At 72.0% G+C, this 57,671-nt stretch carries 45 protein-coding genes and 3 pseudogenes (1 of these 48 cut by a window edge); 22 read left to right on the top strand and 26 right to left on the bottom strand.

Features of this window, described 5'->3' with window-relative positions; translation table 11 throughout:
• The 12 genes and pseudogenes from ACIHCM_RS10100 to ACIHCM_RS10045 form a co-directional block, all read right to left on the bottom strand.
• A protein-coding gene (locus ACIHCM_RS10100) for an endo alpha-1,4 polygalactosaminidase (RefSeq protein WP_399892011.1) crosses the window boundary here: on the bottom strand, nt 1-634 show its 5' portion. 155 nt of this gene lie to the left of the window's left edge; the window shows 634 of its 789 coding nt (coding positions 1-634); the start codon lies at nt 632-634; its stop codon lies off the left edge, out of view.
• The gene (locus tag ACIHCM_RS10095; RefSeq protein ID WP_399892008.1) at nt 631-1,293 is read right to left on the bottom strand and encodes a spherulation-specific family 4 protein; all 663 of its coding nucleotides are present in this window, start codon (nt 1,291-1,293) and stop codon (nt 631-633) included. The genes ACIHCM_RS10100 and ACIHCM_RS10095 overlap by 4 nt, the downstream gene beginning before the upstream one ends.
• A complete protein-coding gene (locus ACIHCM_RS10090) occupies nt 1,290-2,216 on the bottom strand; it encodes an NAD-dependent epimerase/dehydratase family protein (RefSeq protein WP_399892005.1) in 927 nt (308 codons plus the stop codon). Before ACIHCM_RS10090 ends, ACIHCM_RS10095 begins: the two co-directional genes overlap by 4 nt.
• Nucleotides 2,217-2,222: 6 nt before the next feature.
• Entirely contained in the window at nt 2,223-2,936 is a 714-nt protein-coding gene (locus ACIHCM_RS10085) for an NDP-sugar synthase (protein WP_399892002.1), read from the bottom strand.
• Nucleotides 2,937-2,967: 31 nt separating this feature from the next.
• Nucleotides 2,968-3,969: a GDP-mannose 4,6-dehydratase gene (locus tag ACIHCM_RS10080; RefSeq protein ID WP_399891999.1), complete on the bottom strand. Its 1,002-nt coding sequence runs from the start codon at nt 3,967-3,969 to the stop codon at nt 2,968-2,970.
• A gap of 72 nt (nt 3,970-4,041) precedes the next feature.
• Nucleotides 4,042-5,466, bottom strand: a complete 1,425-nt coding sequence (locus tag ACIHCM_RS10075; protein ID WP_399891996.1) for a hypothetical protein — start codon at nt 5,464-5,466, stop codon at nt 4,042-4,044.
• Nucleotides 5,463-6,974 (bottom strand): GT4 family glycosyltransferase PelF, encoded by a 1,512-nt coding sequence (pelF, locus tag ACIHCM_RS10070; RefSeq protein WP_399891993.1) that lies wholly within the window; start codon nt 6,972-6,974, stop codon nt 5,463-5,465. Before pelF ends, ACIHCM_RS10075 begins: the two co-directional genes overlap by 4 nt.
• An 86-nt stretch (nt 6,975-7,060) precedes the next feature.
• Nucleotides 7,061-9,190, bottom strand: a complete 2,130-nt coding sequence (locus tag ACIHCM_RS10065) for a hypothetical protein (protein ID WP_399891990.1) — start codon at nt 9,188-9,190, stop codon at nt 7,061-7,063.
• Nucleotides 9,191-9,586: 396 nt separating this feature from the next.
• Nucleotides 9,587-10,111: a hypothetical protein gene (locus ACIHCM_RS10060; protein WP_399891988.1), complete on the bottom strand. Its 525-nt coding sequence runs from the start codon at nt 10,109-10,111 to the stop codon at nt 9,587-9,589.
• 362 nt (nt 10,112-10,473) lie between these two features.
• Nucleotides 10,474-10,890: an arsenate reductase ArsC gene (locus ACIHCM_RS10055; protein ID WP_399891985.1), complete on the bottom strand. Its 417-nt coding sequence runs from the start codon at nt 10,888-10,890 to the stop codon at nt 10,474-10,476.
• A 24-nt stretch (nt 10,891-10,914) separates the two neighbouring features.
• On the bottom strand, nt 10,915-11,646 hold the full coding sequence (locus ACIHCM_RS10050) for an aquaporin (protein ID WP_399891982.1): 732 nt from the start codon (nt 11,644-11,646) through the stop codon (nt 10,915-10,917).
• Nucleotides 11,643-12,018: pseudogene (locus ACIHCM_RS10045) on the bottom strand (ArsR/SmtB family transcription factor). Before ACIHCM_RS10045 ends, ACIHCM_RS10050 begins: the two are co-directional and overlap by 4 nt.
• Before the next feature lie 116 nt (nt 12,019-12,134).
• Here ACIHCM_RS10045 and arsM point away from each other — a divergent pair.
• The gene (gene arsM / locus ACIHCM_RS10040) at nt 12,135-12,926 is read left to right on the top strand and encodes an arsenite methyltransferase (protein WP_399891979.1); all 792 of its coding nucleotides are present in this window, start codon (nt 12,135-12,137) and stop codon (nt 12,924-12,926) included.
• On the opposite strand, the gene ACIHCM_RS10035 is transcribed toward arsM, so the two are convergent.
• From ACIHCM_RS10035 to modA, 11 genes are all read right to left on the bottom strand, one after another.
• Nucleotides 12,896-14,407 (bottom strand): SpoIIE family protein phosphatase, encoded by a 1,512-nt coding sequence (locus ACIHCM_RS10035; protein ID WP_399891976.1) that lies wholly within the window; start codon nt 14,405-14,407, stop codon nt 12,896-12,898. The two genes, arsM and ACIHCM_RS10035, sit on opposite strands and share 31 nt — an antisense overlap.
• Before the next feature lie 238 nt (nt 14,408-14,645).
• Nucleotides 14,646-18,941, bottom strand: a complete 4,296-nt coding sequence (locus tag ACIHCM_RS10030) for a discoidin domain-containing protein (RefSeq protein WP_399891973.1) — start codon at nt 18,939-18,941, stop codon at nt 14,646-14,648.
• Nucleotides 18,942-19,058: 117 nt separating this feature from the next.
• Nucleotides 19,059-22,430 (bottom strand): CARDB domain-containing protein, encoded by a 3,372-nt coding sequence (locus tag ACIHCM_RS10025; protein ID WP_399891970.1) that lies wholly within the window; start codon nt 22,428-22,430, stop codon nt 19,059-19,061.
• Between the two features lie 364 nt (nt 22,431-22,794).
• Complete coding sequence (locus ACIHCM_RS10020; protein ID WP_399891967.1) at nt 22,795-23,805, bottom strand: LacI family DNA-binding transcriptional regulator; 1,011 nt, start codon at nt 23,803-23,805, stop codon at nt 22,795-22,797.
• A 90-nt stretch (nt 23,806-23,895) separates the two neighbouring features.
• Nucleotides 23,896-25,500, bottom strand: a complete 1,605-nt coding sequence (locus tag ACIHCM_RS10015) for a glycoside hydrolase family 13 protein (RefSeq protein ID WP_399891964.1) — start codon at nt 25,498-25,500, stop codon at nt 23,896-23,898.
• Between the two features lie 135 nt (nt 25,501-25,635).
• Nucleotides 25,636-26,511, bottom strand: coding sequence for a carbohydrate ABC transporter permease (locus tag ACIHCM_RS10010; RefSeq protein WP_399891961.1), 876 nt, complete (start codon nt 26,509-26,511; stop codon nt 25,636-25,638).
• Between the two features lie 17 nt (nt 26,512-26,528).
• Nucleotides 26,529-27,488: a carbohydrate ABC transporter permease gene (locus tag ACIHCM_RS10005; RefSeq protein ID WP_399891958.1), complete on the bottom strand. Its 960-nt coding sequence runs from the start codon at nt 27,486-27,488 to the stop codon at nt 26,529-26,531.
• Nucleotides 27,489-27,587: 99 nt separating this feature from the next.
• On the bottom strand, nt 27,588-29,000 hold the full coding sequence (locus tag ACIHCM_RS10000) for an extracellular solute-binding protein (RefSeq protein ID WP_399891955.1): 1,413 nt from the start codon (nt 28,998-29,000) through the stop codon (nt 27,588-27,590).
• Nucleotides 29,001-29,780: 780 nt separating this feature from the next.
• A complete protein-coding gene (locus ACIHCM_RS09995; protein WP_399891952.1) occupies nt 29,781-30,866 on the bottom strand; it encodes an ABC transporter ATP-binding protein in 1,086 nt (361 codons plus the stop codon).
• Nucleotides 30,863-31,741: a molybdate ABC transporter permease subunit gene (gene modB / locus ACIHCM_RS09990; protein WP_399891949.1), complete on the bottom strand. Its 879-nt coding sequence runs from the start codon at nt 31,739-31,741 to the stop codon at nt 30,863-30,865. Before modB ends, ACIHCM_RS09995 begins: the two co-directional genes overlap by 4 nt.
• Nucleotides 31,738-32,565, bottom strand: a complete 828-nt coding sequence (modA, locus tag ACIHCM_RS09985) for a molybdate ABC transporter substrate-binding protein (RefSeq protein WP_399891946.1) — start codon at nt 32,563-32,565, stop codon at nt 31,738-31,740. The genes modB and modA overlap by 4 nt, the downstream gene beginning before the upstream one ends.
• Nucleotides 32,566-32,851: 286 nt before the next feature.
• On the opposite strand from modA, the gene ACIHCM_RS09980 reads away from it, so the two are divergent.
• On the top strand, nt 32,852-32,986 hold the full coding sequence (locus ACIHCM_RS09980; protein WP_399891943.1) for a hypothetical protein: 135 nt from the start codon (nt 32,852-32,854) through the stop codon (nt 32,984-32,986).
• A gap of 37 nt (nt 32,987-33,023) precedes the next feature.
• Here ACIHCM_RS09980 and ACIHCM_RS09975 read toward each other — a convergent pair whose 3' ends face one another.
• The gene (locus tag ACIHCM_RS09975) at nt 33,024-33,599 is read right to left on the bottom strand and encodes a CGNR zinc finger domain-containing protein (protein ID WP_399891940.1); all 576 of its coding nucleotides are present in this window, start codon (nt 33,597-33,599) and stop codon (nt 33,024-33,026) included.
• A 169-nt stretch (nt 33,600-33,768) separates the two neighbouring features.
• Between ACIHCM_RS09975 and ACIHCM_RS09970 the strand changes: the two genes are divergently transcribed.
• The 17 genes and pseudogenes from ACIHCM_RS09970 (at nt 33,769) to ACIHCM_RS09890 (ending at nt 53,985) form a co-directional block, all read left to right on the top strand.
• Nucleotides 33,769-35,079, top strand: coding sequence for an MFS transporter (locus tag ACIHCM_RS09970; protein WP_399891937.1), 1,311 nt, complete (start codon nt 33,769-33,771; stop codon nt 35,077-35,079).
• Nucleotides 35,080-35,223: 144 nt separating this feature from the next.
• Nucleotides 35,224-37,710: a SpoIIE family protein phosphatase gene (locus ACIHCM_RS09965; RefSeq protein ID WP_399891934.1), complete on the top strand. Its 2,487-nt coding sequence runs from the start codon at nt 35,224-35,226 to the stop codon at nt 37,708-37,710.
• A 76-nt stretch (nt 37,711-37,786) separates the two neighbouring features.
• A pseudogene (locus ACIHCM_RS09960) lies at nt 37,787-40,043 on the top strand (glycoside hydrolase family 27 protein).
• Nucleotides 40,044-40,157: 114 nt separating this feature from the next.
• Nucleotides 40,158-41,444, top strand: a complete 1,287-nt coding sequence (locus ACIHCM_RS09955) for an ABC transporter substrate-binding protein (RefSeq protein WP_399891931.1) — start codon at nt 40,158-40,160, stop codon at nt 41,442-41,444.
• 1 nt (nt 41,445) lies between these two features.
• On the top strand, nt 41,446-42,381 hold the full coding sequence (locus ACIHCM_RS09950; protein ID WP_399891928.1) for a carbohydrate ABC transporter permease: 936 nt from the start codon (nt 41,446-41,448) through the stop codon (nt 42,379-42,381).
• Nucleotides 42,381-43,229, top strand: coding sequence for a carbohydrate ABC transporter permease (locus ACIHCM_RS09945; protein ID WP_399891925.1), 849 nt, complete (start codon nt 42,381-42,383; stop codon nt 43,227-43,229). The genes ACIHCM_RS09950 and ACIHCM_RS09945 overlap by 1 nt, the downstream gene beginning before the upstream one ends.
• The gene (locus ACIHCM_RS09940; RefSeq protein WP_399891922.1) at nt 43,226-45,310 is read left to right on the top strand and encodes an alpha-galactosidase; all 2,085 of its coding nucleotides are present in this window, start codon (nt 43,226-43,228) and stop codon (nt 45,308-45,310) included. Before ACIHCM_RS09945 ends, ACIHCM_RS09940 begins: the two co-directional genes overlap by 4 nt.
• 67 nt (nt 45,311-45,377) lie before the next feature.
• Nucleotides 45,378-46,154 carry an SDR family NAD(P)-dependent oxidoreductase gene (locus tag ACIHCM_RS09935; protein ID WP_399891919.1) on the top strand — a complete coding sequence of 259 codons (777 nt, stop codon included), beginning with the start codon at nt 45,378-45,380 and terminating at the stop codon, nt 46,152-46,154.
• A gap of 34 nt (nt 46,155-46,188) precedes the next feature.
• Nucleotides 46,189-46,938 (top strand): FadR/GntR family transcriptional regulator, encoded by a 750-nt coding sequence (locus ACIHCM_RS09930; protein WP_399891916.1) that lies wholly within the window; start codon nt 46,189-46,191, stop codon nt 46,936-46,938.
• Nucleotides 46,935-48,080: a galactonate dehydratase gene (gene dgoD / locus ACIHCM_RS09925; RefSeq protein ID WP_399891913.1), complete on the top strand. Its 1,146-nt coding sequence runs from the start codon at nt 46,935-46,937 to the stop codon at nt 48,078-48,080. The genes ACIHCM_RS09930 and dgoD overlap by 4 nt, the downstream gene beginning before the upstream one ends.
• 2 nt (nt 48,081-48,082) lie before the next feature.
• Nucleotides 48,083-48,895, top strand: a complete 813-nt coding sequence (locus ACIHCM_RS09920; RefSeq protein ID WP_399891910.1) for a hypothetical protein — start codon at nt 48,083-48,085, stop codon at nt 48,893-48,895.
• Nucleotides 48,896-48,960: 65 nt separating this feature from the next.
• Nucleotides 48,961-49,593 carry a bifunctional 4-hydroxy-2-oxoglutarate aldolase/2-dehydro-3-deoxy-phosphogluconate aldolase gene (locus ACIHCM_RS09915; RefSeq protein ID WP_399891907.1) on the top strand — a complete coding sequence of 211 codons (633 nt, stop codon included), beginning with the start codon at nt 48,961-48,963 and terminating at the stop codon, nt 49,591-49,593.
• Nucleotides 49,590-50,474, top strand: a complete 885-nt coding sequence (locus ACIHCM_RS09910; RefSeq protein ID WP_399891904.1) for an SMP-30/gluconolactonase/LRE family protein — start codon at nt 49,590-49,592, stop codon at nt 50,472-50,474. Before ACIHCM_RS09915 ends, ACIHCM_RS09910 begins: the two co-directional genes overlap by 4 nt.
• The gene (locus ACIHCM_RS09905) at nt 50,471-51,460 is read left to right on the top strand and encodes a sugar kinase (protein ID WP_399891902.1); all 990 of its coding nucleotides are present in this window, start codon (nt 50,471-50,473) and stop codon (nt 51,458-51,460) included. The genes ACIHCM_RS09910 and ACIHCM_RS09905 overlap by 4 nt, the downstream gene beginning before the upstream one ends.
• 48 nt (nt 51,461-51,508) lie before the next feature.
• Nucleotides 51,509-51,790, top strand: a pseudogene (locus ACIHCM_RS09900) (short-chain dehydrogenase/reductase); the annotation flags it as partial.
• A 268-nt stretch (nt 51,791-52,058) separates the two neighbouring features.
• Nucleotides 52,059-52,517, top strand: a complete 459-nt coding sequence (locus tag ACIHCM_RS09895) for an SRPBCC family protein (protein WP_399891899.1) — start codon at nt 52,059-52,061, stop codon at nt 52,515-52,517.
• 73 nt (nt 52,518-52,590) lie between these two features.
• Nucleotides 52,591-53,985 carry an MFS transporter gene (locus ACIHCM_RS09890; protein ID WP_399891896.1) on the top strand — a complete coding sequence of 465 codons (1,395 nt, stop codon included), beginning with the start codon at nt 52,591-52,593 and terminating at the stop codon, nt 53,983-53,985.
• A 74-nt stretch (nt 53,986-54,059) separates the two neighbouring features.
• Here ACIHCM_RS09890 and ACIHCM_RS09885 read toward each other — a convergent pair whose 3' ends face one another.
• Both ACIHCM_RS09885 and ACIHCM_RS09880 read right to left on the bottom strand, forming a co-directional pair.
• Nucleotides 54,060-54,332: a hypothetical protein gene (locus ACIHCM_RS09885; RefSeq protein WP_399891893.1), complete on the bottom strand. Its 273-nt coding sequence runs from the start codon at nt 54,330-54,332 to the stop codon at nt 54,060-54,062.
• 278 nt (nt 54,333-54,610) lie between these two features.
• Complete coding sequence (locus tag ACIHCM_RS09880; protein WP_399891890.1) at nt 54,611-55,477, bottom strand: LysR family transcriptional regulator; 867 nt, start codon at nt 55,475-55,477, stop codon at nt 54,611-54,613.
• Between the two features lie 293 nt (nt 55,478-55,770).
• Here ACIHCM_RS09880 and ACIHCM_RS09875 point away from each other — a divergent pair, with 293 nt between their 5' ends.
• The 3 genes from ACIHCM_RS09875 to ACIHCM_RS09865 are packed head-to-tail and all read left to right on the top strand — an operon-like array spanning nt 55,771 to nt 57,511.
• Nucleotides 55,771-56,559 carry an SDR family NAD(P)-dependent oxidoreductase gene (locus ACIHCM_RS09875; RefSeq protein WP_399891888.1) on the top strand — a complete coding sequence of 263 codons (789 nt, stop codon included), beginning with the start codon at nt 55,771-55,773 and terminating at the stop codon, nt 56,557-56,559.
• A gap of 32 nt (nt 56,560-56,591) precedes the next feature.
• The gene (locus ACIHCM_RS09870; RefSeq protein ID WP_399891885.1) at nt 56,592-56,939 is read left to right on the top strand and encodes a carboxymuconolactone decarboxylase family protein; all 348 of its coding nucleotides are present in this window, start codon (nt 56,592-56,594) and stop codon (nt 56,937-56,939) included.
• A 20-nt stretch (nt 56,940-56,959) separates the two neighbouring features.
• A complete protein-coding gene (locus tag ACIHCM_RS09865; RefSeq protein WP_399891881.1) occupies nt 56,960-57,511 on the top strand; it encodes an OsmC family protein in 552 nt (183 codons plus the stop codon).
• The last annotated feature ends 160 nt before the right edge of the window (nt 57,512-57,671 follow it).

Raw genomic sequence — 57,671 nt, 5'->3', positions numbered from 1 at the left:
ATTCGCCGTACTGGGCGCACTCCTCGTTGACCGCGAAGTCGAAGTCGTCCAGCAGTTGCGGGATCTGGGCCAGGTCGTTCTTGAGTCCCACGGACAGACCGCGCTCGTGGGCGATACGGGCGATCATGCGGTTGTAGCGGAGCTGGTCGTTCGCCGTCAGGGGGAAGCCGGTGTCGTTCGCGTAGCCCTCCACCAGGTCCGGTTCCACCGCGTCGAAGCCCTTGTCGCGGCACATGTCGAACCGGCGTTCCATGAGAGGCCGCAGGACCTCGACCTGGCGGATGTCCAGCCAGCGTTCACCGCGCCAGCCGTTGGGCCTGCCCAGGACGGAGCGCGGGAAAGCCCTCTCGTCGGGGCGGAAGTCCTCCCAGGCGCCGACGTTGATGTAACAGATCACCTTGCGGCCGTCCCGGTGCAGACGGGCCACGTCGGCGGCGCTGTTCTCGAAGCCGTCGATGTCGTAGACGGGCACGTCGACGGACGGGTCGGCCTTGCCGTCGAGCTGCCACTGCCAGGCCAGTCCGGGACGGGGTCGCCACAGCGCTCCGGACGTCCGGTCGGCTTCCCCGGAGCACGCGGCGAGCGTGGCAAGGAGCAACGCGGCGCTCAGGAACGCCGATACGAGCCGCCTCATCGGTCCGCCTCGGCCAGTGCGGGGGTCAGCCCCGACCAGGGGTTGGGCGGCTCCCCCGTCACCGGCCCGCACACCGCCGCGCCCCGCTGCAGCGCGGTGCGGACGGCGAGCGGAACGAGGGGTGCGGGCACGCCGTAGACGAGGTGGCAGAACCGTTCGGGCGGCTGCCGTTCGGTCCACGACGGGCGGCTGAACGCCGACACGTACGTGGACCAGTGGCCCTCGAAGGTGACGGTCAGGTCGGCGAGAGCCACGTAGCCGGGCGCGGGATGGACGCCCGGGTTGAGGACCACCGTCGTCACGCCGAGCTTGCGCAGCGCGCGGACCAGACGGCGGCAGGCAGGCAACCCCTCCGGCCCCGCGGTCGTCTGGTCGAGGAAGCAGCCGTCCGCGGCGTACCAATCCTGGTGCCGGCGCATGTCGGCGACGACCTGCGCCCGGTCCCGCGCGCCGTAGTCCGTGTCGACGTAGCCGAGCAGCCGGGCCCCCGCCGCGCGCAGTGCCTCGGCGGCGGCGAGGAACGCCGGATCCGGCACGTCGCCCGGGCCGTTCGCGGGGTTGAGCACGACGGCCCAGGTGCGGGCGGCCCGGGTGATCAGGTGGTGCCATGCGGCCGGGTCCTCGGCCGGATGGACGTAGAGCGGAATCAGCAGGCTCACGTCACCGGTACCCCTTCGGGGCCGGCGGACCGCGCGCCCGCCGCCGCCCACAGTGCCTTCAGTGAGGCGTCGAGACCGTGGGACGGCCGCCAGCCGAGTGCGGCGTGGGCGGCGGTGATGTCGGAGCACTGCCACGACACCTGGGCGGACCGCGCGGACCCGCCGCCACCGGCCTCGACGACACGGCCCCGGAAGCCCGCCACCACCGCCAGCCTCCGCACCAGTTCGCGCACCGGGATCGCCTCCCCGCCCCCGATGTTGAGCAGCGGTGGGAGTGGTCCCACGGCGGTGGCGGCCAGCTGGGCGGCCCGTGCCACGTCGCGTACGTCCACGAAGTCGCGGTGCGCCGACAGGTCGCCGAGCCGCACCGTCGCGTCCGGATCGCTCCCGGCGCCGGCCAGCAGTGCCGCCACCCGGCCGGGCAGCCCGGTGGGCGGTGCCCCCGGGCCCACCGGGTTCCCCACCCTCAGCACCACCGCGTCCAGGCCGGACGCGGTCACCGCCACCGTGCCCGCCAGCTTGGTCGCGCCGTACGGCCCTGCCGGGCCGACCGGGTCCGACTCCGTCACCCGCACGCCGGGGATGCCGGGGCCGTACTCGGCGGCCGAGCCGAGGTGGACCAGGCGGGCCGCGGGCGCCGCCTCCCGCAGGGCCGCGCACAGCAGGGCCGGGCCGCGCGCGTTCACCTCCGCGAGGGTGACGGCGTCCGCGCCGGTCGCGCCCGCGCAGTTGACGACGGCGTCGGGCGCCACCGACGCCAGTGCCCTGGTCAGGGCCTGCGGGCGGTCGGCGGCGAGGTCCACGGTGACGTCGGCGCCGGGTGAGCGGCCGCCGACGAGCAGCCGCGTGCCCGGCAGGGCACGCAGCCGGCCGGCGACATGGCCGCCCAGGTATCCGGTGGCGCCGAGGACGAGGATGCGCATCGGCGCTCAGGCTCCCTTGAGCAGCAGCGACTTGCGGCTGGTGAACTCCGCGTTGGCCCGGTCGTAGTCGTCGGGGCGCCCGATGTCCAGCCAGTAACCGTCGAACTCATAGGCGTATGGCGGGCGTTGGGCGGCGAGCAGGTCCAGCACCAGTTCGTCGAAGCCCAGCGGCAGTCCCGGCGTGTAGCCGTCGAGGGTGGCCCGGGAGACACCGTAGACGCCCATGGAGACCCGGTAGTCGATACTGGGCTTCTCGGTGAAGGCGACGACGCGGCTCGCGTCGGTGGTCAGCACCCCGAAGTCGATGTGCACCTTGCGGGCGTACGTGGCGATGGTCAGCGGGGCGCCCGATGCCTCGTGCCGCCGCAGCACGTCGGCGTAGTCGAGGTCGGTGAGCACGTCGCCGTTCATGACCAGGAAGTTCTCCGGCAGGCGCTCGCGCAGGTTCAGGAGCGGGCCCATGGTGCCCAGAGGGCTCTCCTCGGTGGCGTAGTCGACGCTCATGCCCCACTGCGTGCCGTCGCCGACGTAGGCGCGGATGATCTCGCCGAGGTGGCCTATGGCGATGGTGCAGTGGGTGAAGCCGGCCGTGGACAGCTGGCGCAGCACGATCTCCAGGATCGCGTGCTGATCGCCGATGGGGACGAGTGGCTTGGGCAGCGCGGTGGTGTACGGCCGCAGCCGGACGCCCTTTCCTCCGGCCAGGATGACTGCGTGCATGGCATACCTCCTGCGGGTACGTCCGGTCGGGTCAGATGTTGTAGATGCCGGTCTTGTAGCGGGCCAGGTTGGCCGGATCGGCGAACCAGCGGGCGGTCCGCGCGAGCCCTTCCTCCAAGGTGTGGCCGGGCCGCCAGCCGGTCGCCGACGTCAGCCGGCTCGCGTCGGCGACGAGCCGCATCACCTCGGAGCCCGCGGGCCGCAGGCGTTCGGGGTCCTCGCGGACGTCGAGGGGGGCGTCCATCACCTTGCCGATCAGCGCGACGAGGTCGCCGACGGAGATCTCGCCGCCGGTCCCGGCGTTGAAGGTGCGGCCGACGACCTTCTCGGCCGGGGCGGTGCCCACCGCGAGGAAGGCCTGCGCGGTGTCCTGCACGAACGTGAAGTCACGGGTGGGACGCAGGTCGCCGAGGGTGATGGTGCGCTGCCCGGCCGCCACCTGGCCGACGACGGTGGGGATCACCGCGCGCATCGACTGGCGCGGGCCGAAGGTGTTGAAGGGCCGCAGCGTCACCACGGGGGTGCCGAAGCTGGCGTGGTAGCTGTCGGCCAGCCGGTCGCCGCCCGCCTTCGAAGCGGCGTACGGCGACTGGGTGTTGATGGGGTGGTCCTCGGTGATCGGCACGGTCTGCGCGGTGCCGTACGTCTCACTGGTCGAGGTGTGCACCAGGCGCGGTGTCCCCAGCGCGCGTACCGCCTCCAGCACGTTGAGGGTGCCGGTGACATTGGTGTCCACGTAGCTGTGCGGGGCCTGGTAGGAGTACGGGATCGCGATGAGCGCGGCGAGGTGGTACGCGCAGTCGGCGCCGTCGAGCAGTCCGCGTACCGAGCCCGGATCTCGTACGTCGCCGAGGACGATCTCCACATGGTCGAGGACGTCGGCGGGCAGGGTCTCCAGCCAGCCGTAGGAGGAGAACGAGTTGTACTGGGCCATGGCCCGGACGCGGTGTCCGCGGGCGACGAGCGCCTCGGTGAGGTGCGAGCCGATGAACCCTTCGGCTCCGGTGACGGCGGCGAGCGGTGCGGAGGTCAACTCTCTGATTCCTTTCGTCGGTGGGACGGCCGGGGTGCCGCCGGCGGTCGCGGCGGGCGGGGACGGGCGAGGTCAGGCGTGCGGGGACGGCCTGCCGAGCAGCCTGATCGCGCAGGCCGCCAGACAGAGCGCGGCCACGCCGCAGACGGCCGGCAGCACGGCCGGACCCGGCGGCCGCTCCAGCCAGGTGACCGCTCCGGCGGTGCCGGCGGCCGCCAGGCAGAGCACGGCCGGCGGCCAGGCCACCCCGAACGCCTGCAGGAGCAGGGCGGTCCACAGGGTCGCCGCGAGCAGCAGGAGCGCGGCCGGGCCGGCCCCGGTGAGCAGGGCGGGGGGCAGCAACAGCAGCAGGTAGCCGGTCAGGCAGAGACCGAGGACGCCCGCGGAGCGGAGGACGAAGGCCCGGGGTGTCCGGCTGACCCGCAGCGCCGCGACGGACCATCCCCGGTAGCGGTAGAGCAGCCACTCGGCCGGCCCCATGCTCAGCGTCAGGGCGATCACCGCGTACGGGTGCTGCCGGCCCTCCAGCATGACCAGCACCGCCGCGGCCAGCCCGAACAGGCCGTACGGCAGCGAGGTGACGAGGCGCGGGCGTGGACCGGCGGCGGCTGCCGGGGTGGCGAGGCCGGCCCGCAGGACGCGGGCGGTGGCCGCGAGGGTGGCCAGCAGCGCCAGCAGGGGCAGCCCCAGCCGCGGTACGGGGCCCGGTTCCCACCACGGCAGCAGCGCGGCCCCCGCGATCAGCGGGCTCAGCGCGGCCAGCAGCAGCCGTTCCCGGCCGAGCACCAGCAGTACGCCGGCTGCCGCGAGGTACAGCGACTGCGCGCCAGCCACCGCGAGGACGGCACCGTCGCCTCCGGCGGGCAGCGCGGCGAGGCCCGTGGCCACGACCGCCCCCAGCGCGGCGCCCGCCAGCAGGGTGCCGGACGCTTCCCGACGGCCCGTCACCAGCCTGAGGTGCGCGCGGTGACCGAGTGCCTGTCCCCACGCCCAGGAGGCGATGCCCGCCACGATCAGGACGGGGGCGTACCGGTCGACCGGCCACAGCGGGGCGGTGAGCAGGTAGGCCAGGGCAGGCAGCGCGAACAGCACGCCGCGCAGCAGGCAGCGCACCGTGTCGGGCCGCCACGGGTCGGGCGCCGCCGGCGGTTCGGGGAACGTCCGGGGTACCCGCGCGTACAGCGCGGACGCCAGCGAGAACAGGTTCGGGTGGCCGTAGCGCTCGTTGACGACGGATGCGGACAGGCCGTCCGCCTCCAGCAGCGCGGCCACCTCGTAGGGGTGGACGGCCGGGCCGATGCGGTCGGCGAGTTCGGCGGCGAGCGCGCTGACCGCGTCCTCGTCGGGGCCCTGCCGCGGCACCCGGACGGCGAGCGTCGCGTCGTCCTCCGTGTCGTCCCGTGCCCAGCGGGGACGGCGGCGCCGGGGCTGTGCCAGCCGCAGCGCCAGCGTGTCCTGTTCGGCGCCGCCCGGTTGGAGGGATATCGGCCCGCTCATACGGCGAGGCTCCCCGTGCCGGTGACCGCCGGGGCGGGCAGCACGATCCGGGCGGGCGGCTCCTGGGTGACCGTGGCGAGTTCGTGGTAGATCGCGCGGAAGGTGTCGATGGTCTGCCGCAGCGTGAACTGCTCGATCACCCGCAGCCGTGCCGCCTCGCCCATGGCCCGGCGCCGGGCGGGATCGCCCAGCAGTTCCAGCGCGGCGGCGGCCATCGCCTCCGGGTCGCGCGGCGGCACCACGAGGCCGGTGCCGCCGACGGCCTCCCGCACACCGCCGACATCGGTGGAGACGGTCGCGCGCCCGCACGACATGGCCTCGATCAGGGTGAAGGGGAAGCCCTCACTGATGCTGGACAGCATCACGACGTTGCCGGCCGCGTAGGCGTCCTTGATGTCGTCGACGCGTCCCTCGAACGTCACGGCGTCGGCGTGTCCCAGCTCGGCGGCCAGGGCCTCGCAGCGCTCCCGGTAGGCCTCCCCGCCCCGGGGCGTACCGCCGAACATCCGCAGCCGGGCGCCGGGCAGCCGGTCGCGGACGAGGGCGAAGGAACGGATCAGGGTCTCCAGGTCCTTGATCGGGTCGACCCGGCCGGCCCAGCTCAGGGTGGGCGTCTGCGGCTCGGGGCCGGCCGGGGGGAACGCGGCGGGGTCGACGCCGTTGTAGACGGTGCGGATCGACGCGGGGTCGGCGCCGCCCTGTTCCTCCCACAGCCGGTTGTAGCGGTTGCCGGGGGTGATCAGCGCCGCCCGGCGGTAGCTCTCCTCGGCCAGCAGCCGGAAGAATCCGAGGATCACGGCCTTGACCGGCCAGCGGTAGGGAGCGGTGCGGTAGCCGAGGTAGCGCTCGCGCAGGTACACACCGTGCTCGGTCAACAGCAGCGGCACACCGTGCCGTTCGAGGGCCGCGAGGCCGGGCAGTACGGCGACCCCTCCGCTGACGGCGTGCGCGACGCCGTCCTCGGGCGGCGGCGCGGCCAGCGGGCGCAGGGCGTGCTCGAGCAGGCCGGTGGCGGTGAGCGCGTCGTGCAGCGTCGGCCCCGCCTCGCGCACGGCCAGTCCGGGCCGCCGCCATACGGAGGTCAGGACCGCGATGGCGGCGTCGCCCCGCAGGAAGGGGCTGAGCACTCCGTCCGCCGCCGCCCGCGCCAGTTCGTACAGGGACGGCGCGAAACCTTGCTCGGCGCGCGGGTCGAGCAGCGCGGTCAGGAACCGCTCGTAGGCGCCGGCGACTCGCCGGTGGGCCCTGCCCCGGGGCGGGCGGCCCGCCGGGGCGTCACCCCACATGGGCAAGGACAGGACGCCGCGCACATGGTCCGGCAGGTCCCACACGACCTGCTCGCGGCCGGTGCCGGTGACGGCGATGACGTCGAAGCCGATGTCCGGCATGCCGGTGACGAGCTGGTCGCACCAGACGCTCACGCCGCCGTGACTGTGCGGGTAGGTACCTTCGGTGAGGAGGGTGACACGGGTCGCGCCGGAGTGCCGCCCGCTGGGGTGAACGCGCATCGGTGTGCTCCACGGCCGAGGTGTGGGTGGTCGTGCCGGCCCCGGCCGCCGACGGGCGGCCGGGACCTCGCTGCCGGTGGGCCCGGTCAGCGCCCCGCGCCGGGGGAAAGGGGTTCGGCGACGCCCTCGGGCACGCGGGTGTCCGGTGCCGGTTCGCCGGCCGGGCCGGGCCCTGACGCGTCGGGGGCCGTGGAAGTGGTGGCGGACGCCGGGAGGGTGAGGGTGAGTGGTGCGTCCGCCAAGGTGGTCCATCCGGACCTGTCGCCCGCGTACGCCTCTGCGAAGGCGGAGCCGCCCCGCGTGGTGCCCTCGGGCATCGTCGCGGGAATCGCGACGCCGCCGGGACCCTCGACGGTGATGGTGGTGCCGGTGCGGTAGGCGGTGACCTGGCCGGACTCCACGGCGCTGCGCCACGCGGCGCGGCGCTGGAGCTCGGTGCCGATGTCACGCATCCGCAGGTTGACCACCGGGGTGTTCTCCGCGAAGAGCGTGGCGTAGCCGGCGAGCACGCCGTCGAGGACGGGGTAGGCGATGCGGTCCTCCGCCAGGTTCGACTGGTGGATGAAGTGCGGCCTGGGGTCGTTGGCGAGGACGTGGCCGAGGGCGATCTGCCGCTCCAGCGGAACGATGTGGTCCTGGTAGCCGGTGGCGAGGTCCAGCGGGGCGGGCATACAGGTGGTGGTGTGCGGGTTGTCCTCGCAGATGCCGCTGCCGCCCTGCGCGCGGCTGGTGTAGATCCAGTTGTACTCGTCGACCTGTTCGGCCGCCCGCCCGGCGTTGTAGAAGACGTTCATCGGGTGGCGGGGAACGGTGGTGGCGGGCCCGACGGTCCGCTGGCCGGGCTCGCGGGAGTTGTCCGAGGCCAGCCACTCGACGCCGTTGTCGGCCAGGGCGAGCGCCAGATGGGGGTTGTCCGACGTCTGCTGCGGCAGCACCCGCAGCCCGGAGTGCTCCCCGGTGACCAGCTCGTCGTCGTCCACCGGCAGTCCCGCGACCTCGCCCCACACACGGTTGTCGGCGATCTCGTCGGAGATGTCCTCGCGGCTGACCCAGTCGACCGATCCGTTCGCGTGGGTCGCGCACCGCCACGGCACGACCGTGGTGTCCTGCCGGCAGCCGAGGAAGGCGTGGGTATAGGTGTGGTTGACCCAGCGGAACTCGTCGCGTTCGGCGACGAACCGGTCGGCCAGCGGGTCGGCGCCGTTGTTGTCCTCGCGGTGGTCGACGCTGCCGGCTCCGTTGTAGGCGAGGTCGAGGGTGAAGCCGCGCTCGCGCTGCCAGGCCACGGCGTGGTCGACGTCGGCCGCGGTCATGCGGATCGGGTCGGGCGTGGCGTTCGGGTCCGTGCAGTCCACGTCGCCGGGCGTGCAGTTGAGCGTGGGGTTCCAGCGGTCGTCCGCCGCGAAGACGTCGTCGACGTGCACGGCGAAGTAGTTGCGGGACGCGCCCAGGTGGACGCCGCCGGTCATCCACGCGACGATGCCCCGGGCCAGCAGCCGGAACTGCTGCTGGTACCGGTTGTAGACGAAGGTCACGACGAGTTCGCGCCGCCCGTCGTGCCGGTACTCACCCACCAGCGAGCCCCGCTTGGCCGTTCCGGGGATGGCCGCCTCCACGTACGGGGTGAAGTCGGCACCCGCCGCCGGGGTCGACAGGTACGCGTAACTCTCGCCGACGGCCGGCGAGTTGTCCTCGAAGGGCACCACCCCTTCGAGGTAGCCGAACGGGCCTGACCGGCCGGCGTCGGTGACCTGGGCACGCACCCCGTCCACGGTGCCGGAGTAGCCGCCGTACACCGGGTACTGCAGCCCCGCCTCGGGGCGGGCGTAGGTGTACGCGTCGACCTGCGGGATGTCGTAGGTCCGCTCGTAGGCGGCGAGCGCGGCCATCTCCGGGGAGTTCGCGGGGAACGGATTGTCGTTGGGCAGCACGACGGCCTGGAACTTGGCGCGGTCCCGGCCGTCCACGGTGTCCGCGAGGAAGCCGCTGTCGATCACGGGCCGGTCGGCGCGCGTGAGGTCGATCTCCGTGTACGGCGTTCCGGCGGCGTCCAGTTCCGCCGCGATGGCGTCGGTGGCCGGGCCGCCGTCGCTCACGACGAGCACCCGCAGATCGACGCGCGCGTCCGCGGCGGCGGGCGCGGCCGTGGCGGGCACACAGACGGCGGCTATCAGCGCGCCCGTCGTGAGCAGGGTGGTGCGTAAGGTCCGCTTCATGCGGTGCTGTCCCCTCCCAGGGCAGGGGTGAGTACAGCTCCGCGGAGCGGACGCACCCCCTTGCGTGCCGCCGGCTTCCCCCTCAGAGACCGGTCGTGCACGCATCCGTCGCGTCAAATGGTGGGGCACCTGTGAAGCTTTTGTGGTCCCGCTGCGAAACCTGACGGAAAAACGCAGGTGCGCCTGGGGCTCCCGGTCGGCGGGGGACGAGGATACGGCCACCCGCCACCGACTGCGGCCGGCCACCGCTTCGGGGCGGACTTCGCAGGTGGGAGGGGGAATACGAACCACCGGCGGACCCTGGGGGGCCGCCGGTGGGGCTGTCATCGACAGCGAGCTGTCCGCAGGACGACCATGGACCTGTTTCTGGTCATCGCGTCCCGCCCGGCACGGGCGTCAGGCGCAGAGCACGCGCGTCTCGGGCGTGTAGACCGGGCCGCCGCTGATGTTCGTGGTGTCGCTGAACTCGGCGTAGAAGTACGAGTAGAAGCCGATGTTCCCGTTGCAGCCGGAGTCCGGGGCGACCTGCAGCGTCAGCGTCACGGTCCGGCTCTGGCCGGGCGGGATGGTCGCGCCGTAGTTGGCGCCGAGGTCGGCGGGGCCGGTGCCGGAGCAGGAGCTGGTGCCGCTGGGCGCGGTGAGGGTGCAGCCGGTGAAGGAGTACTTCAGGTCGGGGCGCTGGGTGGTCAGCCAGGTCGGGTCGATCGTCTGGTAGACGAACCAGATGTCGTAGGTCTTGTTGTTCGTAAGCGTCATCGACACGTTCACGGTGCCGCCGGGCGTGGTCGTGGCGGCGTCCGTGGTGAACGTCAGTTCGGCGGGGGCCGGCGCGGCGCTCGCGGCGGGGGCCAGACCGAACACGGCGAGGACCAGGGCGAGGACGGTGGTGAGACCAAGGCGTCTCATCAAAGGTGATCGCATGGCCAGGGAGGCTAGGCACGGGGGCGATGCGGCGTCTGCCCCCGATCGGGAGCCGTGATCCGGCGACGACCGAAAGTGTGCTTGGTGTGCAGGTCGTGCGGCGGAAGTGTGACGGGGTGCCGTGGATCGTATACGTGCACGCTGCCGCCGGTGCGGCGCACCGGCGGAAGAATCATGGCGCGGGTGGCGGCCCCCGGGCACTGCGGCGGCGCTATTGGCGCGTACCGATCGGGTGGGTGGTTCCCTGGGACCTGCCGGACCGGGACCTCACCGCTCGATCTCGGTCATGAGGCGGTTTTCGGCCGGCTCCGGAGCGGCGGGGCTGCCGACCCGCGCACCCCGGCAGGTGCTTCCCGCCGCAGTCATGTCGCGGCCGGGACACCCAGCTCGGCGAGCAGTCCGCGAACGCGTTGCTCGATCTCGTCGCGGATCGGGCGGACGGCATCGACACCCTGGCCCGCGGGGTCGTCCAGCTGCCAGTCCAGATACCGCTTGCCCGGGAACACGGGACAGGTGTCACCGCACCCCATGGTGATCACCACGTCGGACGCCCGCACGGCTTCGGTGGTGAGGATCTTCGGGATCTCGGCGGAGATGTCGATGCCGCGCTCCCCCATCGCCGCCGCGACGGCGGGATTCACGGCGTCGGCCGGAGCCGAACCCGCCGCGCGGACCTCCACCCGGCCGGCCGCGAGACGGGCGAGGAAAGCGGCGGCCATCTGGGAGCGGCCGGCGTTGTGGACGCAGACGAACAGCACGGAGGGACGTGAGGTACTCATGGCAGGTGTCCTTGCGGTAGGCGGTCAGGAGGAGGCGAGCCGGGGCTCGCCCTGCGGGACGGCGACGTCAGCCGCGCGAGCGGGACGCCCGTGGACGAGCGCCACGGCGCCCAGCCCCAGAGCGGCGCCGAGCAGTTGCGCCGCGACGAACGGCGCCACGGAGCCGGGGGCCATCCCGGCGAAGGTGTCGGTGAACGCGCGGCCGATGGTCACCGCCGGGTTGGCGAAGGAGGTGGAGGAGGTGAACCAGTAGGCCGCCCCGATGTACGAGGCCACGGCGGCCGGGCCGAGGGCGGCGCGGCCGATGCGGTCCAGGCCGAGGACGAGCAGGATCAGCCCTGCCGTGGCGACGGCCTCACCCAGCCACAGGTGCCCGGCGAAACGGTCGTGGGTGGAGAACTTCACCAGCGGCCGGGCGAACACGGCGTCCGCCGGGACCGCGCCGCCGATCGCCCCGGCCACCTGCGCCGGCACGTACGCCGCGACCTCCCGCAGGGCCGGGCCCGTGCCGTCCCGGCGGCCGATGACCCAGACGGCGAGAGTGACGGCGGGGTTGAAGTGCGCGCCGGAGACCGGCCCGAACAGCGTGATCAGCACGGCCAGACCGAGGACGGTGGCGAAGGAGTTGGCGAGCAACTGCACGCCGGGGTCCCGCGACAGCTCGGCCGCCTGGATGCCCGAGCCGACGACGACCGCCACCAGCAGACCGGTCCCCAGAGCTTCGGCGGCGACCCGCCGCATCAGTGGCGCGCTCACGCGGTGGTCTCGGCGGTCCGCCGCGCCGACAGGAACGCGGCGAGCTGCTCCAGGACCCCGGGCAGCACCCGGTAGTAGACCCAGGTGCCACGGCGCTCGCAGTCGATGAGGCCGGCTTGCCGCAGCAGCTTGAGATGGTGGGAGATCGTCGGCTGGGACAGCTCGAAGGCCGGTGTCAGCTCGCACACGCACACTTCGCCGCCCTCCCCGGGCGAGGCGATCATCGACAGCAGCCGCAGCCGCACCGGGTCGCCCAGGGCCTTGAAGAGGCGTGCCAGCTCCGCGGCCCGCGCCTCATCCCAAGGGCGCGGCGGCCAGGCCTTCACAGCAACCGGCGTCCTGGCCGATCACCTCAAGCTCTTGCTTCGACATACCTCTATATTGACACCCCTCGATTCAAGGCGCAAGGTTGTATCAACGAACGTCGATACACAGTTCCGGGCACCGTTCCGAGCCCGGCCACCGGTCCCGCCTTCGAGGAGTGCGTCATGAACGGAGAGAACACCGACCTGCGTGAGACCGTCCGCAGGCGGTACGCGGAAGCGGCCCTGAAGGTCGCCGAGGGCGGCACCGCCTGCTGCGGCCCCGAGCCGACCGAGGTCGACGAGAACTTCGGCTCCACCCTCTACGGCGACGACGAGCGCGGCGCCCTGCCCGTCGAAGCCGTGGCCGCCTCCCTCGGCTGCGGAAACCCCACCGCCGTCGCCGGACTTCGCGAGGGCGAACGCGTCCTCGACCTCGGTTCCGGCGGCGGCATCGACGTCCTGCTCTCCGCCCGCCGCGTCGGCCCCACCGGCAAGGCATACGGCCTCGACATGACCGACGAGATGCTCCAGCTGGCCCTGGCCAACGCCCGGAAGGCGGGCGCGGCGAACGTCGAGTTCCTCAAGGGCACGATCGAAGCCATCCCCCTGCCCGCGAACAGCGTCGACGTGGTCATCTCCAACTGCGTCATCAACCTGTCGACGGACAAGCCGGACGTGTTCGCCGAGACCTTCCGCGTACTGAGGCCCGGCGGCCGGATCGGCCTCTGCGACGTCGTCGCCGACGACACCCTGACCCCCGAACGACGCGCCGAGCGCGGCGACCACGTCGGCTGCATGGCCGGCGCGCTCTCCTTCGCCGAGTACCGCCGGGGTCTCGAGGCCGCCGGATTCACCGACATCGAGATCACCCCGACCCACGCGGTCGCGGACGGCATGTACTCCGCGCTCGTGCGGGCCACCAGGCCCCGGCAGTCAGCCGCCGCTCAGCTTCCCGTGCCCCCGGCAGGGCCCTGACACGCCCGGGCGATGAGCAGGGCCACGTCGTCGTGGTCATCCCCGTCGCGCAGGATGTGCAGCAGCAGGTCGCAGGTGGCGTCCAGCGGCCGGGCGGGGTCGTCGAGGACAGCGAGGAGAGCGTCCAGGCACGAGTCGATCGGCAGGTCGCGCCGCTCGACCAGACCGTCGGTGTAAAGCACGAGCTGATCCCCCGGCCCGAAGTCGAGGGCGGTGGCGTCGAAGGGAATGCCGCAGCCGCCCAGGGGCGCGCCCGTGGGCAGGTCGAGGAGATCGCGGGCGCCGCCGGAGCGGAGCAGGACCGGCGGCAGGTGCCCGGCGAGGGAGACGCAGCACTGCCCGGTGCTGGGATCGAACACGGCATAGACGCAGGTCGCGAGGGTCTCCAGACCGTCGGTGATGTGGTCGAGATGATGCAGGACCTGGTCGGGCGCCAGATCGAGCTCGGCCAGCGTACGCGTGGCGGTGCGCAGCTGCCCCATGGCCGCGGCGGCCGCGACGCCGCTGCCCATGACGTCACCGACGACGAGCGCCGTCTTGTCGCCCGCCAGGGGAATGACGTCGAACCAGTCGCCGCCGATCTCGATGGTGGCCTGTGCGGGGCGGTAGCGGTAGGCGACGTCGAGACCGGGGCGACGCGCAGGGGGGTGCGGCAGCAGGCTGCGCTGCAGGGTGAGGGCGGTGCGGCGCTGCTCTTCCACGGCGCGGTGCCGGTCGGTGACGTCGACGCTGGAGGTGGCTACTCCCAGCACCTTCCCGTTGGGGGCTTCGAGCCGGTAGAACGAGACCGACCAGGCGTGATCGTTGTCCGGGTCGGCGGCCGTGCGGCCCACGGTGTACTGGTCCAGGATCGGGATTCCGGTGGTGAGGACCTCACGCATGGCTGCCTCGAAGGACTGGTCGAGGAAGGGCAGCACCTCGCTGACGTGGCGGCCGACGTGCTCGGCGGCCGGCACGCCGTTCATCCGTTCCTCCGCGGGGTTGACGGAGATGTACCGGAGCTCGGTGTCCAGCATTCCCAGTCCGATCGGGGACTGGGACACCAGCTGGTCGGACAGGGCCAGGTTCCGCTCCACCCGCCGCAGTGTCGCCTGGTCCGCGGCCAGCCCCAGCGCCCAGTACTCGCGCTGGTCGTCCAGCAGCCGCATGTTGCGGAACTCCACCAGGCGCGTGCTGCCGTCCTTGTGCCGGACCGGGAAGACCCCCGCCCAGCTCTCGCCGTCCCGCATGACCTGGTCGAACAGTGCCAGCACCGTGTCGAGGTGCTCCTCGTCGATCAGCAGGCGGCCGGCGTACTGGCCGACGGCCTCGTCGGCCGTGTAACCGAAGAGGATCTCGGCCTGCGGGCTCCAGAGATCGATCCTGCCCGCGGAATCGAGCAGGACGGCGGCCACGTTCAGCACGTCGAGCAGGCCGCCCGGCCCGGACGCGACCACGCCCGCCGCGCCGGGCTCACCCCGGAACGGTTCGGTCGCACCCATGCCCAAGGCTCCCTCCGGCCGCCGATCGGACTGCCGTCTGCCGGACAGGACCGCGAGCCGGCCGGCGTCCGTACTCCGGCCCCTCCATCCTGCCCCTCCGGCACCAGCGCGTGCACGCCAACCGCTGGGCCGACGGCCCGCGGGGAGATCACGGCGCACGCTTCGAAGGGCAGTACGGCGGCGCCCGCCGCGGAGTGCGGCGGGCGCCGTCGTCATGGTGAGGGGGCGGAGTCCCGGATCAGCAGGGGTTGATGTCGAGCTTGAACGTGGTCGTGGTGTTGCGGATGTTCTCGGCGTTGTCACTCATGCGCAGACAGTTGAACGTGGCCTCGCCGACCGCCGGGCCCTGCCCGGGTTCGGGCATCTCGTTGACCCAGATGCCCATGCCGGACTTGGCGTCCCAGGCGTCCCCGCTCCGGCGGGCGCCGGTGATGGAGATGTCGGTGAAGACGGTGTCCTTCACGGGGTTCTCCGGGCGGCCGCCGCCGTCGTACTTCGTCTGGAACATGATCCCGCTGTAGGTGGGATCGACGATGTCGACGTCCTTGACGCGGATGCCCTGGAAGACCTTCGAGGCGGAGAACAGCCACATGCCGCCGAAGGTCTGGTTGCCCCAGAAGTGGCCACCGGCCCGGACGATCGAGATGTTCTCGAAAGCCGTCGGCCCGGTCCCGAAGCCGTTCATCGGGTAGCCGAAGTCCAGCGAGGAGATCGTGATGCCCGAGTAGACCAGGGTGTCGGCGATGTGGATGTTGCGGAAGGTGTTGTCGTAGCCCCCGTAGACGGCCACGCCGGCGGCCCGCCAGGTCAGGGTGGAGGACAGATTCTCGTAGACGTTGTTCTTCATGTCCGCGCCGCCCGCGTCGATGGCCGAGAACAGCGCGAAGCTGTCGTCACCGGTCGCGCGTGCGTCGTTGTTGGTCACGAGGTTGTCCGTCGAGCCGTTGGTCATGTTGACGCCGTCGGCGAACATGTTCCGGATCCGGGAGTTCCTGATGGTGATCCGGTCGGTGTTGGCGCCCCAGTACAGGCACACCATGTGCTCGTTCCAGATGTCCTCGATGACGATGTCCGACACGTTGGCGAAGTCGAACACCTTGCCCGGGCCGTCGATCCGCGAGGTGTAGTTGCCGAAGTAGGCGAAGCCCTTGAAGAGCGAGCCCTTGGCCGCGGCCTCGGCGCGGAAACCGACGTCGGTGTTGTCCTGGGTGGCGGGCGCGTGGAAGCGCGTGTACCAGGGGCCCGCGCCGACGATCTTGACCGCCTTGCCGTACACCTGGAACTTGCTCGACGTCCGGTAGTCGCCTGGCGGCAGGTAGACGCCGACGAGTTTGCCGGTGGTGTCCATACGCACCCGGTCGAGCGCGTTCTGCACGTCCTGGTGCGTGAAGCCGGCCGGCACGGTGTACGTGGCGGGGTCCGGGTTGGCGACCGGCGCGACCTGCTCCAGGTTGACGAAGTCGATCGCGTAGTGGGCGGCGTTGTTCGCGGCGTCCTTCTGCAACCGGATCTTGGCTCCCGCGGGGACGGTCTCCCCGAACATCAGGTGCGCCTCGTCGTAGATGTGCCGCGGAGCACCCGAGCCGGGTGAGTTGCCGGGCGCGGCCTCCGCCCCGTACAGCCAGGCGTACTTCGAGGTCAGCGGCAATGCCTTCTTGAACACGCCGTCGACGTAGACGTTGAGGGTGGAGTCGATGCCGCCGCCACCGGGAGCGTCCGGGATCGAGAAGCGGGTGACCAGCGTGTTGGTGGCGGCGCGGGTGGTGAACTCGACGTACTCGCCGGTCGCGTCCAGGTTCACCGCCTTGCGTCCGGACGCCTCGCCTGCCATGTCGCCGATGGTGCGGTTCGGTCCGACGACGGAGGCGCCGCCGCCGGCCGCGCCGTCCTCGGCCTCGTACATGTCGTACGGCATGTTGGCGCCGCGGCCGACGAACAGTGGCTGCGTGGAGATGTTGTTCGCGCGCTTGACCGGCAGTTCGTTGGCGTCGTCGGCCAGGGTGGTCTTCACCGTGTACGAGCCGTTGGCCGCCGTCCACGGGCCCAGGTTCACCTCCGCCGAGGCCCCGGGCGCCAGGGTGCCGCTGTGGGCACCGGTCAGCGTCTTGACGGTCGCGCCCTGCTGGTCGAGGAGGCTGAGTGTCACGCCGTGGCTGCCGGACGCGCTCGGCTCGTTGCCCTGGTTGCGCACCGTCACCTTGAAGGTGACGGTGTCTCCGGCGGCCGGGCTGGAAGGCGTGGTCGTCACCGAGGAGGCGACCAGGTCGGAGCCGGCCACGGGCTTGACCACCAGCGGGGTGGCCCGGGTGTGGGTGTTGTTGGTCTCGTTCTGCTCGACGACGGCGTTCGCCTCGTCGGCGACGGCGCTCAGCTCGTACGAGCCGGCGTCGCGGGCCCCGATGGAGGCGCTGACGGTGGCCTGCGCGCCGGCTGCCAGGGCGGGGACGTCCGCGGTCGCGACCTTGGTGCCGCCCAGGCGCAGCGCGACCTTGCTCGCCGCCGCGGCGGCCGGGCCGTCGTTGCGGACGGTGGCCAGCGCGGTGATCTCGTCCGACTCGACGGGCGCGGCGGGCGAGGTGGTCAGGTTCGTGACCACCAGGTCGGGGTTGGGCGCGGGCACGCCGACGACCTGGAACTCGGCGACCTGACCGGCCGGGGCACCGGTGTTGGCGGTGAACTTCAGCTGCACGTCGGCGACTCGGCGGGTGACCGGGATGGTGACGGTGTTGCCGCTCGCCGGGTCGAAGGCGTAGCTCCTCGCCGCGACCAGGCTGGTGAAGCCGGAGGCGTTCTGCTCCCGGCCGAGGACCTCGACGGTCTGGTTGCGGGCGGACCACGCGGTGTCCGGGTTCAGTTTGAGCACGAGCCGGTCGAGGTCGGCGTTGGCACCCAGCTTGACGGTGAGGGTGTTGGGGTAGCTGCCGCCCGCGCCCTCCCAGTAGGTGGCCGTGTTGTTGTCGTTGGCGTGCGCGGCGACGTAGGTGTGCACCGTGGAGGAGGCGTCGATCGGCTTGCCGACGGCGAGGTTCGAGCCGTTGCCGCCGCTGCCGTTGCGGGTCACGCTGTTGCTGTTGCCCGACTGGTTGCCCGCCGCGTCCTTGGCACGGACGTGGTAGGTGACGGTGCTGGTCTCCGGCTGGGTGTCGGTGAACGTGGTGACGTCGCCGGACACGCTGTCCCGCAGGACGTTGTCGGCGTAGATGTCGTAGCCGGTCACCCCGACGTTGTCGGTGGAGGCCGTCCAGGTCAGCTTGATCCGGCCGGTGCCGGGCTCGGTGAAGGCCAGGTTCGCCGGTGCCGTGGGCGCCTGGGTGTCGCCGCCGTCACCGACGCGGGTGACGGTGTTGCTGTCTCCGGACTGGTTCCCGGCGGCGTCGCGGGCGCGCACGCGGTACGACACCGTCTGGTTCGCGGGCCGGCTGTCGGTGAACGTGGTGACGTTCCCGGCGACGGTGGACAGCAGGGAGCCGTTGGCGTAGATGTCGTACCCGGCGACGCCGACGTTGTCGGTGGCGGGGTTCCAGCTGAGCCTGATCTGCCCGGTCGCGGGCTCGGTGAAGGCCAGGTTCGCGGGCGCGCCCGGGGCCTGGGTGTCGCCGTCGGCGGGGCCGTAGATCTCCAGCTCGGATATCTGGGCGGCCGGCTGCACGGTGTTCGCGGTCACCAGGACCCTGACGTGGCGTGTGGTGGCCGAGTCGAAGGAGATCGTCGCGGTGTTGTCGTTCGCCGCGTCGAAGGTGTAGGCCCGGGAGGCCGAGAGGTCGGTGAAGTCCCTGCCGTCGGCGCTGCCCTGGATCTTCAGGGTCTGGCTGCGGCTGCCCCATCCGGCCGGGAGCTTCAGTACGACGCGGTTCACGGCGACAGAGGCACCGAGGTCGGCCTGGAGCCACTGCGGGAGGGCGTGGTTGGCGCTCTCCCAGTAGCTGGCCCGGTTGCCGTCGTTCGCGTGGGGGGCCGCGTACACCTCGGTGTGGCTGCTGGCCTTCAGGGGTTTGCCGGCCGCGAGGTTCGTCGAGGACCCGTCGGCGGAGTGCACCTCCAGCTCGGAGAGCTGCGCCGCCTGCCAGCCGGTGTTGGCGGTGACGGCGACGCGGACGAAGCGGGTCCGGGTGGCCGGGAAGGAGACGGTGACGGAGTTTCCGGCTCCTGGGCTGAACGTGTAGGCCGCTGAGCTCTTCAGGGTGGAGAAGCTGGTGCCGTCGGCGCTGCCCTGGACGGACAGGGTCTGGGTGCGGGACTCCCAGCCGGCGGGCAGCTTCAGGACGACCTCGTCGACGCGCTCGGTGGTGCCGAGGTCGGCCTGCACCCACTGCGGCAGGTTCGCGCCGGCACTCTCCCAGTACGTGCCTTGGTTGCCGTCCGTGATGTGCGCGGCGCCGTACTCGGCGCCGGCACTGCTCGCCGACGCGGTGTCGCCGAGGGCGATGTTGGGTCCGCCCGCCGCCCGGGCGGTCATCAGTGGACCGCCCAATGCCAGCAGGCTCGTCGCGACCACGGCGCTCAGGCCCCGTGATCTCCAGGTGGGGGTGGTCATCGGTCCTCGCATTTCGGGCTCGCACACCGGGTGCGAGTCGCGGCTCGGGGATGGTGTCCGGATCTGACGCGCGGCGGCCCGCCGGGGGGGACGGGCCGCCGCACCGGTGCTGTCGGATCAGTTGCGGTTGACGGCGAACTGCGAGCCCGGCTCGACGCAGACGTCGCCCTCCGCCGAGTCGGTGATGGTCACGTTCGTCAGGGTCGCGCTGCCTCTGGCTCCGCTCATCGCGAGGACGCCGCAGCCGCCCACCGACTTGTCGATGCGGACGTCGGCGACCTTCACGCCCGGCATCGCGCCGCCGCCCGTCTTGAACTGGATGCCGTCGTAGGTCGAGTCGTGGATGTCGGTGTCACGGATGGTGACTCCGGGAATGTCCGGTCCCTGCGCGAAGAGCGTGATGGCGCCGAACTCCTGTGCCTCGCCCCAGAACGCCCCGCCCGTGCGGTACAGCGCGTTGTTGGCGATGAGGGTCTGCCCGGAGAAGGGCAGCGGGTCGTGGTCGGTCGCCAGCATGATCCCCGGGTAGTTCATGGTGTCGGAGACCACGTTGTTCTCGATCGTGTTGCCGTAACCGCCGTAGACGGCGATGCCGTTGGCCCGCCAGGGCAGCTGGATCGTGTTGTTGCGGAAGTGGTTGTCGTGGCCGATGTCCACCGAGGTGTCCTTGACGTACTTGCTGGCCCAGACCGCAAGGGCGTCGTCGCCGGTGTTGCGGAAGGAGGAGTTGTAGACCGTGGAGTTGCGGGTGCCGTTGGCGAAGTTGATGCCGTCGGCGTAGGTGTTGCGGATCCGCATGCCGGTGAACTCCAGGCCGTCGCCGGGGCCCCACAGCTCGGGGATGTTGGAGTAGTCGCGGCCGGCCCAGACACCGACGTTGGCGTGCTCGATCCACACGTTGCTGATCCTGGTGTTCTTGCCGAAGCGGCCGTTGAGACCGACGCCGCCCTCGGCGCCTCCGTCGCCGCCGCGGATGGTGCCGGAGCCGAAGATGGCGATGTCGGAGATCTGCGTGTTGTGATCGATGTCGAAGCCGAAGTTGCCCTCGTGCGGGTGGTTGATTCCGCCCGCCTGGTGGGGCGGGGTCAGCGTGTACAGCTGCGAGTGCCACATGCCGGCGCCGCGGATCGTCACGTCACGGATGCCGACCTGGTTGTGGGTGCCGCGGTCGAGCGGGTCGTCGGTGAGGATCTTCTGTTCCTGGCGCCACTGCCCGGCGGGTATCCACACACAGGCGATCTCGCCCTTCTGGTCGGCGGTGACGGCGCGCTGGATCGCGTCGGTGTCGTCGATGCCGTCGTTGGGGACCGCGCCGTACTCGGTGACGGAGGTGCAAGCGGCCGGCTTGGCGGCCGGGGGCGCGACCTGCTCCAGGTCGATCAGGTCGATGATGTAGAAGTCGGCGGTGTCGCCCGCGTCCCGCTGGAGGCGGAACTTCGTGCCCGCCGGATACGACTGGGTCAGCAGCGCGTTCGACTCGTCGAAGAGGCGCCGGGCGTCACCGCCGGGCCGGTTCGTGAGTCCCTCCGGGTCGTCCGTGCTGCCGTAGAGCCAGCTGTGCTTGGAGGACAGCGTCAGCTTGCGGACGAAGGTGCCGTCGGCGTACAGGCTGATGGTGGCCTCGCGGCCACCGCCGGCCGCGGAGTCGGGGATGGAGTTGCGCACGACGACGGAGTTGGCGGCGTTCGTCGAGGTGAACTCCACGTAGTCGCCCGTGCTGTTGAGGCGGACCGACTGGCGTCCGGAGGACTCGGTGGCGAAGTTGGTGTGCCCGAAGGTGCGCTTCTTGTCGGCGGTGAGCAGCGTTCCGCTGTAGCGGGCGTCCTCGGCCTCGTACTCGGTGTACGGGACCGCGGCTCCGCGTCCGACGACGAGGGAACGGGCGAAGACGTTGTTGTTCTCGTCGGTCTCGGCGAGAGTGCCGGTGGCGTCGGCCGTGGCGGTCAGGGTCACGCCGCCGCTGGTGGCCGTCCAGGTGCCGCTGATGGCGACGTTCGCCGTCTGCCCCGCGGCGATGGCGCCCGTGGTGCCCTGCAAGGTGGTGCCGCCGACGGTGAGACGGGTGACGGTGCCCGCGGGGACGCCGGTGGTGCCGCGGTTGTTTACCGCGACGGTGAAGGAGACGGGCGTGCCGACCGTGGGTGCCGCCGGGCTGGTGGTGATGCCGGTGACCCGCAGGTCCGGCCCCGGGCTCTGGGTGACGGTCAGCTTCGTCGCCGCTGTGCGGCTGTTGTTGCTGTTGTCCAGTTCGGCGACGGTGTCGCTCGGATCGACGGCGGCGGAGACGGTGTACGAGCCCATGGGGCGCCGGCCGACGGGGACGCTGACGGTGGTGGACGCACCGGCCGCGAGGGCGGCGACCGGGGCGGAGCCGGCCACGGTGCCTTCGACGCTGACATGGGTGGTCGTCGCGGGCGCCGGGGCGGTGCCGGCGTTGCGGACGGTGGCCCGGACCGTCACGTCGTCCGCCTCGGACGGGGAGGCCGGGGTCCAGGTCAAGTCGGTCAGGACGAGGTCCGGCGCGGGTGCGGCCGTGCCGAGGACCTGGACCTCCGCGACCTGTGCGCCGGGGGCTCCGGTGTTGGAGAAGAAGGTGAGCCGGACGTCGGCGACGCGGGCGGTCACCGGGATGACGACGGCGTTCTGGCCCGAGGAGGGGCTGAAGGCGTAGGTGCTACGGGCCTTGAGCGAGGTGAAGTCCGAGGAACCGTGCGCACGGCCCAGGACCTCCAGGGACTGGGTCCTCGGTCCCCAGATCTGGTCCGGGTTCAGCTTGACGACCACGGCCTCGACGTCCGCGTCCGCGCCGAGCTGGACCGTCAGGCCGGCCGGGAAGCCCGCCGATTCCCAGTAGGTGCCGGTGTTGTCGTCGTTGGCGTTCGCCGCCACGTAGTTCTGCGTGGTCGAGGTCGCCGCGATCGGCTTGTTCCGTGCCAGGTTCGTCCCTTCTATCGGTGGGTCGACCGGGCCCGAGTCGTCGTCGCCGTAGACCTCGAGCTCGGACAGCTGGGCGGCGTTCCAGCCCGTGTTGGACGCCACCTGCACCCGGACGAACCGGGCGGTCGCGGTGGGCAGGTCGATGTTCGCGGTGTTCGCCCGGGACGGGTCGAACGAGCGTGCCTGCCCGGCGGCGAGGGTACTGAAGGAGTTTCCGTCGGTGCTGCCGAGGACGGCCAGCGTCTGGGAGCGCGCCTCCCAGCCGGTGGGCAGCTTCAGCACGACCCGATCGAGGGGTGTCTGCGCGCCCAGGTCGACCTGCACCCACTGCGGGAAGGAGCCCGTCGGGCCCTCCCAGTACGACTGCTGGCTTCCGTCGGTGACATTGGCCGCCGGGTAGCCGCCGTGCGCTCCCCCGGCCGTCGCCGCTCTCCCGAGGGCGAGGTTGGTCTCCGCCGCCGCATGAGCGGGGGCGGGTAGCAGTCCGACGGCGAGCAGGCCCGCTGTCAGCAGACCGACCCCCAGCCGCCTGCTCGGATGTGTGCCTCTCATGGTGGCCTCTCCACGATCCGGGCGCGGCGCACGACCTCTCGCCGTCTCCAGGAGGCGGGTGCGAACGCGCGCCCGCGAATGCCTGAAGAGGGGACGAGGAGGTCACGCGCGGGACCCAGCATGACTCCAATAAGGAACGGCGACGGCAGGACGATTTCTTGAGTAATTCTGTGACTCATTTGCATCGCCAAGGTGACAGGTTTCTACTGGCTGGCATCTTTGTCAACGGTTTCGTCATGCACACGGCAGACGAGTGCCACCGGAACGACGACGGCACCGGTGGCGGGCCCGCCGAGGGGCCGCCACCGGTGCCGTGGGGTGACGCGAAGTCAGATGAGGAGAAGGACGCGGTGCCCGGGCGCGCTCAGCGGACCGGCGGCGGGGCGGTCGAGCCACGCACGACGAGCTCGGGCTCGAAGAGCAGCTCGCCGGGGTGCGCGTGGGTCCCCTGGATCTGCGCGCACAGCAGGTCCACCGCCGCGCGGCCCATGGCCTCGATGGGCTGACGCACCGTCGACAGGGGCGGTTCCGTGCAGGTCATGAAGGCCGAATCGTCGTACCCCACGACCGACACCTCGGAGGGGACGGCGAGCCCCCGCCGGCGGGCGGCCCTGATGGCCCCGAGGGCGAGCGGGTCGCTGGCGCACACGATGCCGGTGACCCCGCGCTCCAGCAGCCGGGCCGCCGCGGCCTGCCCCCCTTCCAGTGAGAAGATCGTCCGCTCGACGAACTCGTCGGCCCACGGCATGCCGGCGGCCTTCGCCGCCGCCGCGGCGGCCTCCAGCTTGCGACGCGAGGGCACGTGATCGGCGGGACCGAGAACCAGGCCGATCCGCTCATGCCCCAGGGAGGCGAGGTGACGCCAGGCCTGCTCGACGGCAACGGCGTCGTCGCAGGCGACACAGGGGAAGTCCAGCCCCTCTATCGACGCGTTGACCAGGACGACGGGGATCTTCCGCTCCGCCAGCTGGTGGTAGTGGTCGTGCGGCGCGTCGGCCTGCGCGAAGAGTCCGCCGGCGAAGATCACGCCCGAGACCTGCTGCTGGAGCAGCAGCTCCACGTAGTCGGCCTCGGAGACACCCCCGCGGGTCTGCGTGCACAGCACGGGGGTCAGCCCCTGCTGCGCCAGCGCTGCGCCGATGACCTCGGCGAACGCGGGGAAGATCGGGTTCTGCAGCTCCGGGAGCACGAGGCCGACGAGCCGCGCTCGCTCTCCGCGCAGCTGGGTCGGCCGCTCGTACCCGAGGACGTCGAGGGCGGTGAGCACGGACTGCCGGGTCGCCTCGGAGACCCCGGGCTTGCCATTGAGGACACGGCTGACCGTCGCCTCGCTGACCCCCACCTTCTTCGCCACCTGAGCAAGTCGTCGCGTCATACACGCAACGTTAGCGCAAAACTGACGCAAGTTGTGTAAGTGGATTGCATCATTTCCTTTCCGGAATCCGGCGGTCCAGCACGGAGTCGTTCAGGCCCGCAGCCATACCGCCGTGTCCCGCGGCAGCGCTCCGTCGGCGTCGAGCGGACCGCTGGCGAGGAGCAGCCGTTCGTGCCGCGGAAGTACGGCCGGCCGGTCCGAGAGGTTCACGACGCAGAGCAGGCCGCCCGCCCGGGCGAAGGAGAGGACGCCTTCCGCGGCCGGCTGCCAGGACAGGGCTCCGTCGCCGAAGCCCGGCTCGGACCGGCGCAGCCGCAGTGCCTCGCGGTAGAGCGTGAGCATCGACTCCGGGTCGGTGCGCTGACGGTCGACGGCGCGGCCGGCCCAGTCCGCGGGCTGCGGCAGCCAGGGCTGCGACGTCGTCCCGAAGCCGTACGACGGTGCCTCGGCCTCCCAGGGCAGTGGCACCCGGCAGCCGTCGCGGCCCGGATCGACGCCGCCGGAGCGGAAGTACATGGGGTCCTGGACACGCGCCGGCGGTATGTCGGCCTCGGGCAGGCCCAGTTCCTCGCCCTGGTAGAGGTAGACGGAACCGGGCAGGGCGAGGGTGAGCAGCGCCGCGGCACGGGCCCGCCGGGTGCCGAGGGCAAGGTCGGTGGGGGTGCCGAAGCGCTTCTTGGCGAAGTCGAACCCGGTGTCCTCGCGACCGTAACGGGTGACGGTCCGGGTGACGTCGTGGTTGCAGAGCACCCAGGTGGCGGGGGCACCGACGGGGGCGTGCTCGGCGAGGGTCGCGTCGATGGTGCGGCGCAACCGGTCCGCCTCCCAGGGGCAGGTGAGGAAGTTGAAGTTGAACGCGGTGTGGAGTTCGTCGGGGCGCAGATAGCGGGCGAAGCGTTCGGCGTCGGGCAGCCAGACCTCGCCCACGAAGACGGCCCCGTACTCGTCGGCGATCGCCCGCCAGGAGCGGTAGATGACGTGCAGGTCGTCCTGGTCTATGTAGGGGTGGGGGTCGACGCCCTCCACGAAGTCGGCGAGCGCGGGATCCTTCACGAGCAGGGCGGCGGAGTCGATCCGCACCCCCGCGACACCGCGCTCGAACCAGAAGCGGAGCACCTCCTCGTGCTCCCTGCGGACGTCCGGGTGGGCCCAGTTGAGGTCGGGCTGCTCGGGCGTGAAGAGGTGCAGATACCACTCGCCGTCGGGGACGCGGGTCCATGTGGTGCCGGAGAACTGGGAGGGCCAGTCGTTGGGCGGGAGTTCGCCGTTCGCCCCGCGTCCGGGCCGGAAGTGGAAGCGCTCCCGCTCGGGACTGCCGGGTCCGGACGCCAGGGCCGCCCGGAACCAGGCGTGCTGGTCGGACACGTGGTTGGGGACGATGTCGATGATGACCCGGACACCGAGGGCGGCGGCCTCGGCGATCAGCTTCTCGGCCTCGTCGAGGGTGCCGAAGGCGGGGTCGATGGCGCGGTAGTCGGCGACGTCGTATCCGCCGTCGACCATCGGGGAGGCGTACCAGGGGGTGAACCAGACGGCGTCCACGCCGAGTTCGGCGAGATAGGGCAGTCTCGCACGGACGCCCGCGAGGTCCCCGGTTCCGTCGCCGTCGCCGTCGGCGAAGCTGCGCGGGTACACCTGGTAGATGACGGCGTCACGCCACCAGGCGTCGGTTCGGGGCGAGTGAGGGGCTGCCACGGGGCATTCCTTTCGGGCAGGGTGGATCTTCGCCGCCGGCCCGGACAGCGGGGCGTCGGACAGGCCGGCGGCGAAGGCTTCGGTTGGGAGGGCGGACCGGGTGGGGCGGACCGTGCGGCGCGGACCGGGCCGGGGTCAGCCCTTGAGTCCGCCGGCGGTGAGGCCGCTCATGATGTTGCGCTGGAAGACCAGGAAGATCAGCAATGTGGGCAGGGAGGCGATGGTCAGCGCGGCGATCAGCACGTTCACCGGCACGCCGTTGGACAGCGAGTAGATGCCGACGTTGAGCGTCTGCTTGGCGGGGTCGGGCAGGGTGAGCATCGGCCAGAGGAAGTCTTTCCAGACGCCGACGACCGCGAAGATCGACACCACGCCCAGGATGGGACGGGAGATCGGCAGGACGATCGACCACAGGGTGCGCGTCGGGGAAGCGCCGTCCATGGCCGCGGCATCCAGGAGTTCCTTCGGGATGGAGTCGAAGAACCGCTTCAGCAGGAAGATGCTGAACGCGTTGGTGACGGACGGCAGCCAGATCGCCCACGGGGTGTTCAGCAGGTTGCGCTCGACGATCGGCACGTCCAGGACCGTCAGGTACTGCGGGACGACGAGCACGGTCGCCGGGATCATGAGCGTGGCGAGCATCATGCCGAGGATCGCCTTGCCCAGCACGGGACGCAGCTTGGACAGCGAGTACGCGGCGGCCACGTCGAGGACCAGCTGGAACGCGAGGGCTCCGAAGGCGTAGTAGAGGGTGTTGAAGAGCAGGGAGGCCAGGTCCATGACCTCCCAGGCGCGGCTGTAGTTCTCGGGTGTGAAGGTCTTCGGCACCAGGGTCGGCGGTGTCTGGATGACCTCCTGGGCGTCCTTGAAACCGCTGGAGACAAGCCAGTACAGCGGTCCGAGGAAGACCAGGGTGAAGCCGCCGACCACCAGGGTGAAGACGGTCCAGTAGACCGCCTTGGCGCGGGGCTTGGCGCGCTGGGCAGGCGAGATGAGCGTACGCGTGGACATGGTGTCTCTCCCCTGGCCTACTCGTCCTCGGCGCGGCTGAGCTTCACGTACGCCGCGGAGAATCCGGCGAGCAGTACGAGCAGGAGCAGGCCGAGCGCTGCCGCGGCACCGTAGTTGTTGAAGTTGAAGGCGTACTGGTAGATGAGGTAGACGACCGTCGTCGTGGAGCCCTCCGGGCCGGCGCCGCCGGTGAGCAGGAACGGCTCGACGAAGACCTGCATGGTCGCGATGACCTGCATGAGCAGCATCAGGGAGAGGATGAGGCGGGTCTGCGGGATGGTGACGTGCCAGATCTTGCGGAAGAGACCGGCACCGTCGAGTTCGGCCGCCTCGTACAGCTCGCCGGGAATGCCCTGGAGGGCGGCCAGGTAGATGAGTGCGGCGCCGCCCAAGTTCATCCAGGTCGAGGCGATGACCACGGAGAGCATGGACAGGTCCGGGTCCTGGAGCCACTGCTGCTGCGGCAGGTGGAGAAAGCTCAGCACCTCGTTGAGCAGCCCGTATCCGGGGTCGTAGAGGTACTTGAAGAGCAGGACCGAGGCGACCGGCGGAAGCATCACCGGCAGATAGACGAGGAGCCGGAGGTATCCCTGCCCGTGGTGGAACTCGTTGATGACGATCGCCACGACGAACGGGACGGCGAAGCCGAGGACCAGCGCCAGCACGGTGAACAGGAGGGTGTTGCGCCACGCCTGCCAGAAGGCCGGATCGTTGAAGACGGTGGTGAGGTTCTCCAGACCGACCCAGGTCGTCTGCCCGCCCTCGGTCTTCTGGAAGGCCAGGAGGAACTCCCTGACCATGGGATACCAGGAGAACACCGCGAAGCAGATCACGGCTCCGATGAGGAAGCCGTGCGCGGTGAGGTTGCGCCGCAGGCTCTTGGCGAACCGGCCACCGGGTGGTACGGGGCCCGCTTCGCGGGGCGGGGAGTGGCGGGGAGGTCCTGCCTTGCTCGGGGTCAGGCTGGGGGCCGACATCGTCGCTCCTTGGTACTGAACTTGCCGGTCTGCTGCCGGGGCTGCCGCGCTGCCGCCGGGCGGGGCGGCCACGGTTCGCAACCGGCCCGCCCGGTCATGTCACTGGTTGGCCAGGACCTGGTTGACCTGCACCTCGGCGGTGGACAGGAGCTTGCCGACGTCGGCGTTGCGGTTGGTGAGGATGCCGGACATCACGTTGTCGAGGACCTTGTAGATCTCCTGCGCCTTGGGCGGCTCGGCCTTGCCCGGGACGGGGTTGTCCATGAACGTCTTGAAATTGGCGACGGGCATGGTGGCGTGCTCCGCGCGGGCGGCGTCGTCCTTGGCCTTGGACTCGTTCAGCCAGAAGTTGGGCTGCGGGACACCGACGGGAAGGCCGTCCGCCTTGGCGCGTGCCCAGTCGAACTGGCCCTTGCCGACAGTGAGGTTCTTGAAGTTGAGCCAGGCGACGGCGGCCTTGATCTTGTCGCCGGAGATACCCTGCTTGATCATGTAGTTGTTGCCGCCGGCCAGGGTGTTCTTGCCGCCGGGTATCGGGCCCATGCCGAAGTTCTCGTACTTCGCGCCGAGTTGCTGGACCATGTACGCGATGTCGTCGGGGGCGGCGAGGAACATGCCGAGCTTGTCGGTGGCGATCTGCTTCTGGAGGTCGCCCCACTTCAGCAACTGGGTCTGGCCCATGCTGTCGTCCTCCCACCGCATGGCGTGGAGGTTCTCGGCGACCTGCTTGCCGAGCTCGTTGTTGAAGGCGGCCTTCCTTCCGCTCGCGTCCACGATGTCGCCGCCGAGGCTGTACATCTGCGCGGTGAAGTGCCAGCCGCCCGTGTTGCCCGCGCTGTACTCGCCGAAGCCGGCGATGCCCTTGCCGAGGCCCGCGATCTTCTTGGCCGCGGCGCGGACCTCGTCCCAGGTGCGCGGCGGGCTGTCGGGGTCGAGGCCGGCCTGCTCGAAGAGCCTGCGGTTGATCAGCAGGCCCATCGTGTAGTTGCTCGTGGGCAGTCCGTAGAGCTTGCCCTCGTGCTTGAGTGAACCGAGGACGTTGGGGTCGATGTCCTTCAGCAGCGGCACGGTCTTGTCGTTGACGTACCCGGAGATGTCGGCGGCGCCGTCGTTGTCCAGCACCTGCGCCAGGTCGGTGAAGTACGTGTAGAAGACGTCCGGCTGGGACTTGGCCTTGAGCATGGCGGTGAAGCGCGGCGGCTCCAGGCACTGACCCGGGGTGGAGCGGCCCTCGATGGTGACGTTCGGGTAGGTCTTGTTGAACTCGGCGACGTCCTCCTTCCACTCCTTCAGCTCGGCCGCCTTCGCCGCCGGAGGCATGCAGTCGATCGTGATCGTCACCTTCGTCTTCGGGTCCAGCGGGGCGGACGGATCTGACGAGCCGCTCCCTTCGGCACCGCCGCCGTCGTCACTGCTGCTCGTGCCGCAGGCGGCGAGGGCGGTCAGCGTCAGGGCAGAGACGAGGGCGACCGCGCCGGCGCGGCGGGTACGGCGGAACCGGGCACTTCTCATGGTGGACCCCTTCGGGCATCAACGTGGAGGTCGCCCCACCACCGGTCGGCTGATGCGTTGTGGGGCGGGCCACACTCAACCACCCCCGACAAGTGAACGCAAGATATCGCGTCAATTTCGTAATTGCTCGACAATCAGATGTCAGAGCAGGTCGCGGCCAACTCCGATCGACGGACCGAACCCTGCAAGGTTCCCGCCTGAACCGGGGTGGGCCGGGGCCGGCTCCGTCCGGGGCTGCTGTTTCAGTTGTCGCTGTCCTGCTTGCGCGCAGCGGGTCGGCCGGCGGAAGGCTTATGCCGAGGGGCTGGGCGGCGGCGGTGTATGGCGACGGACTCGGGGCGGGGGCTTGTGCCGACGGGGCCGGGGCTTGTGCCGAGGGGGGCGGAGGGCCGGGGACGTATGCCGGGGCGGGTACGAATGCGGGGGGCGGGGACGGATTCAGGGGGCCGGGCGCGAATACGGAGAACCGGGGACCAGTCCGGGGGGCGAGCGTGGGCCGACCAGGGCCACGGGCGTGGGCGACCGGGCGCATGCCGACATGCCCCCGCACCCCGTTGACGGCCGGGCGCGCGCCGACCGTCGCGGGCACGGGCCGACCGTCGCGGGCACGGGCCGACCGTCGCGGCACGCGCCGACCATCGCGGGCACGCGCCGACCGTCGCGGGCACGGGCCGACCGTCGCGGGCGCAGGTGAGCAGCCCACGCGTCGCGGCCCCGCGAAAGGTGCGCGGGCGTCCGAGTCGCCTTCACCCCGGATCGGCCGTCCGGCGACCCGGTCCGCTAGGCAGGGTACGCGTGCGTCTGGGTCGCCTTCACCGTCGCCCAGACCGTGCCTCCCGGGCGGAGCTCCAGTTCGGCGGCGGCGATGGTGGTGAGGTCGGCGGCGAGGGGGAGTTCGCCGGTGAGGGCGGCGCGGATCTGGTCGCCGTGGACCTCCAGGCCGGCGACCTCGCAACGCCAGTGGTTGCGGGCGCTGGAACCGGCGGGGCGGTCCCGGTGCAGGGTGACGGCGCTGGGCGGGAAGGCGACCAAGACCGGGCCGGTGAGGTCCTCGGTGGTGGTGATCGCGGGCCCGTCGTCGATCTGGACCGTGTGCCCTGCGGCCTGTCCGCGGTAGAGGTTGAGCCCCACCAGATGGGCGATGTAGTCGGTGCGCGGATGGCGGGCGATGTCGGCGGGGGTGCCCTCCTGGACGACACGGCCGTTCTCGATGACGACGAGGTGGTCGGCCAGGACCATCGCGTCCAGCGGGTCGTGCGTGACCAGTACGGCGACCGCCTCGAAGTCGGCCAGGTGGCGGCGGAGCTGGGCGCGGATGTCGAGCCGGGTTCGGGCGTCGAGGGCGGCCAGTGGTTCGTCGAGCAGCAGCAGGCGCGGGCGGGTGGCCAGGGCGCGGGCCAGCGCGACACGCTGAGCCTGGCCGCCGGAGAGCCTGCGTGGCTTGCTGCCGGCGTGGTCGGCGAGGCCCATGCGGTCCAGCCAGCCGGCGGCCTCGGCGCGGGCCTGCGCCTTTCCGGCGCCGTGGCAGCGCGGTCCGAAGGCCACGTTGTCGAGCGCGGTGAGGTGGGGGAAGAGCAGGTAGTCCTGGAAGACGACGCCGACCGGGCGGGACTCCGGAGGCGTACGGTCCAACTCCGCGCCGTCGAGGCGGAGATGGCCGCCGGTGAGCGGAACGAGGCCGGCGAGTGCCCGCAGCGCCGTGGTCTTTCCGGCGCCGTTGGGACCGAGGAGCGCGACCACGTCACCGGGCGCCGCGGTGAGCGCCACGTCGAGCCGGAAGGCGCCGCGCTCCACCACCAGCCGGGCGTCGAGCCCCTCGGAGGCCGGGGCCGAAGCCCTCATGGTGGTCTTCTCGGTGTCGGTCATGAGGCGGTCATCCAGCGGTCACGCAGCCCCGCGAGCACCGCGATCGACACGGCGAGCAGGACCAGGCTGAGGGCGACAGCCGCCTCCGGGTCGCTCTGGAGGGCGAGGTAGACGGCGAGGGGCATGGTCTGGGTGCGGCCGGGAAAGTTTCCGGCGAAGGTGATCGTCGCGCCGAACTCACCGAGCGCCCTGGCCCAGGCCAGCACGGCGCCCGCGGCGACACCGGGGGCGATCAGCGGCAGCGTGACCCGGCGGAACGCCGTGAAGCGGGACGCCCCCAGGGTGGTGGCGGCCTCCTCGTAGCGCGGGTCGGCGGCGCGCAAGGTGCCCTCCACGCTGATGACGAGGAAGGGCATCGCGACGAACGCCTCGGCGACCACGACGCCGGTGGTGGTGAACGGCAGCGTGAGCCCGAACCAGTCGTCCAGCCACCGTCCGACGACACCGTTGCGACCGAGCGCCATCAGCAAGGCCACACCTCCGACCACGGGTGGCAGGACGAGCGGCAGCGTCACCAGGGCACGGACGAGCCCGCGTCCCGGGAATTCGACCCGGGCCAGCAGCCAGGCCAGCGGGACCCCGATCACCAGGCTCACCGCGGTCGCCGCGGTCGCGCAGATCAGGGACAGCCGGAGCGCCTGCCACACCTCGGGGCTGGTGAGCAGTTCGGGCATGCTGCGCCAAGGTGCCCTGAACAGCAGGGCGATGAGCGGCAGGACCAGGAACGCCAGGCCGATCAGCGCGGGCAGCAGCAGGGGCAGCGGGGCTCCTCGCAGGACGCCCCGGCTCCCGCGGCCGGGGTGGACGCGCCGACGCCTCGGGCCGGCGGTCCGGCTGTCCGCGGCGTCGGCCTGCCCCTGTGAGGAACCGGTCACGGCCTGAGGAACCCGGCCTCGGTCAGGACCTTCTGGCCCTCGGCGGACTGCACCAGCTCGATGAAGGCCTCGGCGGCCTCGGTGTTCCGCGAGCTCTTGAGCAGGGTGATCGGGTAGTCGTTGACGGCGCCGACCGATTCGGGGAAGTCCACGCCCTCCACCTTGTCACCCGCCGCGCGGACATCGGTCTTGTACACGACCGCGGCGTCGGCCTCCTTGAGCACCACCTTGTTGAGGGCGGACTTGACGTCCTCCTCGTAGGAGACGGGCGTGAGCGTCAGCTCGCTCGCGTCGAGGGCCTTCTGCGCGGCGGAGCCGCACGGCACCGCCTTGTCGCAGAGCACGACCTTCAGGTCCGGGTTCGTGAGGTCCTCGAGGGTGGCGATCCTGTCCGGGTTGCCCGGCAGGGTCGCGATCTCCAGCTGGTTGCGGACGAAGGTGGCGGGCGTACCGGAGGCGTCCCCCGCGTCCGTGACGATCTTCATCGTCTTCGGGCTGGCCGAGGCGAACACGTCCGCCGGGGCGCCACCGGTGATGCTCGCGGCCAGCGCGTCGCTGCCGCCGAAGCTGAAGGTCACCTCCGTACCGGGGTGCTGCTTCTCGAACTCCTCGCCCAGCTTCGTGAAACTCTCCTTCAGCGACGCGGCGGCGAAGACGGTCACCTCTCCGGACACCTCGCCGGAGGCGCCGGCCGACGCGGAGGAACCCGAACGGGCCGACGCGGAGTCGTCGGAGGAGGAGCAGGCGCTCAGGGCCAGCAATGCGGCGGCACCTGCGCCGGTCACCGTCAGCATCCGGTGGGTCCGGCGCATGGATCGGGTCATCACGGGTCCACTCCCTCTGGTCCTGACGGACTCAGCCACGGTCTTGCGACCTTGTCCACTGCCTCTCGACGACCACGCGGCTGAGCACCGCAACCGCCGGACACCGGCCGCCCGGGTATGGCGGCCGCGTCCCCGATCCGGGAGGTCTGCATACGCCGATCATACTGTCGCAGATGCCAGGGAAAAGTCCCCTGTCACTTCGCATGAGCCGGTCCCTGGCTCCATATGCATCGCATGTGCGTTCCTACGGAACCGTGGCCGGGGTCCGGATGTGCCGAGGGTGCAGGTGGCGAACGCGGAGTACCTGCACGAGCGCCTGCCCCACAGCAGGCTCGATCTCCTCGACCCGGGCCACTTCGTCCGGGAGGAAGGCGCCGACGACTACGCCCGGACCGTCACCGCATGGTGGCGGGCGAACTGACCCGCCGGGCTCGGCCGGCCACCGGCAGCCTCCCGCGTCACCCTTCGAGCCGGGCCTTCTGCCGAGCCCGGTACGCGGCCACGTTCTTCTTGTTGCCGCACATCTCGTAGGAGTGCCACCGCTGGGTACGGCTGCGGGTGCTGTCGTAGAAGGCGTGGCCGCAGCGCTCATCGGCGCAGACGCGGATACGGGACCAGGTGCCGTCCTCCACCAGTTCCGCCACCGCGAGGGTGATGCCGCCGATCACGGGGTCGCCGGTCACCTGCCGCATCCGCACCCTGCCGGGCGCCGAGAACTCTTGTCGCAGCGTGACGGACGAGGCCCTTCGGGAGAGATCCGTCCAGGCCCTCGCCGCCCCGGTCTCGTCCTGCCCCGTCACAAGGTCCATCAGGGTCGCGCGCAGGGCGCGGATCTCGGTGAGGTCCTCCGGTGACGGCTCCCTCGCGTCGGACCGGCCGAACGGGCGCAGAACGGCGCTCGCCGTCCCCGCGTTCACAAGCGTGTCCGGCATCGACCGGACGGTTCCGTGCGCCCGGGAATTCAGCAGGTCGACGACCGCCGCGGCAGTCGCGGGCACGTCCCGCGCGGACTCCGGACGTTCCTTCGTGGCCACCTTTCCATCCTAACTCACATGGTCATTTCCAAGAAGGGGATTACCTCGGCGGCTGCCCGCGTTGGGGCATGGACAACCGCGAGCGAACGATCCTCACGCACCTCCCGCAGGCCCATCGCCCGGACCTCCCGCCGACCACCGCCCGGACCCCCTCCGAGGAGAAACCGACGTGCACCCCAAGCTCCCGACGGGGCGAATACCCCGCCCCGTCGCCTTCTGGCTGCTGGCCGTCACACTGCTGGCGATCCTGGCCGCGTCCGCCGCACCCTCCCCGCTCTACGTCGTCTACCAGGACCGCTGGGGCTTCTCGCCGACCGTGCTCACCACGATCTTCGCGATCTACGTCGTGGCGCTGCTGGTCGCGCTGCTGACCGTCGGAGAACTCTCCGACCACATCGGCAGGCGTCCCGTGCTCGCCGCGGCGCTGATCGTCGAGGCCGCGTCCATGGTCGTGTTCCTGAGCGCCGACGGTGTCGGGCCGCTGCTCGTCGCGCGGGCCCTGCAAGGACTGGCGACCGGTGCGGCCACCGGTGCCATCAGCGCCGGGCTGCTGGATCTGCAGCCGTCACCGACCTCGTCGCTGGGCCCCCTGCTGAACAGCCTCGCGCCCGCTGTCGGACTGGCCGCCGGCGCGCTGGGCACGGGACTGCTGGTGCAGTACGCGCCGGCCCCCACCACGCTGGTCTTCGCCCTGTTCACAGTCCTGTTCGTGGTGCTGGCCGCGGCCGTGTTCCTGCTGCCGGAGCCGGTCACGCCGCGCCGGGGCGCCTGGGCCTCGTTGCGGCCGCGGGTCGCCGTGCCGTCCCATGCCCGCAGGACCTTCGTGGCGGCCGCACCCGCCCTGATCGCCACCTGGGCACTGGGTGGCCTCCACCTCGCGCTCGGCCCCTCGCTGACCACGGAGGGGCTGCACATCGCCAGTCATCTGGTCGGCGGACTGGTGGTGGCCACCCTCTTCGGCGCGGGAGCGGCTGCTTCGCTGCTGGTGCACAGCGCGCCACCGCGGCGGGTGATGGCCGCCGGGACGCTGGTGCTCGCCGCCGGGACCGGTCTCACCCTGCTCGCCCTCGCGGTGTCCTCGGCACCCCTGTTCTTCCTCGCGACCGCCGTCGCCGGCGCCGGCTTCGGCAGCTCCTTCCTGAGTGCCTTCCGCTCGCTCGCGGCGCTGGCCGGCCCCGGAGACCGGGCGAAGCTGATCGCCGCCGTCTACGTCGTCAGCTATCTGGCCCTCAGCGTTCCCGCCGTGCTGGCGGGGCTCGCCGTACCGTCGCTCGGTCTGAAGGCCACCGCCACGCTCTACGGCGCCGGGGTGATGGTGTTCGCCCTGCTGGCCACCGTGTCCGAGTTCGCCGGCCGCAGGACCTCCGTCACGGGCCCGGTACTCGTTGCCTCCTCGGCGGACCCGGACGCCCCGCCCGGCCGGCTGGAGGTGGCCGCGGCGGGCTGGACCGCGGAGTCCGGGCCCAGGTACGGCAGCTGATCGCGAGGACACCGGCGCCGGGGCTCGCGAGAACGCCGAAGGGCAGTTCGCGGGACACAGAAGGACTGACCGACCGGAACGCAGCAGGACAGTCCGCGGGGACGCAGAAGCACCGTCCGAGAACACGGAAGGAAACAGAGACCGATGGACACTGCCGCACAGACGGCGACGAGCCAGGATCAGACCGCCCGTCGGACGGCCTTCCAGGCGGCTGAGACGGCCATGGCGCTGCTGGATGCCTCGGGCACCGTGGTGGGCTGGACACAGGCGGCCGAGCGGCTGGTGGGCCACACGGCCGCCGAGGTGGTGGGCCGCTCCGCCGCGAGCCTGCTGCCGGACGCCGCGGGCCGGGCGGTCGCGGCGGCCCTGACGGTGGACCGCGCACCCTCCGGATGGTCCGGCCACACCGAGGTCCGGCACCGCGACGGGCGGTGGATCGACGCCCGCCTGTGGGTGCAGTCGCTGTCCGGGCACGACGGCGGGGCACGGTGGATCGTGTCGGCGACGGGCCGAGCCACGCTCCCGCCCTGGGTGGCGGACGGCACGGCGGCGGACGCTCTCCCGGCCGCCCTGCGACTGCCCGGCCACCTGCCGGTCGGTGTGGTGATACGCGACACCGAGCTGCGCTGCACCTGGGTGAACGACACCCAGGGGGAAAGGGACGGCCTGCCCCTTGAGCAACGGCTCGGGCGCAGGCTGACGGAGGCCTCGCCCAGCCCGCAGGCCGAGACGCTCGAGGCGCTGATGCGCCAGGTGCTGGAGAGCGGCGTTCCGGCGACGAACGTCGAGTTCCGGGCCTTCGCTCCGGCGTCCGCGCGCCGTGAGCCCACGTTCCTGGCGTCGTTCTTCCGCCTCGACGACGCGCAGGCCCGTGCCCTGGGCGTCTGCGTGGTGACGGTGGATGTCTCCGAGAGCCGCCGGGCGCGGGAACGCCTGGCGGTTCTGAGCGAGGCGAGCAGGCGCATCGGAACCACGCTGGACATCATGCGGACCGGGCAGGAACTGGCCGACCTCGCCGTGCCCCTCCTCGCGGACTACGCGACGGTCGACCTGGCGGAGTCGGTCCCGTGGGGCGAGGAGCCACCGGCACGTCCCGGCGCGCAGGGCGGGTGCGTCCCCGCCTTTCGCCGTGCGGGCCTCGCCTCGGTCCGCCGCGGGGCCCCGGAGTCCCTGTTCGGGCGCGGAGAGCCGGTCCTGGTGCCCACGACGTCGCCCTTCACCGGCGTACTGCACTCGGGCACATCGCACTTCGAGCCACTTCTGGACGCCTCTCCCGGCACCTGGATCGACGTCCAGGACACGAGGCGGGCCAGGACGGTCCGCGACCACGCCATGCACTCCCTGATGATCGTTCCGATCCGGGCGCGCGGTGCCGTCCTCGGCGTGGCCCTGTTCCTGCGGACGGAGAACCCGCTGCCGTTCGAGGAGGACGACCTGCTGCTGGCCGAGGAACTCGTCAGCAGGGCCGCGCTGTCGCTGGACAACGCCCGCCGGTACGCCCGTGAACGCTCCGCGGCCCTGGCCCTGCAGCGCCATCTCCTCCCGCACCACGCCACCGGCGGAACCGCGGCTGAGGTCGCCTGGCGCTACCTGCCGGCGGACAGCCACCACGGCGTCGGCGGCGACTGGTTCGACGTGATCCCGCTGTCGGGCGCGAGGGTGGCGCTGGTCGTGGGTGACGTGGTCGGGCACGGCATCAACGCGGCGGCCACCATGGGACAGCTCCGCACCGCCGTGCGCACCCTGGCGAACCTGGACCTGCCGCCCGACGAGCTGCTCGCCCGCCTCGACGACACCGTCACCGGCCTGTCCGCGGGCGCCTCGGTCCCGGAGCCGGCCCGCACCACCATGACCGCCACCTGTCTTTACGCCGTGTACGACCCGATCACCCGCCAGTGCACCATGGCCCGGGCGGGCCATCCCGCGCCCGCGATCATCGACCCGGACGGCGGCGTCACCTTCCCCGACCTGCCCACCGGGGCCCCGCTCGGCGTCGGCATGGTGCCCTTCGCATCCGCGACCGAGGAACTGCCCGAGGGAAGCACGCTCGCCCTCTACACCGACGGTCTGGTCGAGACCCACGACCACGACATCGGCGTCGGCATGTGCCGGTTGAGCACCGCCCTCGCGCGCCCCGGGCTCCCGCTCGACGAGCTCTGCTCGACCACGGTGGACGCCCTGTCCGCCGAGGCGCCGCGCGACGACGTCACCCTGCTCCTCGCCAGGACCCACGCGCTCGGCCCGAGCCAGGTCGTCTCGTGGGAACTCGCCCCCGAGCCGTCGGCGGCCGGCAGTGCCCGGGCTCTGGCCTCCGCCCAGCTCGCCCGGTGGGGGCTGGAGGACCAGATCCCGGTCACCGAACTGATCGTCAGCGAACTGGTCACCAACGCCATCCGCCACGGCACCGGCCCGTTCCGTCTGCGGCTCGTCCGGCACGAGTCACTGACCTGCGAGGTGCACGACACCAGTGGCTGCGCCCCACGCCGGCGCCAGGCCCGTAGCACCGACGAAGGCGGCCGTGGCCTGCTCATCGTCGACCAGCTCAGCAGCAGGTGGGGCACCAGGTACACGGCGGACGGCAAGATCATCTGGACGGAACAGCACCTTGCTCCCGCGAACGGGTCCGGGTGAGGCCGAAGTTGCGGCACGCAAGGCGTCCGTCGGCCCCTCACTCCCCCGGACTGCCTTTCTATTAAATTAGGAATTAATGTTGACAGGGTTCCGGCCACGCGCCACAGTCTTCGCCGTGACGCCCCGGCCCCCTCCGGCAGCGCGGCCCGCGTCACGTCCTCGTGCTTCCCAACCCCCGGGAGAGGCAAGTGACTTCACACCCGCAGGCCCGCACGTCCCCCGTGCCGCGACTGACGCGGCACGCGATCACGGTCGCGACCGCGACCGTGCTGGCGGTGACCGCGGCCCCCTCGGCCACGGCGCAACCGGCCGTCGACCAGGGCGCACCCGAGTACTACGACAGCGGCCTCGCGCCGACGCCCTACATGGGCTGGAACACCTACTACGGTCTGGGCGCGCCGACCGAGAGCGAAGTGCGCGCGGTCGCCGACAAGCTGGTCAGCAGCGGCCTGCGGGACAGCGGCTACGACATCGTGTGGCTGGACGGCGGCTGGCAGGCCGACAACCCGCGTGACGGGCAGGGCCGGCTGGCCGCCCACCCGGACCGCTTCCCTTCCGGCATCCCGGCGCTCGTCTCCTACCTGCACCAGCGCGGACTCAAGGCAGGCATCTACACCGACGCCGGCACCTACGACGGCGGCAAGACCTGCGGCCTCGGCAGCCGGGGGCACTACGAGGAGGACGCACGGCAGTTCGCCGGCTGGAAGATCGACGCCATCAAGGTCGACTTCCTGTGCGGGATCGGCGCCAAGCTCGACCCGGGCCCGGCGTTCAAGGAGTTCAGCGACGCCGTGGCCAAGTCCGGCCGCAAGATGCTGCTGAATCTGTGCAACCCGCTCACCGACGACTGGGGCCTGCCGCACACACCCGAGCAGGACGCCCACAACACCTACGCCTACGCCCCCACCATCGCCGATTCCTGGCGTACCGGCACGGACATCGCCTGGGGCACGCCCAGCCCCGGGCAGTGGCCCAACGTGCTGCGCAACATGGACGCCAACGCCTGGCACCCCGAGGCGCAGGGCCCGGGCCACTACAACGACCCGGACTACCTCATCCCGATGCGGCGCATGACCGACGGGTCGCTGGAGCTGACCCAGGAGGAGTCCACGACGCAGTTCGTGATGTGGGCCGAGATGGCCTCGCCGCTCGTCCTCGGCTCCGACCCGCGCACGCTGCCGGACGAGATGATCGAGACGCTGCGCAACCACGAGATCATCGCGGTCAACCAGGACCCCCTCGCCGTCCAGGGCGTCCGGGTCGCGACGGACTCGGTCGGCGACGTCTACAGCAAGGTCCTGGCCGGTGACGGCCGGCGTGCGGTCGTGCTGCTCAACCGTTCCGACCAGCCGGCCGAGCGCACCGTCCGGTTCTCCGACGTGGGCCTCGGCGGCGACGTACGGATCCGCGACCTGCGCGCCCGTGCCGATCGCGGCGTGCACGCGGACTCGTACACGGTCGAGGTTCCCGCGCACGGCACCGCGTTCCTGAAGCTCACCGGCAGCGACGCCCTCCCCGGCACCAGCCTGGGCCGGCGGGCGTCGGCGAGCCCGGCGGTGGTGCGCGACGGCGACACGCGGACCACGTTCCTGCGGGGCACGGACGGCTCGCTCGTCCAGCACACGGCACCTGCCGACGGCCGGCCCCGGGTGCGCGAGCTCGGCGGTCCGACGAAGGGCCGGATCCTCGGGCAGCCCGCCGCGTACGCCTCCGCGGGCGGCCGGATCGACGTCTTCGTGCGCGGCAACGACTCCCGGGTGTACCGGCGCGTCCTCGCCCACGGCCACTGGGGGGCGTGGCAGGACCTGGGCGGCCGGGTGACCGACGCGCCGGCGGTGGCGTTCACCGCGCCCGACCGCTGGACGCTGTTCGCGCGGGGGGCGGACGGGGGCGTCGTGCAGCGCGGCCCGTCGTCCGGCTGGTCCTCGCTGGGCACGCCCGGCGGCCGGCAGGTCTACGGGCGGCCGTCCGCGGCCGTCGACGCCGAGGGAGGGGTCCACGTGGCCGTGCGCAGCGCGGCGGACGACGTGTGGACACGGTCCCGGACCGCGTCCGGGCAGTGGTCGCCGTGGACCTCGCTCGGCGGGACCGTGAGCGGCAGCCCGACGCTGGCGGCCGTGGCGGACGGTGTCGTGCTGTACGCGCGGGCCGGCGACTACACGCTCTGGCAGCAGCGGTACGAGAGCGGCGCCTGGCAGGGCTGGACGAAGCGGCACGAGTTCCCCAGCGCCGCCTTCGAGGGCGCGCTCGGCGCGGTGGCCGGGCCGGGCGGCACGGTCGACGTGGTGTTCCGCGGAGTCGACGGCTACGTGCACCGGACCCAGTTCAAATAAATTAGTAATTATTCTTGACGTGGCGCGAGCGCCACGCGAACCTGGATCCGCGCGAGGGGGCCCAAGCCCGTGCCGGCCGAAGCCCAACTCGCGCGGATCCGCAAGGAGTTCCCCATGACCGACCACCAGACCAGCCGACGCCGGTTCCTCGCCGGACTCGGCGCCGCCGGGACCACGGCGCTGCTCAGCGGCTGTGTCACCTCCACCTCCTCCGGCAAGAGCTCCTCCGAGGGCGCGGTGACCCTCCAGTCCAACCTCTCCGCCCCGCAGGCCAAGGCCGCGATGGAGGACCTCGTCGCCGCGTACGGCAAGAAGGGCTCCGGGCGCGCCAGCCTCAACACCGTCGCCGCGGAGACCTTCCGCACCCAGCTGCCGACGTACCTCACCTCCGCCAACCCGCCGGACGTGTACACCTGGTACCCCGGCTCGGTCGCGGAGGCGTACGCGAAGAAGGACTTGCTGCTCGACCTCGGCGAGGTCTGGGAGTCACCGGACCTGAAGAAGTACTCCAAGGCCCTGAACGGCCTGTGCACGGCGAGTTCCGGCAAGAAGGTCTTCGTGCCCACCACGTACTACTGGTGGGGCATGTTCTACCGGAGGTCCCACTTCGCCAAGTGGGGCGTGAGCGAGCCCGAGACCTGGGACGACTTCCTCGACCTGTGCGGCAAGCTCAAGAGCAAGGGCGTCGCCCCCATCGGGCTCGGCGCGGGCGGCAACACGCCGTGGGTCGCCTCGGCCTGGTTCGACTACCTCGACATCCGGATCAACGGCGCCGCCTACCACCGCGAGCTGCTCGCCGGCCGGCACCGCTTCGACGACGCCGAGGTCCGCAAGGTCTTCGACCGCTGGACGGAAGTGCACCCGTACTTCGACCCGAACGGCACCGCCGTCGCCTTCCAGGACGCGACGACCTCGCTGCTCAACGGCCGGACCGGGATGATGCTGATCGGCACCTTCTTCGCCGACGCCGCGCCCGAGGAAGCCCTCGACGACATCGACTTCTTCCGCTTCCCCGTCATCGACCCGAAGGTCCCGCTGGCCGAGGAGGCCCCCACCGACGGCTACTTCGCCAGCGCCCGCACGGGCCGCGGCGACCAGGTCGTCGACCTGCTGCGCTACCTCGCCACCGCCGAGGCCCAGGAGATCTACCTCAAGGGGTCCTCGGGCACCGCCCTGCCGTGCCACCCGGACGCGAAGGACACCGGCACCGACCTGGTGAAGAAGGGCCGCGCCCACGTCGAATCGGCCACCGAGATCACCCAGTTCTTCAACCGGGACTCCAGCGACGCCCTCCAGCCCACCGCCGACACCGCGCTGACCAAGTTCCTCGCCGAGCCCAAGTCCGTCGGCAGCATCCTCACCGACTGGCAGCGCGACGCCGCGAAGATCTGGCAGGGCTGACGTGGCAGTCCTGACCGCCCCGGAACACAAGGCCCCGGCCCGGCCGCCGCACCGCGTCGGGCGGGGCCGGGGCGCCCGCCGTACTCCTGCGCTGGTTCTGGTCTTCGTGCTCGTCCCGCTGCTCGCGGAGGCGCTGTGGGTGTTCTGGCCGGCCCTGCAGGGCTTCTACCTCTCCCTCACCCGCTGGGACGGCGTCTCCACCCCGCAGTTCGCCGGCCTGGACAACTTCCGGGAGATGGCGGGCGACGAGATCTTCCTCGACGCGGCGGGCAACACCGTGCTGTGGCTGGTGCTGTTCGGCGGGCTGTCCGCGCTGCTCGGGCTGGCCACCGCGCTGCTGCTCCAGCAGGAGCGGCGCGGCGTCGGCTTCTACCGCGCCGCCCTGTTCCTGCCCGTCGTCTTCTCCCTGGTGGCCACCGCCCTGGTCTGGCAGGCGATCTACCAACCCGACGGCGTCCTCAACCAGGTCCTTGAATCGATCGGCCTCGGCAGCCTGCGCCATGCCTGGCTCGCCGACCAGGACACCGCCCTGTACGCGGTGATCGTGCCCGCGCTGTGGCGGCAGATCGGCTATGTCATGGTGCTGTACCTGGCCGGCCTCAAGGGCATCGACCCCGCCCTGTACGAGGCGGCCAAGGTCGACGGCGCCTCGGCGTGGCAGCGCTTGCGCCACGTCACCCTGCCGCAACTGCGCGGCGTCAACGCCGTCGTCCTGTCCGTCATCGTCATCGACTCACTGCGCTCCTTCGACGTCGTGTGGGCACTGACCCGCGGCGGCCCCTACCACTCGTCCGAGCTGCTGAGCACCTACATGTACTCGACCGCGTTCCAGTCCCTGCGCCTGGGCTACGGCTCCGCCCTCGCCGTCGTCATCTTCGTGCTGGCGTTCGGCGTCATCTGCTCCTACCTCGTCCGCGCGTTCCGGGAGGCCGACTGATGGCCCTCATGTCCGCGGCGCCCCGCCGCAAGCGGGCCGCGACCGCCGCATTCCACCTGGGGGCCGGGTCCCTGGCCGTCCTGTGGCTGCTTCCCATCGCGCTCGTCCTGGTCACCAGCGTGCGCACCTTCGACGACGTCTCCGCGCACGGTCTGGGCAGCTGGCCCCGCTCCTTCACCCTCGCCAACTACGGTCAGGCCTGGGTCGACGGCGGCCAGCAGCGCGCCCTGATCAACAGCCTGGCCGTCACCGTGCCGTGTGTGCTGGTGACCCTCGCCCTGGCCGCCATGGCCGCGTTCGCCCTCAGCCGCTACGAACTGCCGTTCCGGCGCTCCCTGTTGCTGCTGATGCTCGGCGGGAATCTCCTGCCGCCGCAGATCCTGCTCATCCCGGTCTCGAAGCTCACCGAGCTGCTGGGTGTCTACGACACCCTGACCGCCCTCATCGGCGTGCAGATCGGTTTCGGCGTCGGCTTCTACGTGTTCGTGCTGCACGGCTTCATGCGCGCCATACCGCCCGAGATCCAGCAGGCCGCGGTCGTCGACGGCGCCGGGCCCTGGCAGATCTTCTGGCGGATCATCCTGCCCCTGACGCGTCCCGCCCTGGCCGCGCTGAGCGCGCTGTCGTTCACCTGGATCTTCAACGACCTGCTGTGGGCGATCACCGTGCTGCGCAGCGACACGAAGATGCCGATCACGGCGGCACTCATCGGGCTCCAGGGACAGTACGTGTCGATGTGGAACGTGATCGCCGCCGGCTCGGTCATCGCGGCCGCCCCCACCGTGGCCGTGTTCCTGCGGTTCCAGCGCCACTTCGTGGCCGGCCTCAACCTGGGGGCGGTGAAGTGACACCCCCTCGGCGCTGGACCCTGCGCACCGAGAACACCAGCTACACCGTGCGCCTCTCCCCCGACGGCCCGTGGGCGGAACTCGACGCCTGGGGACCGCCCGGCGTCGAGGACGGCCCCTCGGCCCTCGACTGGTCGCACCGTACGCACTTCATCACTCCCGCGGACGCCGCGCCGGCCGAGTACGTCCCCCACGGCCTGCGCCCGTTCACCGGTGCCGATCTGGTCGCGTCACGCCCGGGTGCCGAACGCGGCGTCTGGTGGGAGTTCGAGTCGGCACGGGAAGGGGAGGGGACCCTGCGCCTCGCCTTCGCCGACGACGTCCTGGGCCTGCGCACGGTCCTGTGCTACGAGACCGTGCCCGGCACGGATGTCGTCCTGCGCTGGACCGAGCTGACCTGCGCCGGCGACCAGGAACTGCGCCTGGAGAGGATCGACTCGGCCGCGGTGAACATCCCCGTCACCGGCACCGCGCGGCTGACGTATCTCTCCGGCCAGTGGTCCCAGGAGTTCCAGCGCACCCAACTCGACCTGCCCCGGGGCACCTTCACCATGGGCAGCGTCCAAGGTGTCCCGGGACACGCCTACGCGCCGTGGCTCGCCGTGCAGGACGGGACGGCGGACGAGGTGTACGGCATCGCCCTGGAGTGGCCGGGCAACTGGCACATCACCGCGGAGGCGGAACCGGGCGGCGCGCTGCGCGTCCGCGCCGGGCGGGTCCCGCACGAGGGCGCCGTCCACCTGGCGCCCGGCGAAACCCTCGCGACCCCGCGCCTGGCCTGCGCCTTCAGCTCCGGCGGACTCGACGGGCTCGCCCGCGTCTGGCACCGCTACGAACGCCGGCTCACCGGCGAGCGCCTCGACCGTCCCCGCCAGGTCCTCTACAACTCCTGGGAGGCCACCGGGTTCGGCGTCGACGCGGCCGGGCAGCTGGAGCTCGCCAAGGCCGCCGCGGACATCGGAGCCGAGCTGTTCGTCGTGGACGACGGATGGTTTCCCGGCCGCGCGGACGACACCGGAGGCCTCGGCGACTGGTACCCCGACCCGGAGGCGTTCCCGCAGGGCTTCGGCCGGTTCGTCGAGGACGTCCGGGCACTGGGGCTGGACTTCGGCCTGTGGGTCGAACCCGAGGCGGTCAGCCCCAGGAGCCGCCTGTACGCCGAGCACCCCGAGTGGGTGTACCGGATCGACGGCCGCCCGGCCCGGCTGGTGCGCAACCAGCTGCTGCTCGACCTCGGCCGCGCGGACGTCCAGGACTTCGTGATCGCGACGCTCGACCGGCTCCTGACCGAACACCCCGTCAGCTACCTCAAGTGGGACATGAACCGGCCGCCCACCGAGCGCGGACGCCCCGGCTCCGGACGCGCCGACCACCTCGACCTGGACGCCCAGCACGTCGCCGGCTACCTCCGCGTCCTGGACCATCTGCGCGCCACCCACCCGGGCGTCACCGTCGAGGGCTGCGCGGGCGGCGGCGGCCGCGTCGAGCACGCGACGATCGCCCGCACCGACGTCGTCTGGCCCAGCGACAACACCGCCCCGCTGGACCGGCTGACCATCCAGTTCGGCTACCTGCACGCCCATGCGCCGCACACCATGAGCTCCTGGGTCACCGACGCGCCCGGCGTCTTCGACCCGCGCCCGCGCAGCCTCGCCTTCCGCTTCGTCAACGCCATGTGCGGCGTCCTCGGCATCGGCGCCGACCTGCGCGCCTGGACGCCGGAACAGCGCGCCGAGGCCGCCCGGTGGATCGCCCGCTACAAGGACGTACGGGACGTGGTCCACCGAGGAGAGGTCCACCTCCTGGGCACTCCGGCGGACCCCACCTTCGGGGTGCAGTACGACGATCCCGCGGCCGGGCGCACGGTCGTCGCCGCGCTCAGCACGGGACGCCTGGACGGGGCGCCCCTCGTGCCCGGCCGCCCCGCCCGGCTGAGGTTGCGAGGCCTTCAGCCGGCGGCACGCTACCGGGACGCCGGGTCGGCGACGACGTACAGCGGGGCTCATCTGCTGCACCACGGGCTGCCGTTCTCCTGGAGCGCCGGTCACGACGCCGACCTGGTGGTGCTGACCCGGCAGTGAGTCCGTTCGACATATGTTTCCAGGGCGGCCGACCAGCCGTTCCGCGCCCGCGAAGGAGTCCAGTCCCATGACGGAGCAGCCCGCACCACGGCCCGGTGCCCGCTACACCGGCCGCACCGCCGTGATCACCGGGGCGGCCTCCGGGATCGGGGCCGCCACGGCCGAGCGCCTCGCCGACGAGGGCGCGGCGGTCGTGCTCGCCGACATCGCCGAGGAGCAGGGTGAGGCGGTCGCCGAGCGGATCACGAAGGCCGGCGGCCGGGCCCGGTTCGTACGGGCCGACGTCTCCGCCGAGGACGACTGGACGCGGATAACGGCCGCCGCGCACGAGTACGGCCCGGTCGACCTCCTGGTCAGCAACGCCTACACCGTCGAGGTGACGCCGGCGCACACCCTGTCCCTGACTTCGTGGCAGCGGCAGCTCGCCGTCAATCTCACCGGCAGTTTCCTCGGCGTCCGCACGGTGCTGCCCGACCTGCGGGACCACCGGGGGGCCGTGGTGCTGACCTCGTCCGTCCACGCCCACAAGGGCATCCCCGGACACCCCGCCTACGCCGCCTCCAAAGGCGCGTTGTTGTCCCTGTGCGGCCAACTGGCCGTCGAGTACGGGCCCGAGGTCCGCGTGAACGCCGTGGTGCCGGGCCCGATCCTGACCGCCGCCTGGGACAGGGTGACGCCCGAGGACCGGGAACGCAGCATCGCCGAGACGGCCGCGCGCCGCTTCGGCACCCCGCAGGAGGTGGCCGCGGCCATCGCCTTCCTCGGCGCCGGCGAGGCCTCCTACATCACCGGGACCTCTCTCGTGGTGGACGGCGGCTGGAGCGTCGTCAAGGCCTCCGCATGACCACGCTCCCCTCTCAGCAGAAAGGCTGTAGACGATGACGCCCTATGCCCGCCGCGGCGTGCACGGCCAGACCGTGGAAGTGCTCGCGCGCCGCATCCTCGGCGGTGAGATCCCCGAGGGGAGCACGCTGGATCTGGTGGCGCTGCAGGACGAGTTGGACGTGAGCCTCACCGCGCTGCGCGAGTCGCTGAAGGTGCTGGCCGCCAAGGGAATGGTCGACGCCCGCCAGCGGCGCGGCACCTTCGTGCGCTCCCGCGCCGAGTGGAACCTGCTCGACGCCGACGTGCTGCGCTGGCAGTTCGAGGGCGGCCGTACCACCGAGGCCGACCAGCGGCTGCTGCACAACCTCGCCGAGGTGCGCGCCATCATCGAACCGGCCGCCGTGCGCCTGGCCGCGGAACGCCGCACCGACGCCGACCTGACCGCCCTCGACGACGCGCTCACGGCCATGGAGGAGCAGGACGCCGGCGCCGCGCACGCCGTCGAGGCCGACCTCGCCTTCCACCGTGCCCTGCTCGCCGCCACCCACAACGAGCTCCTGAGCCGCATGGAGATGGTGATCGAGTCCGGCCTGGCCCACCGTGACCGCATCGTGCACAGCTCACCGCACGGCGAGGACCCGGTCCCGGCCCACCGCGCCGTGCTGGACGCCGTACGCGACCGCGACCCCCGGGCCGCCGAGGCCGCGATGCGTGCCCTGCTCGACCAGGCCGGCCGTGACCTGGACCGCGTCGGAAACGCCGACGAGCCGCAGGACGAGACGGAAGGTGCCCGCCCTCAGTGAAGATCACCCGTATCGAGACCTTCCTCGTCCCGCCACGCTGGCTGTTCTGCCGCGTCGAGACCGACGAGGGCGTGGCCGGCTGGGGCGAGCCCGTGGTGGAAGGGCGCGCCGAGGTCGTCCGCACCGCCGTCGACGTCCTGGCCGAATACCTCGTCGGACAGGACCCGCTGCGCATCCAGGACCACTGGCAGGTGCTGACCAAGGGCGGCTTCTACCGGGGCGGGCCCGTCCTCTCCAGTGCCGTCGCCGGCCTGGACCAGGCACTGTGGGACATCGCCGGGAAGACCTACGGCGCCCCGGTGCACGCACTCCTCGGCGGGCCCGTACGCGACCGGGTGCGCGTCTACGCCTGGATCGGCGGTGACGAGCCCGCACTGATCAGCGAGCAGGCGGCCGCCCAGGCCGAGGCCGGATTCACCGCGGTCAAGATGAACGCGGCCGGAGCCTCGTCCCCGGTCACCACCGTCGCCGAGACCGCCGCGGTCGTCGCCCGCGTGGCCGCCGCCCGCGAGGCGCTCGGCCCGGACCGCGACGTCGCCGTCGACTTCCACGGCCGTTTCACCGCGGCCGGTGCGCGCCGCGTCCTGAGCGAACTCGCCCCGCTGCACCCCCTGTTCGTGGAGGAGCCCGTCGTCCCCGAACAGAGCCATCTGCTGCCCGGCCTGGTCGCCGCGAGCCCCATACCCCTCGCCACCGGTGAACGGCTGTACGGGCGGGCCGAGTTCCTTCCCGTTCTCGCCGCCGGTGTGGCCGTCGCCCAGCCCGACCTGTCCCACGCCGGCGGGATATCGGAGGTGCACCGCATCGCCTCGCTCGCCGAGACCTACGGCGCCCAGCTCGCCCCGCACTGCCCGCTGGGCCCGATAGCCCTGGCGGCCAGTCTCCAGATCGCCTTCGTCACCCCGAACTTCCTGATCCAGGAGCAGAGCCGCGGCATCCACTACAACAAGGACGCCGACCTGCTGTCCTACCTGGTCGACCCGGAGCCCTTCCGCTTCGTCGACGGCCATGCCGTCCGCCACGACACCCCGGGACTCGGCATCACCGTCGACGAGGACGCCGTACGCGCCGCGGACCGCACCGGTCATGCCTGGCGCAACCCGGTGTGGCGGCACGCCGACGGCTCCTTCGCGGAGTGGTGACCATGCCGCTGGAGGTCGTCACCGACCTTGCCCACGGGGGCCGTTGGACGTCACTGCGGACATCCCGGCGCGAGTGGCTGTGGCGGCGGGAGTCTCCCGCGCGGGAGAAGGCCGCGCCGGGTGACCTCTTCGTGGACGCGGGCGGTCTCGAGGAGTGCGTGCCCACCGTCCGCGGCACCCCCGACCACGGGGACGCCTGGTCCCGGCCCTGGCGGCGGGAGGCGGGCCGGGACGTCGTCCACGCCGGCCGGTTCACGCTGTCCCGTGGCATCCGGACCACCGCCGACGGCGCCGAGGCCGACTACGTGCTGACGGCCGACGCCGGCTTCCGCTTCGTCTGGGCCGCCCACGCCCTGCTCGACCTCTCCGAGCACGCGGGCGTGCGTCTCCCCCGCGCGGCACGCACCCGGCTGTTCCCCGAGGCGGCCGGGCTGCTCGGGCGGCCGTGGCCGGAGGGTGCCCCGTGGGTGGAAGGACCCTGGCCCGCGCCCTGCGGACTGCGTCTCGACACGCTCGGCCCGGACGACGGCACCGCCGTCGGAGCCGTGGTGGACGCCTCCGGGTGCTGCGTGCACGACCAGCCGGACCACCTGTCCCTGACCCTCGAAGCCGACGGCCAGCCGACGTCGGTCGCGCTGTGGCGCAACCTCGGCGGGTTTCCCACCCTGGCGCCCTATCGCAGCACCGGAGTCGAGCCCATGCTCGGCCGGGTCTTCGACCTCGCCGAGGCGGGCCCCGGTGACGCCGCCCTGGTCCCTGCCTCCGGCGAGGTGCGGTGGCGGCTGACGTTGAGCACGCACTGCCGCTGCCCCTGAACCGTCCCGGAACCGTCCCGCGGAAACCCCGTGGCCCCCTTGCTGAACAGAGAAGGAGCCCCTCCATGGATCTTCGAGCGGCCCTGGCCGCCCACCGCCTGGTCGCGATCGTCCGCGGCTCCGATCCGGAAGCCTCGCTGCGTACCGTCCTGACCCTGGCCGAGGAGGGTGTCGAGCTGATCGAGGTGTCCCTGAGCGGCGCGGACGCCCTGTCCGTCGTCGAGCGCGCCCACGCAGCGCTCGGCGGCGATCGCCCCCTCGGCGCCGGTACCGTCCTGACCGCCGACGACGCCCGTGCCGCCCACCGAGCCGGCGCCCGCTGGGCCGTCACACCGGCGGTGGGGGACGGCGTGGGCGCGGCGCACGCACTCGGCATGCCGGTCCTGGCCGGCGTGATGACCCCGAGCGAGATCCTGACCGCACGCACGCTCGGCGCCACGGCACTCAAGATCTTCCCGGCCGCCCAGGCAGGCGGCCCCGCCTATCTGAGGGCGCTGCGCGGCCCGTTCCCGCACGAGCTGTTCGTGCCCGTGGGCGGCGTCGACGAGGCGGCGGCCGAGGCCTATCTGGCCGCCGGGGCAACCGCCGTGGGGGTCGGCTCACCCCTGGTCGGCGACGCCGCCGACGGCGGCAGCCTCACCGCACTGCGTGAACGCGCCCGCGCGTTCCTGACCGCCGCGCGGAAGGCCACGCCGTGACCGAAGCCGAAGCCCTGCGCCCCGATCGCCTGGAACTCGGTGAGGGCATCCGCTGGACGGACCGCGGAATCGTCCTCGTGGACATCCTCGCCGGCCGCCTGCTCACCGCCACCGGGAGCCCCACGGACCCCTTGCGGCAACTGGTCCGACTGCCCGTTCCCCTGGGCGCCGTGGCACCCGTGGCCGGAGCGCCCGGCAGCTGGATGGCCGCCGCCGGCACCGGGATGTGCCTGCTCCCGCCCGACGGCACGGCGCGGTGGCTGGCCCGGCCCGAGGCGGGCGCCGCCCGGCCCATGCGTATGAACGACGGGACCGCCGACCCGCACGGCCGCTTCTGGGCGGGCAGCATGGCGTACGACGCCGAAGAGGGACGCGGCTCCCTCTACCGGGTGGACCACGACGGCACGGTGACCCGTGTCCTCGACGGCATCACGGTGCCGAACGGACCGGCCTTCACCGCGGACGGCGGGACCATGTACCTGGCCGACAGCGCCCGGGGAGTCGTCAGGCGCTACGCCGTCGACCCGGCCACCGGCGCTCTCGGCACCCCCGAGCCGTTCGTGACCTTCGACGACGGCAGCCCCGACGGCATGGTGGTGGACGTCCAGGGCGCCGTGTGGGTCGCGGTGTGGGGCACGGGCACGGTACGCCGCTACGGTCCGGACGGCCGCCTCGACCGCACGGTGTGTCTGCCCGCACGGCAGCCCGCCGGTGTGTGCCTGCAGGAGGACGTCCTCCACGTCACCACCGCCCGCGTGGGGCTCACCACGCCCGGCCCTCACGACGGCGCCCTGTTCAGCGTCCGGGTGGACGTGCCGGGCCGGCCCGCCGACGCCTACCGCCACCGGGGCGGCCTGCCGTCCCCGAGGGAGGCGTCATGAGGCCTGGCTGGCGGCCGGCGGAAGGACCCGTCGTCTGCATCGGGGAGACCATGGCAGCCCTCGCTCCGGCCCCCTCCGACTCGCTGGAGACCGCCGGAAGCCTGCGGGTGTCGGTGGCCGGCGCGGAGTCGAACGTGGCCATGTACCTGGCCGACCTGGGGGTCCCCGTCTCCTGGCTCTCCGCCGTGGGCGACGACGCGCTCGGGCGGCGGGTGCTCCGCGCGGTGGGCGCGGCGGGCGTCGGTGTGGGTGCCGTACGCCGCGACCCGGACAGGCCCACCGGCCTGCTGGTGAAGGACCCGGCCGGCAACCGCACCGGGGTCCACTACTACCGGGGCGGCTCGGCGGCGTCGGCCCTGGGTCCCGAGGTACTGGACGACGACAGCCTGGCGTCCGCCTCCCTCGTCCACCTCACGGGCATCACCGCGGCACTTTCCTCGTCCTGCCGGGACCTGGTGGAACGGGCGCTGGCCGCCCCGCCGGGTGAACGCCGCCACGCCATCAGCTTCGATGTGAACCACCGTCCGGCGCTGTGGCCGGCCGGTGCGGCCGCGGGCGTGCTGCGCGACCTGGCCGACCGCGCCGACATCGTCTTCGTCGGGCTCGACGAGGCACAGGAACTGTGGGGGGCCGGTCTGGAACCGGCCGGGGTACGGGAGTTGCTGCCGCAGCCCCGTCTGCTGGTCGTCAAGGACGGCGGCCGTGCGGCCACCGCCTTCGGTGAGGCGGGCGTATGCACCGTGCCCGCCCTGCGCACGGAGGTGGTGGAGGTGGTCGGGGCGGGGGACGCGTTCGCCGCCGGTTTCCTCGCCGGCCTGCTGCGCGCCGGGGACCTGGAACGCGCACTGCGGCTCGGACACATCACGGCGGGTTCGGCGCTCCAGGTCACGGGCGACCACGGCCCGTTGCCGGACAGCGCGGGGATCGGCCGGCTCCTCTGCCTTCCCGCGCACGAGTGGGCGGCGAAGGCGGCACGGCGCCTCTGAGGTGACGGGAGCACCCCCGAAGCGGTGCCCCCGCGCGGCCGGTCAGGCCACCCGATCCCCGATGCCTACGACGAGACGGTCGGGGCGATGAACCGGCGGGTGCGGCAGAGTGCGGACGGAGCAGCGGGAGATCCCCGGCGCGCCGCCGAGATTATCGTACGAACCGTTCGGAGCGGTCGGATTCCCACCCACCTCCTGCTGGGCACGAACGCGGCGACCATGGCGCAGGACTACTCCCGCCGCCGGCTCGACGAGGCGACGCAATGGGAGAAGGTCAGCCGCTCGGCCGACTTCGGCGAGCCGTACCCCGCCCCGCTCCCGCCGCGGGAGACGGCCGGTCAGGCCCCGTCCGGCCCCTCAGGTCGCATGAACCGGCGGTGCCCCGTCCGCCGCACGGGCCCTGCGCGCCCGTTGTGGTCGTGCCGCTCGCCTCGCGGGACGTTCTGAGGTGCCGGTAAGGTCGCGGTGCCGCCACGACGGACGGCACGGCCCTGGACGTTTCGTCACGCGAGGGCGCGACGGCCCCGGCGGCCCCGCCCGTCCGGAGGATGTGCGACTGGGCGCGGAAGCGAGGCGGCTCAACCGATCAGGGGTGCGCATGTCAGGACAGTTCGAAGCGACGGTCGAGGTCGATCGGCCCATCGAGGCGGTGTTCGACTACCTCGCCGACGGACGCAACGATCCGCAGTTCAGCCCCCGGGTGCTCCGGATCGAGCGGGTGCCGCCGGCGCCGACCGCTGTGGGGACGGTCTTCCGCAGCACGGTCAAGGACGCCGGGATGAAGACCGCCAGGGAGTTCCGCATCACCGAGCTCGAAGCCCCGGTGAGGATCCGCTGGGCCGAGGTGTCGAAGAACGCCGTGACGGCACGTGAGGGCGGGTACGACCTGGAGCGCCTGGACGGCGGCAGGACCCGGGTCCGTCTCTTCAACGTCCTGGAGGGGCACGGCCTGGGCAAGCTCCTCGTCGGTCTCGCTCTGGCCGCCGCCCGCAAGGACGCCGACGGCTTCGGCACCCGGATCAAGGCGGCGGCGGAGACGGCGATCGTTCCGGGTTGAGGCTCTGCGCAGGAGTCCGAATCCCGTCGGTGCGCTCTTCCAGGCGGATCCTCATGAGCAGACCGTGATGCCCGTGTCCTCCTTCGAACCGGCCGCGGAGCCCGGCGGAAGGCGGTCCCTGGCGCCGCTGACGGCGGTGTGCGCCGGGTACTTCATGGTGATCCTCGACGTGACGATCATCAACGTCGCCGTGCCGGTGGTGGGCCGGGAACTGTCCGCCTCGCTCACCGGCATCCAGTGGATCACCGACGGATACACCCTCGTCCTCGCCGGCTTTCTGATGACCGGTGGCGCATTGGGCGACCGGCTGGGCAACCGCCGGGTCTTCTGCTGGGGCGTGGTCGTGTTCACGCTCGCCTCTGCCGCGTGCGCCCTCGCGCCGAACGCCCCGTTCCTGGTGACGGCCCGGCTGGTCGAGGGGTTCGGGGCGGCACTGATCGTGCCCGGCTCCCTTGCCCTGCTCCAGCAGGCCTACCCGGCACCCGCCGCACGGTCGCGGGCGTTCGGACTGTGGGGTGCGATGGCGGGCATCGCGGCCTCCGCCGGACCGCTGCTGGGCGGGCTGCTGGTCTCCACGGCCGGCTGGCGGTGGGTCTTCCTGATCAACCTGCCCGTCGGCGTGGCCTGCCTGGCGCTGACCCTGCACCACGTCGCACCCTCACCCCGGCAGGCCGCCCGCGCTCTCGACTGGCCGGCGCAGTGCCTGGTCGTGGCGGCGGTCGCGCTGCTGACCGGCGCGCTCAACGAGGCAGGCCGCCGCGGCTGGTCGGACGCCGCCGTCGTCGCCGGGCTGGGCCTCGCCGCGGTGTGCGCCGTCGCGTTCGTCGTGCGCGAGCACATGGCCCGCTCCCCCGCACTGGCGCTGAGCCTGCTGAGCTCGCGTCAGCTGAGCGGCACGGCCGTCATCGGCCTGCTGTTCAACTTCGGCTTCTACGGCATGCTGTTCACGGCCAGCCTGTGGTTCCAGCACCAGCGCGGCCTGAGCGCCCTCGCCACCGGGGTGGCCCTGTTCCCGGCGGTGGCGATGACCATGTTCGCCTCCGTCCTGTCCGGACGGCTGACCCGGCGCACGGGTGACCGCCCGCTGGTGGTCTCCGGCATGCTGCTGGCCGGGCTGGGACTGGCGGGCTGGGCAGCGGCGGGAGCCGATCCCTCCTACTGGCTGCTGGTGGCTCCGATGATGGCCGCGGGCTTCGGCACCTCGTTCGCCCTCACCGGCTCGACCGCCACCGTGATGGGCGCGGCACCGGCCGCGTACGCCGGGGCCGCGTCCGCCCTGTTCAACACGGCCCGTCAGATCGGCAGCGCCACCGGCGTGGCGCTGGGAGGCACCGTGCTCGCCACGGGCGCCGACTACGGCTCCGGGCTGCGTACGAGCATGGCCTTGGGGGCGTTCGCCTACCTGACCGCGGCGGCCCTGGCGTGGCTGTGCGTGCCTGCGAAACCCAGGAATGACAGGGCATCCTGATGCCGGCTGGGACGACGGGGGGCGGCTACACGGCCGGAGCACTTCGGCACCACCGGCCCGGTCCGGGAACTTGGTCACCCCTGTTCGCAGGCCGGTGCGACGTCCAGCTCCCGCGGCGGGGAGCCGGCGGCGTACGGCGTCCCGGTGCGCCTGCGGCCCGCGCCCGGGGCCCCGGCGACGGCGGTGACGGGACGCGTCTCGGTCAGCCGCCGGTGGAGGGCGCCCAGACTGATGTCGTCCGGGCCGCCGGACGTGGCCGCGGCAGCCGTGTACTCGGCGATGTGGCGCATGTCCACATGCGGGAGGAAGAAGTCGGCGTCGGCGCTGCGGAAGACGACGACCCGCACCTCCCGTCGGTGTCCGTGTCGTCGAGCAGCGCGATCAGGTCGGTGACGAAGGGCTCGTCGATGAGATTGATCGGAGGGTTGTCGATCGTGGCCCACCACACCCCGTCGCGCAGTTCCGTCTGGATCGTCCGGTAACTCCGGGACATGCCCGCCAGCTCCTCGGCATCAGGGAAGGTCACTTGCGAATTGCAGGCACACGGCGACCCTGACACCGGCACTTGTGATGTGCCAGCGACATCGCCGGGCGGCCCGGGGTCGCCATGTCTCGGGGAGTGCGGCTAAGCCTCAAGCGCCGTGACGAATTCCTCCAGGTCGGCACCGAGGGGCGTGTCGCACCCCCAGACGGCCTCGTACGCGATCTCGACAGGTACGCCACCCCGGCGCAGGGGCCGGCAACTGACGTGCTGGTGAGAGACCTTGGACCGCGGCAGGAGCGCCGCACCGAGGCCCATCGCGGCCCACTCGTCGACCGCCCTGAAGCTGGCGGCCTCGCCCGGGTAGGTCCGCAGCACCAGGTCGTGACTGCCGAACAGCTCGGTGGTGAACGTGGTCAGTCCGCAGGTGTCGGGCCCGAGGATGTAGTCGGCGCCGGCCACGTCCGCGAGCTCGGCAGGACCCTCCTCGCCCGCGGCGGCGGAGTCGATGACGACCACCGGTTCGCGGGCGACGACGCGGTGCTCGAAGTGGGGCATGCCGGGCACGGCCGGGACGAGGACGATGTCCAGGCGGCCCGCCTGAAGGTCACCGCGCAGCGGGTCGAGGTCCGCCTCCCGCAGGACCAGGTCACGCGGGTGTTTGAGACCGCGGGCCGCTTCGAACGCGCGCGCGACGAGGTCGGCCCCGATCAGCGGCGACACACCCATGCGGATCGTCCTGCCGGGAGGCTGGGCAATCCGCTGGGCCTCGGCGAGCAGCGTGTCGAGGCCGCCCAGGACGTGGTCGATCAGGGGCAGTATCCGTGCGCCGTGCGCCGTGGGCCTCACCCCACGGGGCGAGCGATCGAAAAGCCTTACGCCGAGCTCCTCCTCCAGCCGCGCCACACCGTTCGACAGGGCCGGCTGCGTCACGCCGTAAGCCCGCGCGGCAGCGCTGAAGGACTTCGTCCGGGAGACGGCCTGGACATAACGCAGCGCCTCGATATTCATGATCTGCCCACCCTTGCCATAGACGTTCGTTATAGCCGTATCACTCAGGATCCTCTACCGGGACGACGCCGGCCGCCCTACGGTCGGAGGCGTCCCCCGCGGCTGATCACCGCACCGGCTCCGCGGACCCTTCAAGACTGCTTCCGTATGGACAAAGTACATGTAACTGGTTCTTTTCCCCCACGGCCCGCATGGTGAATGAAGTGGCCCGGGCATCGCCTCCCGGGACCCTCCCGGCGGGACCCGCTTCACCCCCCGCCCCCACCGCGTCACCCTCGTCAAGGAGCACACTCATGCCCGACACCACCCGCGACTTCCACGGTCAGAAGGTCATCGTCGTCGGCGGCACCAGCGGCATCGGACTCGCCGTCGCCCGCCGCGTCCTGGAGGGCGGTGGCAGCGCCGTCGTCACCGGCAGGTCCGACAGGAGCGCCACCGAAGCGGTGGCCGAACTGTCCGGGACCGGCGACGTCTTCGGACTCGCGGCCGACCTCTTCGACAACGCCGCCGTGGACGGTCTGCGCGGCACGCTGACCGAGCAGCACGCCGACGCGACCCTCCTCGTGAACGCGGCCGGGATCTTCGAGCCGAAGACCTTCCTGGAGCACACCCCCGAGGTCTACGACCGCTACCAGGCCATTACCCGCGCCTTCTACTTCGTCACCCAGACCGTCGTCGGGAACATGATCGCCCGCGGCAGCAAGGGATCCGTCGTCAACATCGGGGGCATGCTGGCGCACCAGGCCATGGCCGCCACGCCGTCCTCGGCGTACTCGGTCGCCAAGGCGGGTCTGCACTCCCTCACCCAGCACCTGGCCATGGAACTGGCGCCGCACGGCATCCGGGTCAACACGGTGGCCCCCGCGGTGGTCCGCACCCCGATCTACGAGGCGTTCATCCCCAAGGACGACATCGACTCCGCGCTCGACGCGTTCAACACCTTCCACCCTCTCGGCCGCGTCGGAACCCCCGACGACATCGCCCCGGCCGTCGCCTTCCTGCTGTCCGGCCAGGCCGACTGGATCACCGGCGCCACCTGGGACGTCGACGGCGGCGTGCGGGCCGGACGGAACAACTACTGACCATCCCCCCCGCCCCCAGGCAGGAGCACATCGTGACCTACCACGAGCACACCGACCACCAATACGCCAAGCACATCCGCGCCGGCGCACCCGAGGCCTTCAAGGCGTTCATGGCCTTCGACAACCAGGTTCTGCGGGGCAAGGACAACGTCGTCCCGCCCAAGTACGCCGAACTCACCGCCGTGGCCGTGGCGCTGACGACCCAGTGCGCCTACTGCATCGAAGCGCACACCATCGCCGCACACGCCGCGGGCGCGACCCAGCAGGAACTGGCGGAGACCATCATGACCGCCGCGGCACTGCGCGCAGGGGGCGGCTACGCGCACGGCTTCATGGCCATGAAGTTCTTCACCGAGGCCGGAAAGGACGACACGCGATGAGCCCGAAGGAGCACACAGCGATGTCCGTGATCGACGAAGTAGACGTCCGCGCTCTCCAGGAGAACGTCGAAGCCCTTCGCGCGGACCCCGGCCCGGCACGGGCCACCTTCGCGGTCGGCGGTTCGTGGCAGGGCGGCTTCCGGGTCACCACGCGCACGGGTGCCCTGACCCAGGGTGGCGAGCGGGACGAGACGCGCATCGCGAAGTTCGAGATGAGCAGCGACGAACCCGTCGCGGCGCTGGGCACCGACACCGCACCCACGCCCGCGGAGTTCGTGCTCCACGCACTCGCCGGCTGCTACACCGTCACGATCGCCACCCATGCCGCCCTGCGCGGCATCGAGCTCAAAGGCATCGGTCTGGAACTCGAAGCCGACATCGACGTACGCGGATCCCTCGGGATCGGCACGTCGGTCCGCCCGGGCCTGCAGCAGATCCGGATACGTGTGGATCTCGACGCCCCCGAGGCCGGTCGCAGTCAGCTCGAGGAACTCGTCTCCGTCGTCGAGGGCCGCTCGGCGATCCGTGACACCCTCGCCCACCCGGTCGAGGTCGTCACCACGCTCGCCTGATCGGGTCGGGGTCCCCGACGCCCTACGAGGAGGCGGGGGCCCCCCCCGCCCCCCGGGGGGGGGGGGGCGCGCCGGCCCCCCCCCCCCGGGGTTTGTGGGAGGGGGTAGGGGGGGGGGGCCCGAAACAGGGGTGGGTTTGATGTGTTCCCCTGGCGTTGTT

Origin of the sequence: Streptomyces sp. NPDC052023, assembly GCF_044548465.1 — a bacterium.
GTDB lineage: Bacteria > Actinomycetota > Actinomycetes > Streptomycetales > Streptomycetaceae > Streptomyces.
The sequence above is the reverse complement of the archived record's forward strand: the minus strand, read 5'-3'. Positions and strand labels throughout refer to the sequence as shown.

Bases quoted from the DNA above. Each gene is read 5' to 3' on its own strand.
- ACIHCM_RS10090 (WP_399892005.1), bottom strand. From the start codon at position 2,216: ATGCGCATCCTCGTCCTCGGCGCCACCGGATACCTGGGCGGCCATGTC.
- ACIHCM_RS10085 (WP_399892002.1), bottom strand. From the start codon at position 2,936: ATGCACGCAGTCATCCTGGCCGGAGGAAAGGGCGTCCGGCTGCGGCCG.
- ACIHCM_RS10075 (WP_399891996.1), bottom strand. From the start codon at position 5,466: ATGAGCGGGCCGATATCCCTCCAACCGGGCGGCGCCGAACAGGACACG.
- pelF (WP_399891993.1), bottom strand. From the start codon at position 6,974: ATGCGCGTTCACCCCAGCGGGCGGCACTCCGGCGCGACCCGTGTCACC.
- ACIHCM_RS10065 (WP_399891990.1), bottom strand. From the start codon at position 9,190: ATGAAGCGGACCTTACGCACCACCCTGCTCACGACGGGCGCGCTGATA.
- ACIHCM_RS10060 (WP_399891988.1), bottom strand. From the start codon at position 10,111: ATGCGATCACCTTTGATGAGACGCCTTGGTCTCACCACCGTCCTCGCC.
- ACIHCM_RS10055 (WP_399891985.1), bottom strand. From the start codon at position 10,890: ATGAGTACCTCACGTCCCTCCGTGCTGTTCGTCTGCGTCCACAACGCC.
- arsM (WP_399891979.1), top strand. From the start codon at position 12,135: ATGAACGGAGAGAACACCGACCTGCGTGAGACCGTCCGCAGGCGGTAC.
- ACIHCM_RS10035 (WP_399891976.1), bottom strand. From the start codon at position 14,407: ATGGGTGCGACCGAACCGTTCCGGGGTGAGCCCGGCGCGGCGGGCGTG.
- ACIHCM_RS10030 (WP_399891973.1), bottom strand. From the start codon at position 18,941: ATGACCACCCCCACCTGGAGATCACGGGGCCTGAGCGCCGTGGTCGCG.
- ACIHCM_RS10025 (WP_399891970.1), bottom strand. From the start codon at position 22,430: ATGAGAGGCACACATCCGAGCAGGCGGCTGGGGGTCGGTCTGCTGACA.
- ACIHCM_RS10020 (WP_399891967.1), bottom strand. From the start codon at position 23,805: ATGACGCGACGACTTGCTCAGGTGGCGAAGAAGGTGGGGGTCAGCGAG.
- ACIHCM_RS10010 (WP_399891961.1), bottom strand. From the start codon at position 26,511: ATGTCCACGCGTACGCTCATCTCGCCTGCCCAGCGCGCCAAGCCCCGC.
- ACIHCM_RS10005 (WP_399891958.1), bottom strand. From the start codon at position 27,488: ATGTCGGCCCCCAGCCTGACCCCGAGCAAGGCAGGACCTCCCCGCCAC.
- ACIHCM_RS10000 (WP_399891955.1), bottom strand. From the start codon at position 29,000: ATGAGAAGTGCCCGGTTCCGCCGTACCCGCCGCGCCGGCGCGGTCGCC.
- ACIHCM_RS09995 (WP_399891952.1), bottom strand. From the start codon at position 30,866: ATGACCGACACCGAGAAGACCACCATGAGGGCTTCGGCCCCGGCCTCC.
- modA (WP_399891946.1), bottom strand. From the start codon at position 32,565: ATGACCCGATCCATGCGCCGGACCCACCGGATGCTGACGGTGACCGGC.
- ACIHCM_RS09965 (WP_399891934.1), top strand. From the start codon at position 35,224: ATGGACACTGCCGCACAGACGGCGACGAGCCAGGATCAGACCGCCCGT.
- ACIHCM_RS09955 (WP_399891931.1), top strand. From the start codon at position 40,158: ATGACCGACCACCAGACCAGCCGACGCCGGTTCCTCGCCGGACTCGGC.
- ACIHCM_RS09945 (WP_399891925.1), top strand. From the start codon at position 42,381: ATGGCCCTCATGTCCGCGGCGCCCCGCCGCAAGCGGGCCGCGACCGCC.
- ACIHCM_RS09935 (WP_399891919.1), top strand. From the start codon at position 45,378: ATGACGGAGCAGCCCGCACCACGGCCCGGTGCCCGCTACACCGGCCGC.
- ACIHCM_RS09930 (WP_399891916.1), top strand. From the start codon at position 46,189: ATGACGCCCTATGCCCGCCGCGGCGTGCACGGCCAGACCGTGGAAGTG.
- ACIHCM_RS09920 (WP_399891910.1), top strand. From the start codon at position 48,083: ATGCCGCTGGAGGTCGTCACCGACCTTGCCCACGGGGGCCGTTGGACG.
- ACIHCM_RS09915 (WP_399891907.1), top strand. From the start codon at position 48,961: ATGGATCTTCGAGCGGCCCTGGCCGCCCACCGCCTGGTCGCGATCGTC.
- ACIHCM_RS09905 (WP_399891902.1), top strand. From the start codon at position 50,471: ATGAGGCCTGGCTGGCGGCCGGCGGAAGGACCCGTCGTCTGCATCGGG.
- ACIHCM_RS09895 (WP_399891899.1), top strand. From the start codon at position 52,059: ATGTCAGGACAGTTCGAAGCGACGGTCGAGGTCGATCGGCCCATCGAG.
- ACIHCM_RS09880 (WP_399891890.1), bottom strand. From the start codon at position 55,477: ATGAATATCGAGGCGCTGCGTTATGTCCAGGCCGTCTCCCGGACGAAG.
- ACIHCM_RS09875 (WP_399891888.1), top strand. From the start codon at position 55,771: ATGCCCGACACCACCCGCGACTTCCACGGTCAGAAGGTCATCGTCGTC.
- ACIHCM_RS09865 (WP_399891881.1), top strand. From the start codon at position 56,960: ATGTCCGTGATCGACGAAGTAGACGTCCGCGCTCTCCAGGAGAACGTC.